We start from the raw sequence: 57,671 nt of genomic DNA on the forward strand, positions 1-57,671 counted from the left end.
CTAGCTTTTCACAAAGTGCCACAAAATCAATGCGGTGGTACAAACTACTTTGAATCACTTCACCATTTGGATGATAAGAGGGGAATGGATTTTTAAATGCCGCATACGCATCTGTTCGCGCCTTTGTGATAAAAAATGCCTCTTTTCCGGCTATCTTTTTAAAATTTTCAAAGTTAAAATAACCTAAATCTTGTATACAAAGTTCTCGTTCTTCAATAAACGGAATTCTACTGGCGCCAATTTTAGCATCATTGATGTTTTTGAAAGCGACGTGAAGAAATGTCGACTGACCAGAAAAAACATCGTATTCAAACTGAATTTTCGCTGTTGCTTGTTGGGTCTTTTGTGTGCGCTTTTTGAAACGCTCTGGCACGCTCACGGTAGTGGAATCTAACACACGAAAACTTGTAAACGGCCATGGATCCGATAAAGAGAGCGTAGGAAGCTGTAGCTGTTGTTGTTCGTGTAAGAACTCTTGAATGACCCCCTGTAAAAAAGCAGTAGCTTCAGGTGTGAATTTTTTATCAACAGCTGCACGACTAATCAAAATATCTTGTTCTGTTAGTAATTTTGTACATAAATCTTGAATCGTACAATCTGCTAAATTACCATGAACATGAAAAAGTAAAGAAAGAAAATCACTTGCTGTTACAAGACGCTTCCTTTTGATAAAGCCAGTTTCCTTTGCAATTTCATCGACTCTTTCAGGACGAATGAATTCAAATAACTTACGGAGTAACTGTACATTTTTTGGTGTTGTCATAAAAAATGCTCCTTTCAAAAAAAGTTGGTATTTATCTATACCAACTTTTTGAAAGAAATACACATTTCTTTTCTTAAGTTGACAGCTATGGCGAGTGAAATACCCGCGTGAAGGGGGGAAATACCCGCGGAAGGAGTGAATACCCGCGCGAAGGGGGTAAATACCCGCGGAAGGAGTGAATACCCGCGCGACAAGTGTAAATACCCGCGGAAGCGAGTGAAATACCCGCGCGAAGAGGGTAAATATCCGCGGGCAGAGTGAATATCCACGGCTAGCGCGTAAAGTGTGGAGAATCAGCCCCACGCACACAAAGGATGAACTCCTGTGCGTGCAAACCAACACCTCAAGAAGAGCGGAAAAACGGCTTCATATATTCCACTAAATTTTCAGGTAAATGATAAACGCGATTTTTATAAGAACCACTAAAGGGAAATTGAAATTTTTTAAGTAAGCGATTTGCAGCATCACTGGAATGAATATTGAAAAATTCTCGTAACTGCTTATTTGTAATGGTTGGTCTAACTAAATATCGGTAATCTTGCAAGGCTTCAGCAAAAATCTCTTCGCTTGCATAGTGACAACGCGAGCATATCCAAAGACCACGAACATAATGCATTTTAAACTTGTACTGGCATTTCGAACATAGCACGCCATGACGAAATCGCGAAGGATCGATAGGAGCCTGAATTTTCAATGGCTGATGTCTACTAAGAAGGTGTTGAGTAAGTTGAGTTAGCTGTTTATCACTTAAAAAAGCTTGTGAATATTTTTTAAAAAGGGAATGAAGATGTTTTTGAAGTCCTGAGACATGAAAAATTGGAATTGTATTTGGGTGGCTTGCAATAATGGCATTGGGATTAGCAATGATCACTGCACCCTCAATGGGGAGAGAATAGTTTTGAGAAATAACTTTTAGAAATTGCATATGTCGTTGGGTTTGAGTAATCGCATTAGGAAAACCCTCAACTGTTCCGTCTGGCTTCGTTCGTATACACTGGTGAGTAATATCGTCAAAATCAAGACGTCCGTTAATATTTTTAATCTCAACAACTAGCATAAAATTAGTGCAAATGAAAAGTGTATCGAGTTGATGTGAATGCTGTGCGGAATTCATTAGATTTAAATTATGCAATACGAAAAAAGTATAGGGGCATATTAATTCAAGCCACTCACGGTCAACTCTGCTTTCACCTGCAAAGCCTGCGTCGACTCTTCGAAATTGTTCATTATAATAGCTAAAATCTATATCCTTTTCTATTAACCTTCTTTTTAACGCCTCTAACCACATTAATTTTATAGGTTTCTCTCTAATAGCAATATTCATATGTCGTTCCCTCCTATAATTTTTAAATCGTATTTTACATTAAAATCTCCACCTGTCCAATAAAAAAACGATGCAGAAATTTGCATCGTTAAATCAAGTTCAATCATTTTTTAGTTTTGGTCGTTCTTTCATATCGTGTGAGAAGCGTTCCAATAGCTGATCTAAAGAAACTCCCTCAGCTAATAGCTCGGCTAATAATTGCTCTGCATATTTTGAGCGTTTTATCTTTAACGTCCCTTTTAAAAGTACAGAGATGTGCTCGCCAATTTCTTGAACTTTATGTACGACAACATGGAAAGGAGCGGGATCATTATCTGGGGATGAAATAACTGCACGTACATTAAAAACAGTAGCATTCGCTAAAAGTTCATCAAAAGTTGAACGATATTGTCGGTCCATAAACAGTTCAAGAATCCAAGATTGATGGCTGTTTTCCTGGTTAATAATAATACCATCGACTAAAGGGAATGGTTGGATGCCATCTTTTGTGACAAGGTCAAAGGAAAGCATTTTAAATGTTTTCATTATGTAATATCCTCCTAAGTCAGTCATCCTTTTTAGTATAACATATTCCAATTGCCCTTGTTTGCGATAGGGTCAATGTTGGCTGTTCGCGCATTGTATCAATTACGTCTTGGCTTAATTGTTGCTGTCGCTTTGCTTTCGCACAGAAAACATTTGTAGCTGTCGCTTTGCTTTCGCTACAGATAAATTGCCACAGGAGCTGAATAAAGAAAAAAAACAGCGAAATTGCATATTTCAACAATTAGCATTGGCTATTACAGTCTTAAGCATTCAGTTCAAGAAAAGTTTAAATTATTGAAAAGTAAAAACCTCAATATAACCAATTTATGATTAAAAAATGAAGGAAATGATAAAAATCGACTTTTGTCAATGTTGGATTCTTTCTTGTAAGATGAGAGCAATCAAAAGCAAAGGAGGTGAACCAATGAACCAAGTCGGGATGGTCGGAAGGTTAACAAAAGATCCTGTGTTGCGACACTTATCTGGAAATCGCGTACAAACACATTTTTCTGTAGCCATTAATCGCAATTACAAAAACAGTCGAGGGGAAGTAGATGCTGACTTTATACTATGTTCAGTTTGGGGAAGGCTGGCAGAGCATATCGTGAAATATTGCGGAAAGGGCTCATTGATTGGAGTAAATGGCCGTATTCAATCAAGATCATTTTTAAATGAAGCAAGCAAAAAGGTTTTTATAACAGAAGTAGTCGTAGAAGATGTCCGATTTTATCAGCTTAAGCCAAGGGATAGTGACGGAGCTATTGTGCCACCAAAGCCACCTGATGAGCAGGAGGGCTTAAAGGATTTTGTGCTACCTGAAGAAATACAATTACCTGTAGTATAGCATCCTAAATGGTACATACGGAGCAAGTACAAGTTGTCTGATCCGCCATTCTCCTTTATTACTTGCACCGTAATGAATAGGAAGGAATGATGTATACCATTCATTAACGTAGATCATTGCTGAAGACCGCACATCGATGATCATTTTACACAACTAAATATAAATATGAAGTAAGTAGGGAAGAAGTAACAACAATAATCCACTGAAATTCGTGAAATTAAAAAGAGCGCCAAGAACATTTCTGCTCTTGGCGCACTACAAACCTCTAATAATCCAGCATCATTAAATCACGAAGTTCATGATCTTCTAGCTCAGTTAACCACTGGCTTGATTGAATTAGTTCTTCTGATAATGCAGATTTCTGGGCCAGCATTTTATCGATTTTCTCTTCGATGGTGCCAATTGTCACAAACTTATGCACTTGCACAAATTGTGTTTGCCCAATACGATATGCACGGTCTGTCGCTTGATTTTCAACGGCAGGGTTCCACCAGCGATCTGCGTGTAATACATGATTTGCAGCCGTTAAATTTAACCCTGTTCCACCTGCTTTTAAGGAAAGGATAAATATTGGGAACTCGCCTGCCTGAAAAGCCTCTACTAAACGGTCACGCTGTTGCTTAGGCATTGCACCTGTTAAGAAAGGAGCATCAACATTATATAGTTCACTAAAACAATGCTGTAGTAATTGTCCCATTCCAATATATTGTGTGAAAATGAGGCACTGCTCGCCATTGTCCACGATTTCTGCAGCCATTTGTACGATACGTTCTAATTTTACAGAACGAGTTAGTATTGTTTCGGCATCCTCGATAGGTTCTTTTAAATACAAGGCAGGATGATTACATAATTGCTTTAATTTACTGAGCATCTTTAAGACGCGTCCCTTTTTTTGAAAACCTGTTAATTGCTCAAGCTGATCGAGCGTCTCTAATATATAACCTTCGTATAGAGAAGCTTGTTCAGTTGTTAATGGGCAAAACTCATGAGACTCTTGTTTATCTGGTAAGTTAAGCTGTAAGTTTGGATCCCGCTTTGTGCGACGAAGTAAAAATGGTTGGATTTTTGCACGTAGCTTCTGTTTATGTGACTCCGACTCATCTCGTTCTATCGGTAAAATAAATTCTTCGTTAAAGCGACCGAAGCTACCTAAATAGCCCTTATGAATAAAGTCAAAAATTGCCCATAGCTCCGATAAACGGTTTTCAACTGGTGTACCTGTCAGGGCAATATGATGCATACCATGTAGTTTACGAATAGCTCTTGACTGTAGTGTTTGCATATTTTTAATATTTTGAGCTTCATCTAGAACAACTGCTGCCCAATCCACTTCCTGTAAAAACTCAGCATCCTGTGATACCGTGCCGTAGGTAGATAAAATTACATGTGGTTTTTCTCTTTCTACCAGCTGTTTAAAAACATCCTCCTTCGCGCGATTTGCCTGATAATGCGTATGCACAATTAAGGAAGGAGCAAAACGCGCTATTTCCTTTTGCCAGTTGCCTAGCACTGAAGTAGGACAAATGATGATGGATGGTTTTGTATCCTCAATCGTTTCATAGAGATGAAGCAAATATGAAATAAGCTGAACGGTTTTACCAAGACCCATATCATCAGCAAGACAAGCACCAAAGCCTTGTTCACGCATGAAGACAAGCCATTCAAAGCCCTCGTGCTGATAAGGACGTAATTCAGCTTGCAAAGATATAGGAACCTGAACTGTTGGAAGCCCTTTTTTCTCCTGTAGCTGCTCCATATAGGATCTAAGCGATTGCTGCAACTCAAATGCAAAAATCGGGTCATCTCGCAATGCATCATCAGGATCCTCTTCGTCAAGAGGTAAGGATAAATCCTCTGGTAGCTCACGAAATAGCAATTCACGAACAGTCCAGCTTTCATCTTCTGCTTGCTGCATCAACGTACGCATTTCGTGCATCCAGTTCGCATCTACACGAAACCACTCTGTACCAATACGAATGAACTCACGTTTCTCCTCCACAAGCTTTTTAAATTGCTCAGGTGAAATGGACTGTCCATTCATAGAAAACTGCCATTTGAACGTTAAAATATCATCTAGTCCAGCAACCTTCTTTGTCGATACATTACCAGTACTTACACGAACACGCATTTTTGACTGTTTTAAATCCTTTAGCCAAGCTGGTAATACAACATCAAAGCCGAGTGCCTGTAATCTTGCTAAATCTTCACGTAAAAATGTTCGAACTTGTAAATCCTCAAGCATAATACGGATGAAAATATCGCTACGTAAATCTTCAATAGAAAGAAGATCTACAATTTGTCCTTGTTGTTGTTTAATAGCTTCAGCATACATCTGCCATTTTGCCGGTAGAGCGTCAGCGATTGGTAGCGACTGCTTTCGCATTGCAGGCGTCCAGTAGTTTTTGGTCGTAGCCGTACTGAGTACCGTTTCTAGAAGCCAAACATCTGAATCTTCCTCAGGTTCACTTAAGCGTAGGGAGACAGTAACTGCACCTGCCTGTCGTTCCTGCTCTAATGGCCAACCACCACGTAAGAAAAATGGCACTAGCTTTGGTAAATCAGATAGTATAAGACCTGCTTGGCCAAGCTTTTGCTGCACGGCCATTTCTAATAAAGCTGTATCTATACCGTCTATAGGGAATGTTAGCGAAGAAAAATCATCTGCAATTGCAGCATACGACCAGAGCGAGGGCTCCTGCCAATACGTTTGTAAAGCCGACGCTTTTTCTAGCCATACCTGACTTTCTGCGTTCGCACCGTACCATTCAATAAAAGGATGTTGAAAACGCGATGAAAAAATATCTAGGAGCTCAGAGGTTGAAACTTCAACGGTAAGATCCGTACGATTGCTTAAAAGACCATAGATATTCGCCTCATAGTTAAAAAATAATGAAGAAATAAGTGAGTCTACATCCATTGCTGCACCATCAGCAGTAAAGCCCTGTAACGTAAAATATCCTTCCTGAACTGATTCAATACGTAGCTGTAGGTTTTTTGAAAACGGGGAAGGAGCATTTATAGTCATCATACTAAGTTTCCTTTCTCAATTTCTTCCTGTAATGCACGAAGTCGTTTATACTCTGCACGAATTGTTTGCATATATGTTTCAAAATAAGCCGTTTTGCCAGCACGTTTTGCAGCACTGCGCATACTTTTCCAAATTCGTACAGCTTGTTTATAGTTCATACGTGATTTTTGTGAAATTTCAGCCATGGCATATAGATGATATAAGGGCAATACTGTTGCAGGAGCTGTTTGTAGCACATCCTTTAGTCCACACATTTCTAAATAAGAAAGGGAGGAAGGATTTAACTGATGGAGAGCTGCCCAATCACGGTAACGTCCCTTTTTAATAAGAAGGAATGAAAACGGCTGAAGCCCGTAAACACCAAATGCACTATATAATGTAACTTCCTCTTCCTCCGTAAGCTGTATATCTTCATACAAAAGCTGAAATTGCCGTACGTAATGAGCTCGCTGTACAACTGGTACAGTTTGCTGTAAAAAGACTTCGGTAAATGGTAGCATCGCACGTAAAATGATTGATTGTGAATATGACTCGCCAGCTCGCTTTGCAAAAGTCGCCAGCTCAAATAGATCCGTCATCTGTTGTACATCAATATGTGCAATGCTTTCCTGTAATAAATTCTCTTTTTGTAGCAGTACATAAAATAGCAGCTTTAATGACTGCAAGGAAATTTCTGGTGAAGGATCTTCAAGGTTATTTATAAGTGCTAATTCCCGTTCTCGTCGCGGCTTCTCATAAAAAAGTACTGCCCAAAGCAGCATATAAATTTGAAGTCGATTAGCAAACAATCCTTGTCGTTCCAATAAAAACTCTCTGACTAGTTCCTGAAGCGCATCATAAAATGGGTCAGTGGCAAAAAGTCGTGAACGACCAGTTAACTCTGTCAGTAAACTTTCGAATGATTGTACACTTTGATCAATAAAATATTTCATATAAGGAGAATCCAACGAGTGTCCTTGTGTTTCATTAACATGACGCCATATCGTATTAAAAATGGATAACTCCATGAAAAGCTTATAAAGTGGCTGCCACTCACGCTCGAATGGTAGATGTCGTCGAAGTCTCTCTAATGCATCAGTCCGTATAGCAGAAAGACCATAGCCATCTAGAATACGCCCAGGTGGCAATAATCGTTTCATTATTTCATTGACCATCAATTGCCAGCTTTCTGGACTCCGCTCATCTGCTAATGATTTTAATTGCACTGATTTTTGCGCACGCCAAGCACTTGACCAATCTTGCACAGAATCAAAATACTGATAAAGGGCAAGTAATGCGCCAACCTGATGTCTACACCATTTCAGCTGCGGACAGTTACAGCTCAACTCCTCTTTAGCAAAATCAATTTCTACAGAAGCAGGTCTGACATCCTGTACGCTTGCATATAATATAAAACTTGCTCCATTAAAACGTTCAAAGACAACTGATTTATTCCGCACCGAAAAAACAGCACGACGCACTAGCTCCTCGTCTTCAGTAGAGGAAGGATGTAATGCCTGTTCAGCTTCCTTTAACTTGGTAACGACAAACTCTTGATGTTCCTTAGCTATTTGGGCAATAGACAATGCCATAACCTCACTCCTTTCAGTGGACATTTAAGTATGAAGGAAAAAAGACTGTCCTTCCATTATACGATTAAAATACGGACATGATAAGCCGAATGATTTGAAAGAAAAAAATCAAGGAGAAGATAGTTAACAAGATTATTGATATGTGTTAAAATCTGAATAATCAGATAAATAAGGGAGGGATAAATGATGATGCAAGTTCAATATATGAAGCCATTTTACACAAAAATCACTGGAGATAAATTACGTCTAGTGTTTGCTTATCAATATTTCTCTATTTTAAAAGAGAATGAGATTTTTCATTTCATTCCGATTGAAGGTAAAGAGATGATTATCAACTTGAATACACAGCAAATTGAAAATTTATCTGAGGTATTTGTTTTCCAAAAGGGGAATCGTTTTATCCGACTACCACTATATCAATTATTATTAATTACAAATGTTCATGAGCATCTAGCGCCAATTCTTGAAAATGCTACACCTAAGCCACAGCTACCGCTTGTTTCTTCAGTGACTGTCGGCGAAGTAGATCAGCTCATTACAGAATTAGAACAGAAGAACTATGATTATTTAATCGATCAGGCATTACTAGATAACAATAAAGAGCTCTTTTTTGATCTTCTACAACAAAAGAACCAACAACTCGGAGGTTTCTAAAATTGAATACACGGTATTGCAATTAAGCACCTACTTTTCACATGTGAGAAGCGGGTGCTTTTATAAATTGTTGTTGATAGGTCTAAAGTCTGGAAATTAGAAATGAATTAGAAACCATCACTATATAGAACCTACTAAATTAGAATACATTACCAAAATTAACTAAAATGAGTTGGACATAAACCGATATAAATAAAAATAAAGGTGGTGAAATTATGCTTGGAAAATGGTCAGCAACGGGTTTATCAATCTTAAATAATATGAACAGACATTACGGTGCAATGAGTAAGTCAATGCTACGAATTTCTTCAGGTTACCGAATCAATAGTGCAGCAGATGATCCAGCAGGGCTCGCGATTTCCGAAAAAATGCGTGCACAAATTCGTGGACTAAATATGTCAGCGAAAAATATCCAGGACGGTATTTCACTTGTTCAAACAGCTGAAGGTGCACTGAATGAAACACATGCAATGATTCAACGCATGCGCGAACTAGCAATCGAAGCGGCCAACGATACATTAACGGATAGTGATCGGGAGAAGCTCGATTTAGAATTTCAGGAGTTAAAAAAAGAAATTCAGCGCACCTCGAAGGATACTGAATTTAATACAAAGACCCTACTGAATGGTGATTATTCGACAAACGGTATTAAAATTCAGGCGGGTGCCAACTCAGGTCAAAGCATCGAGCTATTCATTAACGATATGGGAGCTGGAGCACTTGGCTTGGATGATACCACATCCATTGCAACTCGTGACAATGCCGACAAAGCCATTTCCACTATGGACGAGGCATTAAAGCGCGTGTCAAACGAACGCTCAAGACTAGGTGCCTACCAAAATCGCCTAGAGCATGCCTATAATGCAAACGTAAACACAGCGGAAAACTTACAAGACGCAGAGTCCCGCATTCGCGATGCAGATATCGCAAAAGAAATGATGAACATGGTAAAAGCACAAATCCTAATGCAGGCAAGTCAATACGTACTAGCAATGCACCTACAACAAGCACAATCAATCTTAAAACTACTCGAAAGCGGAACAATCAGGAATCCCCGATAGTAAAGGTGATTCCTTTTTTGATTTGGGGTAATCGATGATAGAAGGGCGGCAATCGCTGATAAAAAAAGAACACCGCTGATAAAAGTGGAGCAATCGCTGATAAAAAGTGAATATCGCTGATAAAAGAGCAGCAATTGCTGATAAAAAGAGACCCCCGCTGATAAAAGTGGAGTAATCGCTGATAAAAAGAGAACACCGCTGATAAAAGTGGAGTAATCGCTGATAAAAAGAAAACATCGCTGATAAAAGAGCAGCAATCGCTGATAAAAAGAAAACATCGCTGATAAAAGAGCCCAAATCGCTGATAAAAAGAGAACACCGCTGATAAAAGAGCCTAAATCGCTGATAAAAAGAGAATACCGCTGATAAAAGTACCCCAATCGCTGATAAAAAGAGAACACCGCTGATAAAGGTGCCTCAATCGCTGATAAAAAGAAAACATCGCTGATAAAAGAGCCCGAATCGCTGATAAAAAGAAAACACCGCTGATAAGAGTACCTCAATCGCTGATAAAAAGTAAAAACCGCCGATTAACATACCAAAACCGATGACAGACATGCTATAATCGCTGCAAGGGTCGTGAATTATCTGATAAATCTAACAAAATTTTAAATAGAAAAGGAGAGAATTAATTGATCATAAAACCCTTCGCACCATCTCCGTTGACAAAAGGACTTCAAGCACTCGTGACTCGGTTACACCCTACGCACCCACAATATCAAAATCTTCAGCAGGAACAAAAAAATAAAGAAGCTGGCGATTTTGGAGAGCAATATGTAATGAATGAACTGCGGCAAACAGCATTATTAAACGATTGCCACATTTTCCACAATGTAATTCTTCCCTCTGTTCTTCCCATGCAAATCGATATTTTAATAATTGTCCCCAACGCTATCATACTATTAGAAATTAAAAATATTCGTGGAACTGTACATTTAAAAAATGACCCGCGTCAGCTCATTCGTACCTCAGAATCTGGAGAGGTTCATGTCTTTACGCATCCCGAAATTCAACTTGAACAGTATATTAAAGGAATGAAACATTTCTTAGATACGCAAAATATTTCTATACCTATATTTGGCGCTGTTGTTTTCCCTTTTAATAATGTCAATATTCATCGAGAGGACAGCGGATTGCCGATTTTAATGGCAAAAGAGCTACCGCTATTTCTGCATAAACATATAGAGAAAAGCAAAGAGACAACAACAATGAACGAAATTAAACACATTATTTTGTCACATTTAAGGGACAGAACGCCATTTCCACTTTGCCAATACTATAAAATTGATGTCTCTGCTTTGCGACGGGGTGTTCATTGTGAAAATTGTGGTCAGTTGGGGATGAAGAAATTGAAAACAGTTTGGCATTGTGAGAAGTGCCAATATCGATGTCCCGATGCTCATATTCAGGCGCTAAAAGATTATTATATGCTTGTTGGCGAAACGATAACGAATCGTGAATGCCGCGATTTTTTGACTATAGAGAGTGGGCATGTAACCAAACGGATTTTACAAAAATTACAATTGCCACGTAGCGGATCTAACAAGAACACTAGGTATCAATTGTCTGGTTTATACGTGAATCGCTGATAAAACCCAGAAAATCGCTGATAAAACCAACATAATCGCTGATAAAACTCAAAAAACCGCTGATAAACGCGCCGCCACCGCCACCAACCAACAAAACTTTTGCAAATCGGACACAGAAAACAGCTTCAAAATAACAAATTGATTCACACTTTCCCTTGAAAGATGTATACTATAATGCAGAACAAAAATGCACTATGCATTTATAGAACATATAATTTAACTACTCGTTTTTGAAAACGGAAGGAAGAATAGAGAATGACGAAATCAATTTGTGTCGTTGGACTTGGCTACATCGGGTTACCAACGGCTGTAATGTTTGCCAACCACGGCATAAAAGTACATGGGGTGGACGTAAACCCAGCAGCAGTAAAAAGTATTCAAGAGAAAAAACTTCATATTGAAGAAAACGGATTACAGGAGCGCTTAAACAAAGCAGTAGATGAAGGTTTCCTAACGGCGTCAACGACACCACAGGAAGCGGACGTGTTCATCGTTGCTGTACCATCGCCAATCAATCCTGATAATACAGCGAATTTAGAATATGTACGTCAAGCTACGGCTTCGGTTGTGCCATACTTGAAAAAAGGTAACCTTGTAATTCTTGAATCGACAGTACCACCGAAAACAGTGGAGCACATTATGCTACCTGAACTGATCAAGGCAAATCTTGAATTTGGTGTAGATTTATTCGTATCACATTCACCAGAGCGTGTTATTCCTGGTCGTATTTTTGAAGAGTTAGTGAACAACGACCGTATCGTTGGTGGTATTGATGAGACATCTGCACAAATGACAAAAGAGCTTTATCAAACATTTGTGAATGGTACAATTCACCTTACGGATGCAACTACAGCTGAGTTAGTAAAAGTAATGGAAAACACTTACCGTGATGTAAATATTGCGTTTGCGAATGAGCTAGCGAAATTAGCAGAGAAGCTTGATGTGAACATTTGGGAAGCGATTAAATTTGCGAACTATCACCCACGTGTAAATGTTCACTTCCCAGGCCCAGGTGTAGGTGGTCACTGTATCGCAGTTGACCCTTGGTTCCTAGTAGAGCTTGGTGGCGAAACGGCACAAATTATTCACCTATCTCGTAATACGAATGATAGTATGCCAAGCTTTACAGCACAAAAAACACAAGCAATCTTAAATCAAAACAAAATTGCTGGTGGCAAAGTAGCTGTTCTTGGACTAGCCTTCAAAGGAAACGTTGATGATATGCGCGAAAGTCCATCAACAATCGTTATTGACGAGTTACAAAATCTTGGATTAGAAGTTATTTCATACGATCCACACATTAAAGAAAACAAACATGCTACACAAACACAAAGCATAGAAGAAGCAACGAAAGATGCAGATATCATTTTAGTTTTAACAGATCATAATGAATTTAAAGCATTAGAAGCTGCAGAAATTACAACGAAATCTAAAATCATCTTTGATACGAAAAACTGCTTAAAACGCGATAAATGGGAAGAAGCAGGCTTCCAGTTCCACCTTCTAGGAGATGCGAAAAACCGATGAAAGAAACAGTACTTGGCATCAATGTCAATACGGAAGGCTACGATGAATTAATGGATATGGCATTTGAGCGCATTGAAAAAAAACAAAAGGCGCTCGTTGTTGCCATCAATCCAGAAAAGATTATTAAGGCAAAAGAAGACCCTGCTCTAAAGAAGCTTCTTAACGATGCGGAATTTCAAATTCCAGATGGCATTGGCGTAATTCTTGCTTCAAAAATTCAAAAAGGGCAAATTCGTGAACGTGTTACAGGCGTCGATATGATGATGAAGCTTTGCGAGGAAGCGGCAAAACGTGGCAAGCCTATTTTCCTTTACGGAGGGAAACCAGGTGTAGCGGATGCAGCAAAAGCAAAGCTAGAATCATTATTCCCTTCTATTAAAATAGTCGGCACACAGGACGGCTATGAAAAGGATGAACAGAAGGTATTGGACCGCATTAACGAAGCACAGCCCGATTTACTTTTTGTAGCGATGGGAAGTCCAAAGCAAGAAAACTGGATCAATGCCAATCGTGATCAATTACATCCAACCATTTATCAAGGTGTGGGTGGATCATTTGATGTGCTTGCAGGTACAGTTAAGCGTGCACCAGAAATTTTCCAAAAATTTGGCCTTGAATGGTTTTATCGATTAATGAAAGAACCTAAGCGTATCAAGCGTCAAATCGCACTTCCATTATTTTTACTGGAAGTGGCAAGACAAAAACGCCAATAATTTTTAAAAAATGGTATTGTCGTTTTATATTGAAAGTGTTAGACTGTAGGTGTATAGGAATTTCCTCTATGAAATAAATAGAATTCCCTGCAAGGAAACAACGGTTGGTAGCCCAAGCGAAAAAAGCTCAAGCATTCATATGCTTGAGCTTTTTTCGTTATTTAAATTTATCTCGTATTAACGGGCAGTAATTTTTCTGTAAAGCGAAGCGCTAGGTACAAGACTCCCACCTCACCATCCAACGCAAGCAAAAAAATTAGGTGGAAGATTAACTGTTCGTAAAAGCCCAATTTTGGGGATGAAGAAACCCCACTGACTGAAGTTTCACTTTATATGATTTTAAGAAATTTGAACATTTATTGATAATGAACCAGAATTTTGTTGGAAAAGTTACGTAATATCACTTGAAAAATAAGCGTAAATAGATAACAATGGTAAAAGAGAGTTGTATGTCCTTATTTTTCCGGGAGCGAATTAGAAACTTTCCCAAAATATGATTGACAACTTTTAGGGATACAACTATACTTTTATGTGTAGTTGTTTATTTACTGCATTTCTATGTAGTAGAAACATAATTTTTGAACTTAGAGGAGGAAATTTTTCTATGGCTAACCAACCAAAGAAATACAAAAAATTCGTAGCAACAGCTGCTACAGCTACATTAGTAGCATCTGCAATCGTACCAGTGGCTTCTGCAGCAGGATTCACAGACGTAGCAGGTAACTCACACGAGGCATCAATTAATGCTTTAGCTGATAAAGGTATCATCAATGGATACGCTGACGGCACATTCAAACCAAACCAAACTATTAACCGTGGTCAAGTAGTTAAATTATTAGGCCGTTGGTTAGAAACTGAAGGCTTTGAAGTTCCAGCTGACTGGGATACAAAACAACGCTTCAACGATCTTCCATTAACAGCTGAAAAAGAATTAGTAAAATATGCTGCTCTTTCTAAAGATGAAGGCGTATTCGCTGGTTCAAACGGCAACTTAAACTTCACGCAAAATATGCAACGTCAACAAATGGCAGTTGTTTTAGTGCGTGCTATCAACGAAATCTATGAAATTGATTTAGTAAAAGAATACAAAGCAAAAGGTTTCAAGAGCGAAATCGCTGACCTAGACAAAGCTTTCTCTGCTGAACAACGTGAAGCAATCACTGCTTTAGAGTATGCTGAACTTACAAATGCAGCTAAGCTACCAGGTAAATCATTCAAACCAACTGACTCTATTACTCGTGGTCAATTTGCTTCATTCTTAGACCGTACAATCAATCTTGAATTACCAGACAATGCAAAAGCTTCTGTAAAAGCTATCAACAACACAACTGTTGAAATTACATTTGACAAAGAAGTTGAAAACGTACAAGCTCTTAACTTCGAAATCAAAGATCTAGAAGTTAAAAACGCAGCTGTAAAACAAACTAACAAAAAAGTTGTTGTTTTAACTACTGCACCACAAACAGCTGATAAAGAGTACACTGTATCTCTTGGCGGCGACCAAATCGGTAAATTCAAAGGTGTATCAGCTGTAATTCCAACTAAAGTTGAAGTAATTACTCCTGCTGCTCAAGGTAAACTTGGTCAACAAGCAACTGTAAAAGCACAAGTTACTGTAGCTGAAGGTCAATCTAAAGCTGGTATCCCTGTAACTTTCTACGTACCAGGTAACAACAACGATGGCGTTACACCAACATTAACTGGTGAAGCAATCACTGATGAAAACGGTGTAGCAACTTATTCTTTCACTCGTTACAAAGACGGTACTGATGAAGTAACTGCATATGCAACTGGTGACCGTTCTAAATTCTCAATTGGTTATGTATTCTGGGGTGTTGACACAATCCTAGCGGTTGATGAAGTAACTACAGGTGCTACAATCAACAACGGTGCTAACAAAACTTACAAAGTTACTTACAAAAACCCTAAAACTGGTAAACCAGAAGCTAACAAAACATTCAATGTAGGTTTCATGGAAAACATGAACGTTACTTCTGATAAAGTATCAAACGCAACAGTTAATGGTGTTAATGCTCTTCAATTAAGCAACAACACTGGTTTAGCTACAGCTAAAATCACTACTGACTCTAAAGGTGAAGCTACATTCACTGTATCAGGTGCAAACACAGCTGTTACTCCAGTAGTATTTGCTGAAAACGACACTAAAAATGAAAAATTAGAAGTTTATAAAGCATCAGCTTTACAAGCAACTGCTTCTAAAGTAACATTCGGTGCACTACAAGCTCAATACACAATCGAAATGACTCGTGAAGGCGGCGAAGTAGCAGCACGTTATGCTGAAAATGGTCGTGAATACAAAGTTATCGTTAAAGATAAAGATGGCAAATTAGCTAAAAACGAAATCGTTAACGTAGCATTGAATGAAGATTTAGACCGTGTAATTAGCACAAACTCTGATGCGAAATTCATTGAGGTTGACAAGAATGATAAACAATCTTACTACCCAACATCTGCTGCTGATGGCAAAAACACAGCTAAGCAAATTTCTGTAAAAACAAATGACAAAGGTGAAGCTACATTCATCATTGGTTCAGATAAAGAAAACGATTATGCAACTCCAATCGCTTGGATTGACATCAATACATCAAATGCTAAACAAGGTAAATTAGATGAAGGAGAGCCAAAAGCTATCGCTCCAATCTCTTACTTCCAAAATGCATACCTTGATGGCGGAGCTGTTAAAGCATACAATGATGCTAAAGATGCAACTAAAGCAGTAACTGAATTCAAAGGAAATGAAGTTGCTACATTCCGTGCTGAACTTGTGAACCAAAGTAACAAAAAAGTGCCAAATACTAGCATCAAAAAAGTTACTTACACAATCTTCAATACAGGTGCTAATGATGTAAAAGTTGGAAATGAAATCATTTCTTCGAATCGTAGCTTAACTGTAACTTATGATTCTCCAAATACTGACTTAAAAGTAGTAGCAGTTGATGGAAAATCAACTTCTGTAAAAGTGACTGCAACTGGTGTTGCACTTAACACTGATAACAAAGATTATGCATTTACTTCTAAAGAAGCAACTGCAAAATTCACTTCAACTACAGATGTAGATAAACAAATTACTGCTGATGTTGTAGAAGTTAACGATAAAGAATTAGTATTTGCTGGTAAAGATCCTATCAAACTAAAAGATGCTAAATTCTACGGTGGTAACGGTGCTGAAATTATTGGTGTGGACGCATTTATCAAGGAGTTAGAATCTTACGATAAAGGTGTAGTTGTAACATATCAAGAAGATGCTGAAGGTAAAAAATCATTTAAAGTAGTTCGTGCTGGTACTGCAGGTAAAGTAAATGAAGCTGCATTAAAATTATCTTCTGCAAAAATCACTAAAGAAGCATCTGCTGCTAAAACTACAACAACTGCAACTGCTACAATTGCTACATTTAATGTAGGTGATACATTAAAAGTTAACGGTAAAGCATATACTTATAATGTAAATGCTTCTGCAAATGATGCTGCTGTTTATAGTTCTCTAGCAGATTTAGCTACAAAAATCACTAGTGATAAAGCTAATAATGGTGGAGTAACTGCTAAAGTTAATGGTTCATCTCTTGAGTTAACAGGAAATGATAAAGGTGAAAACTTCACTTATGTAAATGGTAACCTTGCTGCTGTAACAACTACTAATGGTGTAGTAGGTTCTGCAGCAGTTAACCAAGAAATTACATTCACATTCTCAACAGCTGTGAATGTAGCTACAGGTAACGCTGTAGAAATCAATGGTGTTGCTGGTACAGTAGCAAGCGTATCAGGCTCTGATGTTGTAGTAACAATTCCACAAGCAAATGCAATTGCTAAAGAAACTGCTGTTACTACTTTCAAAGTGAATGGTCAAGATTTAAAATCTAAACTTGCAGATAAAGCAGTAACAATTCCAACTGGTACTGATGCAGTAAAAGTTAAATAATCTTTTAACTTCAATGTATAGATATTTATAGTGCTTCGTTGAATTAGAAAAGGTAATGTGGTCTATCCCACATTACCTTTTTTGTGTTTGATTGCTGTGAAATCAACATAAAGAGCACTTCTTATAGTATAATATCAATATGTGAAAAAAATGACATTAGTTAAGGACGGTAGGTCAAAATGGAATTTACTGAGTCAATTAGAAAATATATATTGTCTGGGGTAGTTGCATTTATTGTAGTTGGTTTGATTGTTGCAAATGTGATGGCAAGCAAGCAAGACGAAAAATTTGCAGCCAATGAGGCTTTATATAATCAAGCAGTTCAATTGCAATCAGAAGGCAATTTTGAAGATGCTTGGGATGCAATTTCAAAGGTATTAAAGGAAGAACCAAATTCTGAAATAGCAAATTATTTAGCTGCAATTATAGCTGCTAATAAGAACGATCTGAAACAAGCAACGACATATATGCAAAAAACATTGGATATAAATCCTCATAAAGTAGAAGATCCTATGTTCATGATTCAACTTGGAGAATTATTTGTAGCTGTTGAAAGGTATGAAGATGCTAAAAAAGTTCTTTTACGTTGCCAAGATGGAGGTTGGGCACCAGAGGAAATACCAAATTATCAAGATCATGTTGCTTCTTTACTGGCACAAATCGAAAATTCGCAATAAAGGATGGTACATAAAGGATGAGTAAGTTCTACGAAAAAGTAGCTTATCGAGATGTTGAGGAAGATATTAAATCTCAAAAGTCTGTAGATAAATGGATATTTAGATTGCTTCTTGTTGTCATTGGCTTTGCGCCCTTAATCGTTATGGCAAGTGTTAAAGAAGTTCAAACTCCTCTAATTACAAATGTAACTGCTTTAACTGGTGGTGTAAAAGGTGATCTATTCACTCATTATAAAGCCTTATTTGTAGTGGGAATTACAATAATAGTAGCTATCATATTTATGGCTAAAATTTTGTTTATGAATGGCGGAATTCGCAAAACAAAACTGAATTATGCAATAGGAGCATTCGCGTTTGCTATTATTTTATCAACAATTTTCTCACCGAATATTTCAATTGCATTGCATGGAATGTATAACCAATCAGATGGTGCAATTAGCTGGTTATGTTATTTGTCTCTGTTCTTTATTGCAATGAATATTGAGTATCCGAAAAAAGCTCTAAACTATATTTTATATTCGCTTTATCCATTTGTGATTATTAATTTGTTTATCATTACAATGAATTTTTATGGGCATGATTTATTACAAAATAGTGCTATTAGTAAATTTGTAAAGTTGTTTTTACCTGAAGGGGCAGATATTACTGAAGGTTCTATTTTAGTGGGAACTTTAAATCAATGGAACTTTATGAGTGGAATGTTCGCAATTATGATAGTAATGTACCTAACAGCTGCTGTTTTAGAGAAAAATATTGGTCGAGCTATCGGACATTTAGTTATAGCTGTGATGTCAGTAGCTGTGATGTTGATGTCTATTTCAACAAGTGGTTTTTTAACAGTTTGTGTAATGATGATTGTCGTATTGTTTGTAGCATTTAGATCAGAAAAGAAAGCACAGAGCTTTGCGATGATTGCGGTATTTTTAGTAGCAAGTGCCCCTGTGTTTCATGTGCTTGCAAGTAAGGATGCACGTGTTTGGACTGAATCTGTAGGCTTTGTAATAAAATCTAATCCTTATACAAAGGAAGAGCCTGTGTCAGCTACAAGTATAAATACAGATGTAAAATTTGACTGGATGACAAAGGCTTATGCTGCCGAAAAATTTGAATTGCCTGTGTTGCCTGAGAGAGCTATTGGTGCTGGGACAGGGCGTGTTTATATTTGGGGTAAAGGCCTTGAATTAGTGAAAGATCGTCCCTTCCTTGGGTATGGGTTGGATACTTTTATGTATAATTTCCCGCATTATAATATTGATGCACGTGCTGGTATATTTGATGAAAATACAATTATTGATAAACCCCATAGTATGTATGTTGGCTGGCTATATGGAACAGGAATAATAGGTTTTTTATGTGGAATCATCATATTAACTTTTTCATTATTTAGCCCACTAAAAATTGCTATTAAATCTAATCATTCGATGATTTGGATATTAGGAATAGCATGGGGAGCGTATTTAGTCCAAGCGTTATTTAATGATAGCTTGCCAGGAATATCTGCAGGGATGTGGGTAATGGCTGGAATATTACTAGCTACTACTTTTAAAAAAACAACATGAACTAATAATAATGCAAAATAATTGCAGCTCAATAAAATAGGAGCTGCAATTATTTTGCAGATATATGCTGTCATCTGGCGAGGTGAAGATAAAAATTGAATTATAAGTTTAGATTGATTTCTTTATTAATCATCGATTCAATAATTGTTTTAATTTCTATTTTTTTAGCACATGTTTTCTTAAACCCGTTTAATCCAACAGTCGATTTGATGTTAGTGTTGAGTTCTATCATATTATTAATAAGTCATCACATATTATGCTTTTATTTTCACCTATATCAAAGAATTTGGAAGTATGCAAATATTGATGAATTAATAAGCTTGTGTAAAGTAGTTATTTTATCGATATTAATAACCGCAGCATCACAACTTATTTTCTTTAATGATTTATATGAAAGAGGACTTTTTTTAACGTTAATATTACATCTTGTATTCTTGTGTGGAATTAGATTATTTTGGAGGTATATACAATTAAGGCGAGATAATGTAATTCGTGAAAGTTCATTAAAAAGAAAAGCGACACTTATATTAGGAGCTGGGGTATCAGGCAGAAGTATTTCAGTAGAATTACAGAAAACAGACAGTGTTCTAAATCCAGTCGTTTTTTTAGATGATAATCCAAAACTGAAAAATTTAGAAATAAACGGCATACCTGTAGTTGGAAATTTAAAAGATTTAGAAGCTGTTGTAGAACATTACAATATAAAGCATATAATAATAGCTATGCCAAGCCTTAGAGGAGAGCAGTTACAACAGATAATTCAAAGATCTAAAAGAGTTTGTAAGGATGTTCAGTTGCTCCCTAAATATAGAGAGTTTGCTACTGGAGAATTGAGCTATAGTAAGTTTAGGGATGTATCCATTGAAGACTTATTAGGACGGGAACCTATCAAATTAAACAATGAAATTATCTCAGCACAAGTAAAAGACAGCATTATCTTAGTTACTGGTGCAGGAGGTTCTATAGGCTCTGAACTTTGTCGACAGTTAATTAAATACAATCCAAAAGAATTAGTATTAATTGATCATAGTGAATTTAATATATTTCAAATTAGGAATGAACTAGAAAGAATAAAATGTTCAACAGTAATTAAAACAGAAATATTGAATATTGAAAATAGAAGACGTGTATTTATGGTTGTTGAAAAACATAAACCAAAAATGGTCTTTCATGCCGCGGCGTACAAACATGTACCATTAATGGAGGGAAATGTATATTCGGCTGTGGCTACGAATATTTTTGGAACAAACAATATGGTGGATGCTTCTCACAATGCCGAGGTTGAAAAATTTGTTTTAATTTCAACCGATAAAGCCGTTAACCCTGAAAGCGTGATGGGAGTAACAAAACGTATTGCTGAACTGATTGTCAATGGAAAAAATATAAACTCTAAAACAAAGTATGCGTTTGTTCGATTTGGTAATGTACTAGGAAGTAGTGGAAGTGTTATTCCAATTTTTAAACAGCAAATTCAAAACGGAGGTCCCATTACTATAACTCATCCAGACATGACTAGATACTTTATGACAATTCCAGAAGCAACACAATTAGTCATACAAGCTACAAGTTATTCTGACGGTGGAGAAACTTTTGTATTAGACATGGGCGAACCAGTTAAAATTACAGATTTAGCCAAGAAACTAATTCATTTATCAGGTTTTACAGAGGAAGAAATTCCAATTGTTAATACGGGTATTCGACCAGGTGAAAAGATTCATGAAGAACTTTTTTATAAAAGTGAGCAACACTATAAACAAATCCATTCTAAAATATTTGTTTTTAATAATAACCAATACTTACAGAATGTTGATTACTTACAAGAAAATTATTTATCTTTGAATGAAAGTGAACTTCAGGATTTATTAAAGAAACTAATAAATGAAGAAACACAGTATACACCAGAGAGGTTAATACAAATATGAGTTATTTTATAAACTTAATTAAAGATCGTAATTTAATATTACAGTTAGCTAAGAATGATTTTAAGGTCAAGTACTTGGGATCTTATTTGGGGATTTTTTGGGCTTTTATAAATCCAATAATTTTAATCTTAATTTATTGGTTTGTATTTCAAATTGGTTTTAGATCCATGCCTGTAGACAACGTTCCGTTTGTTTTATGGTTGGTAGCAGGTATTGTTCCTTGGTTTTTTATATCAGAAGCAATAGCAGTAGGGACAAATTCTATATTAGATAATAGCTACTTAGTGAAAAAAGTCGTATTTAAGGTGAGCCTTCTTCCTATTATCAAACTTTTATCCAGTTTGTTTATTCATATAATTTTTTTAGTAGCTGGGATAGTCTTATTTTTTGTTTATGGATATAACCTTGATGTTTATTATTTACAAATATTCTATTTTTTAATTGCTTCTATTATTTTAGTATATGGAATTACATTGATTACATCATCGCTGGCTATTTTCTCAAAAGATGTAGGGCAAATTGTATCAGTGTTTATACAATTTGGTTTTTGGTTGACACCGATTTTTTGGTCATTCACTATTGTACCGCCTAGTATACAGTTTTGGTTTAAATTAAATCCAGTGTATTATTTGGTTGAAGGTTATCGTAATGTTTTCATATATAAGCGTTGGTTTTGGGAAGATCCATTGCTTACAATTTATTTTTGGTTGGTTACATTGTTTATTTTATGTATAGGTATATTTCTATTTAAAAAATTAAGACCTCATTTCTCAGATGTACTATAAGAAGGGAACGTCATGAAGAATATAAAAGAAAATGCAACTATAGTTGTTAGAGATTTAGATAAGGTATATAAACTTTATAATAATCCTAAGGATCGATTAAAAGAATCTTTAAGTTTTACACGTCGCAAATATCACACAGAGTTTTATGCTTTAAAAGGAATATCCTTTGATGTTAAAAAAGGTGAGACTTTTGGAATTATAGGTAAGAATGGTTCAGGGAAATCAACCTTATTAAAAATACTTACTGGTGTTTTAAGTTCCTCCGCCGGGATGGTTAAGGTAAATGGGAAAATTGCGGCATTACTAGAACTAGGTGCTGGCTTTAACTTAGAATATACAGGTATTGAGAATATTTACCTTCAAGGTGCAATCATGGGATATACTAAATCACAAATGGATGAAAGAGTAGACAGCATCTTGAAATTTGCTGATATCGGAGATTATGTATATCAACCTGTAAAAACTTATTCATCTGGAATGTTTGCTCGATTAGCATTTGCTGTAGCAATCAATGTTGATCCAGAAATTTTGATAATTGACGAAGCGTTGGCAGTAGGAGATATGAAATTTCAAGCAAAGTGTTTTAATAGGATGAATGAATTAAAGGAAAATGGAACAACCATTTTGTATGTAGGCCATGATGTATCTAGTATACGAACATTTTGTGATAAAGTATTGTGGATACATGAAGGTGAAATGGTGATGTATGGGCAAACATTAGAGGTAACTGCAGATTATATGAAATTTATGAATGATGAAGAGATTAGTAGTGATTCATCTTCTAATGATGAACAGTTATCTTTAACAGAAATGACTACACAATTTGAGGAAATCAATAGATGGGGCTCTCAAAAAGGAATTATTAAATACGTAGAGATATTTAACTCTAAAAATGAAAAAACGTCTGTTATTAACTTTGAAGAGAAAATGTTTATTAAGATTATTTCTGAAATACCGAGTGGAGTTAACTTGGATTTTTGTAGTATAGCATTTTCAATAAAAAATAAAGTTGGTACAGATTTAATGGTTAGCACCACCTATGATCATAAGCATAAATTATCAAAAATTAACGGTAAGATAATTGAGGTAATATTTGAATTTGAAAATTATTTACGTGATGATGACTATATACTAGTAGTTGCAATTGAAAATAGAGAGAATATTCAACCGGAATATTATGATTATATTGAAGGTGCTAAATATTTCAAAGTAATTAGTGAAAAGAAAATATTTGGTTATTTCCATCCACCCGTTAGTCAAACTATTAACTTTATCAAGGAGCAGTAAAATGAATGAACATAAAATAAATAGTATGGAGTATTGGGATGATCGCTTTGAAACAAATTGGGAGAGCTTTTTAGGGAGAGAACAAACAGTTTTTTTTCTCAAATTGTTATTAGAAAATCTTCCAGAATGGCTATTAAATGGAATAGAGGAACAACAATATTCTTTATGTGATGCGGGTTGTGCTGAAGGTGACGGCACACAATTACTCGCAAATAGTTTTCCGCATTCGAAAATCTTAGGGGTAGATTTTTCTATAGAAGCTATTAACAAAGCTAAAGAGTATTACCCAAATGTGGAGTATGTACAAGGAGATATAATGAATCTCCCTAATCATTTTGATATAGTTGTTTGTTCTAATGTTTTAGAGCATTTTACCAATCCTTTTGAAATTATTCCATTATTAATTGACAAAACGATTAAACATTTAATTATTATGGTTCCCTTTTTAGAAAAGGAAAGAATTAAAGAACATTTATATACATTTGAATATAGCTCATTTCCTTTAGAGATAAATGATTATGTTTTGACATATTTTAAGGAAATAGATTGTAAGTTGATTGAAGGTACTCATTGGACTGGAAAACAAGCTATTATAATATATTCAAATCAAGCTACAAATAGAAAAAATAATTTGAGTTTGGCTGCTTTTAATAATATAGACAATTTTTATGAAGATGAGTATTTTAAAAATATAGAACAAATCAAGTTGTTAGAGGCTAATATTAAAGAGAAGGAAGACAATCTCAATTGGTCTTATAAAAAAATAGAAGAAAAAGATTCTATTATTAATAATCTAGTAAATTCCTTAGGAGAAAAAGACACGGTTATTAATAGTTTAGTAGGTTCCTTAGAAAAAAAGGAAAATATAATCAATCACTTTTTGGAGGATATTGAAGAGGGGAAATTAAAGACTACTCAATTAGAACAACAAATATACCATAATAATCATGAGCTTTATAATTTAAACCATCAAATACTAAGTATGCAACAAACAAAAGGTTGGCGTATTCTAAATAGATATTACAGATTCATACATTCAGTACGGAATGTGAAAAGTAATATGAAGAAATTTATATATATTTCAAAAACAAAGGGTCTAAAGGAAGCAGTCAATCGTTCTTTTGTGTATATAAATGCTAGGGAAACTAATCATGTTGTAAACAATAGTGTAAAATTGATTGATTTATATTCTAAAATATTAAATGAATATAGAAATGGTGCTATAAAAGGAATTGCCATTATTCCTTCAGCTTTTGAATTTGATGAACTATATAATCAAAGAACGATAAACTTAGCAAAATATTTATCTAAAAAAGGTTATGCAGTAGTATATGTTGCTTGGCAATGGGATAAAAAAGATTCAATTAATAACAGCTATGAATGTTTTTTAGAAAGAATCTATCAAGTTCCACTTTTCGATTTTATAGAAACTCAATTTAATTTAATTAATGAAATTCAGGATAAGAAATTTTTTATAACATTTCCAACTGAAGCATTTTATAAATTAATTGTGCCATTTAGGGAGAATGCTTTTCACATTATTTACGACATAATGGATGAATGGGAAGAATTTTACAACACCGGTGAAGCCCCTTGGTATAAAAAAGAAATAGAAGAGGCGATTATTGTAAATTCTGATTTGGTAGTAGGTGTTTCTGAGCCATTAAAGGGAAAATTTAATTTTTTAAGGAATGATATTCTAGTGATTGGGAATGGATATGATGAGAATATCTCGAAGATGAGAGATATTGCATTAAAAAAAGAGGCCATTGATAATATGATTCATATGGGTTATTTTGGTCATTTAACTAGTTCTTGGTTTGACTGGGATTTAGTTTTTGATTTAGCTAAGAAAGAAAATTTCTTTATCCATCTAATAGGCTATGGTGTAGATGATACAATTTTAAAAAAATTAAAAGAGTATAAAAATATAAAATTTTATGGGAAAGTTCACCCTGGAGAGCTACATCACTATGTGAAAGAATGGCATTTAGGGTTAATACCATTTAAAAAATCTAAACTCTCAATAGCTGTAGATCCGATTAAAATTTATGAATATCTATTTTTTGGTTTACCTACTATTTCTACAGGAATTCCGCATATAGGGAATTACCCTATTGTGACTCATTGTGACGATACTCAAAACGTAATAGAGTCTGTGGAAGAAGTTTATACGAAAATAATGAATAATTCTTTAGAAGTCATTGAGTTGGAAGAATTTTTGGTTAATTCAACATGGGAAAGTAGATTTAGAAAAATGATGCATGAAATAGATAATACAGATTTCTTCCAATCGTTATTTAAAGGAGAATTGAAGTAATGCATAAAGTACTATATGTTTATAAATGGGCTACAATGGGAGGGGTAGAAAGAGTACTATTAAATCGTGCTCTTGCATTTAAAGCTTCAAATTTTGATGTAGCCCAAGATGTTTTTTTCCTCCACGATTCTGGAGGGAAAAAACTGTTAAATCGGTATATTGAAGAAAAGTCTTTAGGACGCTATTTAAAAATTGTTGAAGATTTTATCCCCGAAAAATACGATACAATACATCCTATAGATACCCCAGAAATATTTAAAATGGTAAAGAATTATGAAAAGATATTATTCGAATGCCATACAGCATATGCAGAAAATAGACAGTATCTTGCTGAATTACCAATGAATATAAAAGGATTAATTGTTCCATCAAAAAAGTTTAAGTCAGATATTTTACAAGAACTTCCTTTAAGATTAAGAGAAAAAATATTTGTTTTTAGAAACTTTATTCCTGAGAGTATGTTTGAAGTAGATGAAATTAATAGTGAAAAATTAAATAAAATTCCTATTACCTATATAGGGAGAATAGATAAATTGAAAAATGTTGAGGAGTCTGTTGAAATTTTTAATCTACTACAAAAAAAATTAGGAGACAAATTCCTTTTAATTGTGGCAGGTCCACTAACTTCAGAGGTGGATTTATTTAAGTTAGTTGAAAAGAAAGGTATCTTGAATAGATTTATTTATCTTCCTCCTATTGCCTTTGATAAAATTCCTAAATTACTTAAACAAGTTAAAGAAAATAATGGGGTTGTTATTTCTTCTTCTAAAGGAGAAAGCTTCGGTCTATCAGTAGCTGAGGCGATTGTTTATGGTATTCCTGTTATTGCTTCACATATTCATAGTCATTTAGTAAATGATAATAGAATGTTTCTATACCAATTAAATGATATTGAGGAAGCGGTAAATAAGATTGAGTATATCCTAAATAATAGGTACAATTGTATGCAAGAATTAACAACTCTGAAAAAGGATTTAACTGATAATGCTTTTTTACAAGATTGGAGTGAGTTATATTGAGTGAGGTACTTTTAAAAATAAGAAAAATTATCGAGGAAGAAAAGTTTTTTAAAGTAATCGCCTTATTTTTAGTTTTAGTAGGCTTTGGTCTAAGATTATATTGGGTTATAAAGATACCTAACGAACCAATTTCAGATTATAAAACATATTATGACATAGCGGTAAGTATAGTTAATGGTGAGACACATCCATTACTAGGGTACCAAGGAATTGGATATCCATTATTATTGGCATTGTTCTTTTATTTATTTGGCAGCACAGATATTTTGATTGCTAAACTAGTAAATGTCGCTTTCTCAACAGCTACACTAATAATTGTATACATGATTAGTCGGAAATTATTTAAGGACAAAATAATTGCATTAATTGTACTTCTATTGATGGTGATATTGCCGAATTATATTGCATACAATAATGTTTTGGGAACTGAAACTTTTTTCTTGTTTTTGTTCACAACAATTATATTAGTATTTTTAGGTGAACTCAATAACAAAATGAAATTTCCTTTATTAGGGATTCTTATTGGATTAGCAGCATTAACCAAACCACAATTTATGATCTATCCTATAATATTAGCGATAATATATTATTTTAAAAATAGAACTTTTAAAGAAACAATTTTGAAGTTTAGTATAGTTGGAGTATTTATGGCGATTGTAATAGCTCCTATGACTATTCTAAATTATAAGAATCACGGGGAATTTATTCCAGTTTCTTATAATGGTGGTTATGTATTATACATAAATAATAATTCTCAAAATTCGAATGGAATGTACATGGATGTTGCAGCTGTAGAACCAACTCAAAATCTAATGAAAAATTTACAAGATATAGGTATAGAGCACGGTACGTTAAACGCTAAAGCTGCTCCATTATACCAAGAAGCTGCTACTCAATGGATAATGGAACATCCTGTGGATTTTTTCAAAGTAGGATTGTTAAGGGTAAAAGCAACATTTTTTAGTGGGGCTTCTGATATTCAGATTTGGTCTATGAGTTCGTGGGTAAAAACACTTGAAGAACAATTACCTTGGAGTGAATATGCTAGAAATATTTATACTTTCACATTTCTTACAGATATAATTATATTTTCAATTACTATATTTGGATTTTTATTTACTATATTGGGAGGGATATATTTTTTATTAAAATTGAAAAAAGGGAATATTCCATATGTTATATCAATTCCTACAATTAATATAATGTTCTTTATATTAATTAGCTTTTGCTTTGAAGGGCAATCAAGATATAATTACCCAGTATTATTTTTATTTATTATAGGTTTCGTGTTTATTTTCAAAAAACTAGTTTCTAGTTTTGTTAATTTGAATATAGAGAATTTTGAATAATAAATAACTGGCGTTATTAAGAAAGAGACTGACTAGATAAATGAAATCATATATAAAGCTTATGAGGATACACCACTATATTAAAAATGGCTTAATTTTCACTCCATTAATTTTTAGCGGTAATTTATTTGACATTGAGTTACTTTTTAAATCATTTTTAGGTTTTTTGGCATTCAGTTTAGTAGCTTCTGCCATCTATATAATAAATGACATACAGGATGTAGAATTAGATCGCCTTCATCCTACAAAATGCAAAAGACCATTAGCAGCAAATTTAATTTCTCTTACTAATGCAAAAATTTTAGGTGTTTCATTAGTAATAATAGCAGCGATTATAAATGTTTATACAGCAAATAATAGTTTAGCTGCTTGGGTTTCTCTGATTTTATATTTAATTTTTAATCTTGCTTATAGCAATGGATTGAAAAACTTACCTATTATTGACGTTGCGATATTAGTATCTGGATTTGTCTTTAGAGTTATATATGGGGCAGGAATTACAGGCATTGAGATTTCAAGTTGGCTATATTTAACGGTAATTTCAATGTCATTTTATTTGGGGCTAGGTAAACGTAGAAATGAATTAATAAAGCAAAAAAATAAATCAAGAAAAGTTTTAAAATACTACAATCAAAGTTTTTTAGATAAAAATATGTATATGAGTTTAGCTTTAACTATTACGTTTTATTCATTATGGACAGTAGATCCTTTAACTATTGCTAGATTATCTAATAATTTCTTGGTTTGGACGGTTCCTTTAGTAATACTTATCTGCATGAAATATAGTTTGAACATAGAAGGAGATTCTGATGGTGACCCAGTAGAAGTGATATTAAAAGATAAAGTTTTAATAGGGATGGTTGCTTTATTTATCCTAATTACATTAGGAATATTATATATTTAGGGTGAGTCACATGAATGTTTATGATTTTGACAAGACAATTTATAAGGGTGATAGTACATTAGATTTTTATGTATTTTGTATAAAAAAGCAACCATTACTAATATTACTGCTACCAATTCAAATTCTAGGTTTCATTAAATATAAGTTAGGAATGATTACTAAACTTCAATTCAAGGAAACATTTTATATTTTCTTGAAATATGTGAAAAATACCGATGTAAAATTAATAGATTTCTGGATAGCTAACAAACATAGAATCCAACCATGGTATATAAAGCAACAAAAGCCTGATGATCTTATAATCTCTGCATCTCCTGAGTTTCTTTTGAAGCCTATTTGTAATGAACTAGGCATATTATATTTAATAGCCTCGGTTGTCGATAAGGATACAGGAAAATGTTTAAGTGAAAATTGCTATGGGATAGAAAAAACAAATAGATACTATGAAAGTTATGGGGATACAATAATTAATGAATTTTACTCAGATTCTTTAACAGACACGCCTATGGCTAAAATGGCTCAAAAAAGCTTTGGAGTAAAAGATAAAATTCATATTCCATGGAATGAATTTGAAATGTCAAACAATCATAGTTCAATAAAAAAAGAGTTTATATTATTTATTTTTGTAGGTATAGTCAATACAATAAATGGAGTTGTTTTTTCATCTATATTTTCCTTAACACTAGATGGGACATTAGCGTTTATTTTAGGTTATGCAGGCAGCTTAACGATATCATATATTTTAAATTCTACATTTGTTTTTAAAAATACCTTATCATGGGTAAGATTTGTTAAGTTTTGTATATCCTATATTCCGAATTTCGTAATACAGTTCGTAATGGTATTTGTATTTTTACATTATTTTAATTTAAGAGAAATAATTGTTTATACTATGTCAGCTATTCTTGGGGTCCCTATTACATTTTTAATGGTTAAATTTTTTGCTCTAAGAAAGTAGCTGTTTTTATTTGGCTCATCACCAAAAGTTGTGGATGACATTTTTTAAAATATATGCGCTGCATATTAGTTGATTGGAGCGGAGACTGTGCGACTCCTTAGGGATTAGCGTCACAGATGAGACCCTGGAGCGAGCCTCGCGAGTGAAGCGGCTCATCGGACGCCCCCAGGAAAGCGCCCAGTCGGAACGGAAATCAACCACACGTTTTGGTGGAGAGCCTTTTATTTTGTATATTTGTTAAAAAAAGTAAAATAAGTAAGTCGAGTGAACTGTATTCTAGGTGTTCAACTGTCCTGATCAACTTGAATTTCTATACGAAAGGGCTCTTACTTTTAATATACGAGGAGGATTATATATTGAAAACTTTTTTTCAAAACAAAAATAGAATTAGATTTACATTAAAATATGCATTTATTATTACTTTATTGATACATTTATTTTTAATAGTAAATGGTTTACAAAATGTTGATAGTATGTGGGGAACTTATTATTCGAAATTTGATAGTAGCGAGGTAGGTAGGTTTACACTATCTTTCCTATCGAGTTTTAGTAGTTATTTTGATTTACAGTATTTTAATAGTTTATTATCTATTGTATATATAAGTATAACAGTGATGCTCTTAATTGAGTTGTTTGATATAAAAGATAAAAAATTAATCTTACTATTTACAATACTTTATGCAGCTTTTCCGAGTATTTCAGGAACTCTGACATATTCATTCTTGACAGATGCCTATTTTTTATCGACTTTATTAGCTGTATTTTCTCTATATCTTATTAGGATGAAAAATAATTGGTTTGTAGTAGTTATAGTATCTTTACTTATTTATATTTCATTGGGTACCTATCAATCAAATTTAGCTTATATAATAACACTTTTAATAATTTTATTTATAAGAGATACAGTACTTCAAAATAAATCAATCAAATTTTATATTCAAGGTGCCATAGTAACAGTTTCAGGATTAATATTATATGTGTTGCATTTTAAGTTTTTTGAAAGGACAAATCAATTAACATCTTATCAAGGAGTAAATGAAGCAGGTATAAGTTTAACAACGATATTTAATGCCTTTAGAAAATCCTTAGAAACTTTCAATATGTACTTCTTTTCTTCATTTAAATTTGTAAATATATTTGAAATATTAAATTTAATATTTATTATTATGTTTTTTATAGGTTTAATTATAATTATATTTAATAAAAAACAAAGTATCTTTGAATTAATAAAAATAGTGGTTTCATTATTAATACTGCCTTTTTCTATTTTTATAATTTACTTTATTTCACCAAATGTTTGGTATCACAATTTGATGATACAACAAATGGTCTTTATCTATGCTTTAGGTATTATAATTTTTGATTTGCTGATAATTGAAAATAAAACACATTTAAATAGTATATTTAATAAAGCTAATTTCATTTTATTATTTATTATTGGGTTTAATTTAATTATAATTACGAACATTTATTATGAAAAGTTAGAAACAATTAATAATCAAACTTTTTCAATGTTAACTCAAGTTTCTTTTGATATTAGACATATTGATGGATATAAGGATGATATACCGCTTGTAATAATTGGTGATCCATCACTTACCTTACCATCAAATAGTTTGTATGATGAAAAGACACCTCCTATGAGTCCAGGTACTAGTGCGTATTTAGTAAATAGTACTCAGAAATTCGCAAATTATTTGAATCATTTTATTGGAATGAAAAATCCACCTTCTATTGATGAAGAGACTATACTATCTAGTTACAGCAATGAAATAAATAATATGCCAGTATGGCCTAACAAAGAATCTATAAAATCTATAAATGATGTAATAATAATTAAATTCCCTCAATGATTAAAACTTAAGAAGCGGGATATTTTACAACCTTTTTAGTTAAGGATCTTTAATATTAAGGGAAGGAATATGAACTAAGTTTATATCCTTCCTAAAACATCCAAAACCTGCATTAATTATAGGTTTTTTAATTGTTTTTGATTAATAATTTTGTAAATTTTATTATTAATCTAGGTTTTTGGGATTTTAGGAGTGAATTATGATCAAAATCCTACTCGCACAAAACAGTGCATTTATCGCGAATCGTTTGCCACGTGCTGCCCGCGCATTAAAAGAAGCGGACTATGAAGTAGATATATTGAATTGGAACCGTGGAGTAAATGCCGAGATTATTCAAAATGCAACTAAAAGTTTTCGTTTAGAAGGAATTACTGTTCACTCAATTTATTGTGGGAATACACCCTATGGAAAAGGGATCATTACAGTTTTTAACAAAATTATATTTATTATAAAAGTGATATTATTCCTTTTTAAAAATGGTCAGCAATATAAGGTTGTGCATGCAATTGATTTTGATTTGGCATTACCTGTTTATATAGCTAAGCTACTAAATCCAAAATTAAAGTTTGAATTTATTTATGATATTGCTGATTTTGTTGAGACTTTTCATAGTCCTATTCCTAAGTTTATTCGATCAATGATTAAAAATTTAAGTGAACGAATAATGAATCATGCAAAAGTAGTAATAATACCTGATGAAAACCGACTTGTCAATATTCCAAAAGCGTTTCAAGATAAAACAGTAATTATTAACAATAGTATAGATCCACCACAACAAATAAAGGACTATGAAATAAAAACAAATGGTGACACGTTAAATATTTTTTATTATGGTGCACTTAGTAAAGATAGAGGCATTGAATTATTATTAAAGCAAAAAAATGTTTCTTTATGGTTTGCTGGTAAAGGTGAATTACAGGCAAAAATAGTAGAGTATGCAGATACTGATGATAATGTTCATTATATAGGGTATCTTAAATTAGAAGAAATTTTATCTGTAGCTAGCCAAATGGATGTTATTTATATGGTGTATGACCCAAGCTATCAGCATAACCAAATCGCTTCCCCGAATAAATTATATGAAGCGTTATATTTAGGAAAACCTTGTATTGTAGCTGAAAATACTTCAATTGATTTATTTGTTAAAAAATATGATATAGGATATATTACGAAATTTGATGAGCACAGCTTAAGCAAAGTGATTAAATCTATTAGTAAAGAAGAGTTAATATTAAAAGGGAATAATGCAAGATCTATTTATCCAGCGTTTAGCTGGGATACCTCTAAAAGGAAATTAATAGAAATTTATAAATCTATTACGAAAAAAGGTGACACAATATGAATCATCCTTTAGTTTCTATTATTACGCCTTCTTTTAATAGTTCACGCTTTATAGAGGATACGGTTAATTCAGTTTTAAATCAAACCTATCCTCATTTTGAGTTGATAATTGTGGACGATTGCTCAAAGGATAATAGTTTAGAAATGATTACCGCCTTTAGTAAAAAAGATGAGCGTATCAAAATATATCAGTTAGAGAAAAATAGTGGGGCTGCGGCTGCTAGGAATTACGGTATTCAAGCTGCAAATGGGAAATATTTAGCCTTTCTAGATAGTGATGATTTATGGAATCAACATAAGCTTGAAGCACAAGTGAAGTTTATGGAAAGTAACAATTATACATTTTCTTTTACTAATTATAAAATGATTGATGAGAAGGGGAATTCTCTTAATAAAACTGTAACGTGTCCTAGTGTCATCGAATATAAAAGTTTGTTAAAAAACACAACGATTGGTTGTTTAACTGTTATGCTAAATATTGAGCAACTTGGTAAGCCGATTATGCCTAATTTGCAACCTGAGGACACTGCTTTATGGTTAAAAATTTTAAGAAATAATAATAAAGCGTATTGCCTTCAAGAAATGTTGGCAAGCTATCGGATTGTAGGAAACTCTGCTTCAAGTAATAAGCTCAAGGTAGCGAAGAAGATGTGGATTGTATATAGAAAGTCAGAAAATATTAATAGATTAAAAGCTTCTTGGTATTTCGTTCATTATGCATGGAATGCTGTTAAGAAGCACTATTTATAGAAGGTGAGAGTATGAACCTTTTAATCACAGGAGAAACAGGTTATATAGCGAAAAGTTTAAAAGTCTATTTGACTTCGAAATTTGCTGATAGTTCTTTTTTGCTAAAGTCTATTCGAAATAATGCTATAAAAAATCTGTACTTAAATGAAGTAGATGTTTTAATTCACTTAGCTGCACTCGTTCATAAAAAAGAAACACCTGATAGTGAGGGGCTTTACTATCAAGTAAATACTGAATTAACCTATCAATTGGCAATGAAAGCAAAGTCGGCAGGAGTCAAGCAATTTATTTTCTTTAGTACAATGGCTGTGTATGGTAATGTACAAGGAAAAATAAATCATCAAACAAAGACGAATCCAGTAACGTTTTATGGAAAAAGTAAGTTAGCTGCAGAAAAGAAAATATTAGAATTACAAGACGGGCATTTTCAAGTTGCCATTGTACGACCGCCAATGGTATATGGTCCTAAGTGTCCAGGTAATTATTCACTTTTAAGTAAGTTAAGTCGGAAAACTTTTGTTTTTCCAAAAGTAGAGAATAAACGGAGTATGCTTTTTATAAATAATTTAAATGAGTTTATATTCCAATTAATTCAATATGAAGAGTCTGGCATTTTTCACCCACAAGACCCACAATACATTAATACAAGTTCAATGGTACAAGAAATTTCGAAAGTGCATGGTAAGTCTGTTTATTTTAATAAACTAGTAGGAAGAGTACTAAAGCTGCTGATTGGGAATAAGATGATCTATAAGAAAGTGTTTGGAGATTTATATTATGAGAGAGATTTATCTTCATATAAAGATAATTCCTATCAAAAGTTTGATTTTGAGCAAGCAATTTCCATAACTGAGAGGGAATAATGAAACGATTATTGGATATTATTTTAAGTTTTATAGCGATTATTATATTTACCGTCCCTATGGTTATTGTCAGCATTGTAATTAAAGTAACTTCAAAAGGCCCGATATTATTTAAACAACAACGTGTTGGTAAAAATGGCATCCATTTTGAAATTTATAAGTTTCGGTCAATGTATACAGAAACCCCAAATGTTTCAACAGAGGCTCTTGGTGATCCTACAAGTTATATTACACCTGTTGGAAAATTTATTAGAAAAACTAGCATAGATGAGCTTCCACAACTTTTTAATATTATTAAAGGGGATATGTCAATAGTTGGACCACGACCGGCCTTATATAATCAATACGAGTTAATTGAAATGCGTAACAGTGTGAATGTTAACTCTGTTAGGCCGGGGTTAACGGGCTATGCACAGGTGATGGGACGCGATTTTATTTCTGATAAGGAAAAGGTTGATTACGATAAATACTATGTTGATAATAAGAGTATCGTGCTAGACATAAAAATAATCTGGATGACATTTTTCAGTGTATTAAAAACTGAAGGAGTTAAGATGAAATAGAGATAAGAGGTCAAACTTAAATTATGAAAAAAATCCGAAAAGCTATTATACCAGCAGCAGGGCTTGGCACTCGTTTCCTTCCAGCAACAAAAGCGATGCCCAAAGAGATGCTACCAATTGTAGATAAGCCGACAATTCAATATATAGTAGAAGAAGCCATTGCTTCCGGAATTGAAGATATCATTATAGTTACAGGCAAAGGTAAACGTGCAATTGAGGATCATTTCGATAATTCATTTGAACTTGAGACGAACCTAATAGAAACAGGTAAATTTGATATGCTTGAAAAGGTTCAGAAATCTGCTGAGGTGGAAATCCATTACATCCGTCAAAAGGAGCCGCTTGGACTAGGTCATGCAATTTGGTGTGCTCGTAAATTTATTGGTGAAGAGCCGTTTGCAGTGCTACTTGGCGATGATGTTGTTAAAAGTAATGAACCTTGCCTAAAGCAATTAATGGATCAATATGAAAAAACTTCTTCAAGTGTGATTGGTGTTCAAGAAGTGCCAGATAGGGATGTCCATCGTTATGGTATTATTGATCCTGTCAATACTGACAGTCGTTTAATACAAGTTACACAATTTATTGAAAAGCCAACCCTAGAGGACGCACCTTCAAATTACGCTATTATTGGACGTTATGTATTAACACCTGAAATTTTCCATTTCTTAGATGAGAAGAAGAAAGGTAAAGGTGGCGAAATTCAGTTAACCGATGCTATTGAGTCTTTAAATGGTATTCAACAGGTTTTTGCATATGTATTTGAAGGTCGTCGTTATGATGTAGGTGAACAATTAGGTTTCATCGAAACGACAATTGATTTTGCTTTAGAACGTGACGATTTAAGCGAAAGTGTTAAAGCGTTAATTTTACAAAAAGCTAAACAATTGAGTGGCAAAACTGAATGATTTTAGTTTTTGTTGGCTTTATTGATATCGTTTGTCAGAGAATTAGTAAAGAAACTCAAGAAATTGTTGTATCAAATAATTATAGTACTACCTTGCATCGTTAGATTGTAGATAGACAAACTTTTTTTGTACAAAGCGATTTTATACGATGGAGTTACTCATGTCCTTAATATTCAAAGTGCCTGGCGTTTTAACATAAAAATTTAAATTAGAAGGTATGTCTCAAATTGGGACATACTTTTTATTTTAATGTCGATCAAAGTCAATCAAATAATGTTATAAGAAAAAAATATCTAAGTTGAAATAAGAACTTTTTCCGTTCATTAATTATTGAAATTGTTCATTCTAATTACTATATGTCATAATATACATATCAAATTTTACCTTAAGAAGTGAGGATTCTATAGTGCTAACAGAAATTGTTAAAACAACATTGCTGAATTGTTCACTAGATGGTAGTGATATATTACGGTATAAAGATCGCGTAAAGAGGATTCATGATGCTTTACCACAATATCCATTAACAGGATGGATGGATTCTCCTTTGCAAGATCAAGAAGCACTGATTACTTCTATTGAACGAGTAGCAAGTGAGGTACGTGCTTGTGCGGATGTGCTTGTTGTTGTCGGGGTTGGTGGATCATTTTTAGGGGCAAGAGCAATTCAAGAAGCGTTAATGCCTTATTTTGGTCTAGCCAAAGGTGGCATCGAGGTTGTTTATGTTGGTCTTAATATGAGCGGTGCATACATTAAAGAACTACTCGAGTATTTAGATACAAAGCAAGTGTATGTCAATGTGATTTCAAAGTCAGGTGGTACGATGGAGCCTGCGTTGGCGTTTCGCGTAATGCGTTTATATATGGAAGAACGTTACGGTGATAAGGCCATTGAGCGCATTATTGTGACTACAGATGCTGAAAAAGGGGTATTGAAGGGGATTGCCGATAAAGCTGGCTATCGCAAATTCGTGATTCCAAATGATATTGGTGGACGTTATTCCGTGTTGACGCCTGTAGGCTTATTGCCTGTTGCAGTAGCGGGGGTTGATATTCGTACTTTAATGGACGGTGCACGCCATGCAGCTACGGAGCTAGCGGAATCAGATTTAGCACATAACGATGCATACAAATATGCGGTCATGCGCCATATGCTTTATGAGAAAGGTTTTACGATTGAGTTGCTTGCTTCCTTTGAGCCAGGTTTGAATAAATTCCATGAATGGTGGAAGCAGTTATTTGGTGAAAGTGAAGGGAAGGAGCGTAAGGGACTCTATCCTTCAACGGTGAATTTCTCAACAGATCTACATGCGATTGGGCAATTTATTCAAGAGGGCAGCCGTGTAATGTTTGAGACATTGTTACATTTCCATGAAATTGAGGGAGATTTAGCCGTACCTTTTGATATTCGAAATGAAGATGGGTTAAATTATTTATCGACTCGTACCTTTAATGAGATTAATGCTATTTCCAAACAGGGAACAGCACTTGCGCATGCAGAGGGAAAGGTGCCTATTATTCAGCTTGAATTACCGAAGCTTGATGCGTATCACCTAGGCTATTTGATTTATTTCTTTATGAAAGCTTGTGCAATGAGTGCGTGCTTATTAGAGGTTAATCCATTTGATCAGCCTGGAGTAGAAGCGTATAAACGTAAAATGTTAGAGTTGTTGAAAGAAGAGAAGGTGTCGAATTAATGGTTAATGTTCGTGAATTATATAATCGGTGGAAAGAGATGAATCTTCCAAATTATTTAGCAGAGGAGCTTGTATCTATTGCTGAGGATAGTAGTTTAATAGAAGATCGCTTTTATCAATACGTATCCTTTGGTACTGGTGGAATGCGTGGTGTTTTAGGTGCTGGAACAAACCGTATGAATATTTATACCATTCGTCGTGTCGCAGAAGGACTTGCTCGTTATATCGAATCAAATGGTGATGCCGCTAAAGAGCGTGGGGTTGTCATTGCTTATGATACTCGTTATTTCTCTTATGAATTTGCCTATGAAACTGCAAGTGTATTAGGAGCACATGGTATTCGTTCATATGTTTATAAGGAAGCACGGCCAACACCGCAGTTATCATTTACGGTCCGTCAATTACATGCCTATGCAGGTGTTGTCATAACGGCAAGTCATAATCCTAAACAGTATAATGGCTTTAAGGTGTATGGTGAGGACGGTGCACAATTAACACCTCAATTTGCCAATGACATCGTGGAACATATGGGGAATATTGAGGATATATTTTCTATTAAGGTATGTGAACTTGAGCAACTGGAACAGCAAGGAATCTTGTCATGGCTTGGAAATGATATGGATGCCGCCTATTTAGAGCATCTTTTAACATTAAAGGACAATGATGATGTTGCTCTAAATATGAAGCTTGTTTATACGCCATTACACGGTGCAGGTTTAGTGCCAGTTAGTGAAGGGCTACAAGCTTTTGGTTTTCAGCACATACATATTGTGAACGAACAAGCTGTACAGGATGGAGCTTTTCCTACGGTTTCTTACCCAAATCCAGAGGAGCCTGCTGCTTTTACGTTAGCGATGGAACTAGGGCAAAAAGTAGGCGCAGATCTTTTATTAGCAACAGATCCAGATGCGGACCGTTTAGGTGTGGCCGTGAAGAATGGTGAGGGCTACGAATTATTGACGGGAAATCAGCTTGGTGCATTATTGCTACATTATTTGTTATCAACAAAACAATCAAAGGATACTTTGCCGGATAATGGAGTAATGTTGAAAACTATTGTAACTTCAGAGTTAGGTGCGGTGATTGCCAAGCGATTTGGGGTAACCACAGTAAATACGTTAACGGGCTTCAAATACATCGCTGAAAAAATTGCGGAGTATGAAAAAACGGGTGCTTTTTCGTATTTATTTGGCTATGAAGAAAGCTATGGCTACTTAATTGAAACTTTCGCCCGGGACAAAGATGCAGTACAAGTTACCTTAAAAGTAGCGGAGATGGCAGCTTTCTATGCAAAGAATGGACAAACATTATTAGATGGACTACAAAATTTGTATCAACAATATGGTTATTACAAAGAGGCCTTAGTATCTCAGGTATTTGAAGGCAAGAATGGTCAAGATGAAATGAAAACAATATTAGATAGTCTTCGGCGAAACGTACCTGAGTCAATTGCAGGCTTAGCTGTGAAACGATTTGAGGATTACTTAACGGGACTTACAACATTAGCTGACGGTACTACTGAGTCCATTGTTTTGCCTAAAGAAAACGTTTTGAAATATATACTAGAGGATAATTCTTGGGTAGCCATTCGACCATCAGGTACAGAACCGAAATGTAAGTTCTATTTTGGTGTTGTTGGAGAAACAGAAGATGAATCAAAAGAAAAATTGAAGCAACTGCAAGCTGTATTTGTATAGAATAGCAGTTTAATAAATCGAAACAATAAACGCCCTCTTAAAATTGGAGGGCGTTTTCGTTTTTTTACTATGCTCTTTTTAATTCAGCTTCATTCTGGATCAAGCGGGCTGTTAGTGTTCGATAATGCGGTGTTGGCTTTCTTAGATGACTGCTAGTTGTTTTACTTTTTCATTTTCATTTGTTTCTATTTAGTAGATGAATATTATTATTATGAATTATTTAAATTCTATTTCATTTCCTATAATAGTATCCAGATTACTGAAATTACAATTAATTTACACAATATAGATACTATTAAAATAGAGTATTAACAATAATATGTTTACATATATATGTAGTGGGGAAATAGATTTTTGATATTTCAGCTATTGATGTCGGGTCATATGCGATAAAAGTCGCCTGTTTGGTGTAGGCCCAAACCGAAAGCATAGATAGAGAGATACGGGTTAAGGTAGGAATGGCGAGGACAAGTTTGCTTTGTCGGAAATGCATCCACACATGCGATTTTAAATAATATTGCTAAGAAATTGCTAAAAAGGTAACATAAGTTAAGGGGGTTAGAAAAAAACTAACTCACTACTTTTGGATGCTGGCGATGTCTTCTCTGGAACTTTATATTTCAATACCAGGTAGTGTTACTTTCAAAAACTACATTGAGAAAGATCAATCGGTCAAAACCAAATACTGAAAAATTTAATATTGAAGGAATCACAGTAAAAGGAGAAACAATTCTATAGTCTTTTGTATAGCCTTCTCTTAGTAGGGAGGGGGCATTTTATTAAAAAAAACTATCTTTTCTAAATTTGAAAGGGGAATTGACTGGATGTCGAAGAAGAATTGGAAAAAGCCGATAAATGCATTTTTAGCAACAACCTTAGTTGCAAGTGTTGTTGCACCAGCAGCACCACTTACAGTTAAGGCCGAAGCATTAGCACAGGATTTAATCATTTCAGAGTATATTGAAGGTAGTTCTTTTAATAAAGCAATTGAAATATATAATGGTACAGGTACCGCGGTTGATTTAAGTAATTATACTTTAGAGCTTCATACGAACGGAGAAGCTACCGCGAAAAATAAAGTGAGTCTGACAGGTACTTTAGAAAACGGAGCTACGTATGTTTTATATCATAAAGATGCAGATCCAAACATTAAAGTAAAAGGAAATCTAGAAAACTCGACTTTTATTAATTTCAATGGAAATGATCCTATCGTATTAAGGAAATCGGGTGAAATAGTTGATTCCATTGGACAAGTTGGTCCTTCAGCAGATTTTGCTAAAGATGTTACTTTAGTAAGAAAGAATTCAGTCTTGTCGGGTGATACAAATATTAATGATCCATTTAACTCGGCTTTGGAATGGAATTCTTCTTCAACGGATGATTTTTCTAATTTAGGGCAACACGTAATGGACAATTCAGGTGAACCTGTTGATCCTGTTGACCCGGGAACACCGGCAATCCTCTCAATTGGAGATGCTAGAACTAAAGGTGTGGGTGAAACTGTAACTATTAAAGGTACAGTAGCAGCAGGCTTGAAAAATACGTTCTCCGTCCAAGATAATACGGGTGGTATTGCTGTGCGACCTACTAGTCTCCCTTTGGCTGTCGGGGATGAGGTTACTTTAAAAGGTAAATTAGTTGACTATCACGGATTATTACAATTAGATGGGGCTACAATCGTTGAAAAAGTTGAAAATGCGGGCGCACCATCTCCAAAGGTAGTAACTGGTGCTCAAGTAACGGAAGATAACGAGTCACAATTAGTAACAGTAAAAAATGTTACGCTTACAGATGCTCAGCAAGGGACTGGATGGACGAACTATACTGCAAATGACGGAACGAATTTCCTCGTACGTGATGAAACAAATTCACTTGGATTAACTGCCGGTACATCCTATGAATCTATCACTGGTATTGTCCAACAGTATGATAAAGACTATCAAGTGATCCCACGCTCAAAAGCAGATATAGTTGTAGATAGCTCAGCGTTAAAACCTGCTATCGCATCTCCTGGAAGTGGAACGTTTGCTGGGAAAACAGCAGTTACGTTGACAACACCGACTGCAGATGCAGAAATTTATTACACATTAGATGGCACTGAGCCAACTGATAAAAGTCATAAATATGAGACGCCAATAGAAATCAATAAAAATACTACTTTAAAGGCAATTGTTAAAGATAAAAATGGTACGATTAGTGAAGTAACTACGTTTAATTATGTCATTGCCGATAAATTACAAATACATGATATCCAAGGAGCCGATCATAATTCTCCATTCAATGGTAAAACGGTTGAGGGCATTGAAGGAATTGTAACGTATTCATTCTCATTAAATAACAATTGGTATTATAACATTCAAACACCTGATGATTTAGCTGATAATAATCCGAATACTTCTGAAGGGATTTTATTATACAGTGGTAAAAACCCTTGGCCAGTTCAAGTTGGGGACTTAGTATCTGTTAAAGGGCAAGTAAATGAATTTGCCTATGATGGTTATAATGACAGACAGCAAACAGATTTGAAAACAACGCAAATCAATGTACGTAACGATCAAGGCGGAAAAGTAGAAGTAGTTAAAAATAGTGTTGCGCTACCGAAACCAATTAAACTTGATAAATTAAAAATGTCCTTAAGCAGCATTGACAGTGATCAGCTTCAAACATTTAATCCAACCATTGATGCTATAGATTTCTGGGAAAGCATTGAAGGTATGCGGGTGGAAGTAGAGGACGTAAAAGCGGTAGCACCACAGGAGCATGGAGATCTGGTGACAGTACTTGATAGTGCACCAACAAATACCATTCACGGTGGCGTATTGTACGAGAAAGGAAATGCAAATCCGAACAGAATTCAATTCCGATTAGAACCGAATACAGATGCACGTGATTTTGAAGTTGCTACGGGTGATAAATTTAAAGGACCTATTACGGGAATCGTAGGCTATTCCTATCAAAATTTTAAAATCTATGTTCCTTTAGATGAAATGAAAGCTGCCCATCAAAAGGGTACTGCATCACCTGAGAAAACAAAAATTGTGAAAGCCGATGATAAGCTAACAATTGCCTCTTACAATTTAGAAAACTTCTCTAATAACAAAAGTTCTACTACTGATGAGAAAGCGAAAAAGCTAGCACGAGCAATTGGCATTGACATGGGAAGCCCAGACATTGTTGGGGTAACAGAGGTGCAAGATAATAACGGCGCTTCTCCTGGTGATTCAAAAGCAGATCAAAGTTATCAAAGACTAATTGACGCGATCAAAGCTGCAAGTGGTGTTGAATATAAATACGTTAATATTGATCCTATCAACAATCAAGACGGTGGAGCACCAGATGCGAATATTCGTGTTGGCTTCCTTTATAATCCCGAGCGAGTGAAGTTGAAGGAAGGTATTCCAGCAGGAGATGCTACAACAGCTGTAGGTTATAAAGATGGGAAATTAACACTGAACCCTGGTCGTATTGATCCAACAAACGAAGCGTTTACTAGCAGTCGTAAACCTTTAGCGGCACAATTTGAATTCCAAGGTGAAGATGTAGTAGTGATCGCAAATCATTGGAATTCTAAAAATGGAGATACGCCATTATTTGGTTCTAAGCAACCACCCGTATATGGAAGTGAAGAGCAACGTAAAAAAATTGCACAAATTGTTAATAATTTTGTTAGTGATATTAAATCAAAAAATCCAGATGCAAACATTGTTTCTTTAGGCGATTTTAACGACTATCAATTTGCGGATGCTTTAAAAATTCATGAAGGTCAAGTAATGACTAATATGATTAATAAAGTGGAAGAGTCTGATCGTTACACATACGTATTTCAAGGGAATTCACAAGTATTAGATCATATTTTAGTATCGAATAATCTAGCGGACAAAACAGTTGTTGATATTCTTCATATCAATGCTGATTTTACAGACATGGCTGGTCGTGCAAGTGACCACGATCCTGTAATGGTTCAAATGGATGTTAAGAAAGGTTCAAGTGTTGAACCGATTCAGCCTGACATAGTATATGACTTTAAGAACTACAAAACAAATAAATTAACAATCAATAAACCAAGCGTGGCAGTGCATTTAGATGCTCAATCTGTTATTCCAAAAGGTGTATTCCTTAAAGGTAGATATGCAGAACTACACGGAGAAGGCTTTAAGACGACTGATGTTACCCTTAGTCCAGTGAAAGCAGGGATGATTGTCGACCTTAAAGGCAATAGCGTGAAAACACTCACAATTGAAGGTCCAAATGTCAGTGAAATAAGAGGCGCTGAAAATTTAGATATACAATCGATAATATATAAAAAAGGTGCAGCTCCTGAGCAAATTAAATTTACAAATTCAAAGGGGGATCCTATTACGGATCCTTCTTTGCCTGCTGAAAATAATGCACCTATAATTAAAAAACCTATAGCAAACAAAACTGTAGCTGTCGGTGAGGCAATTAACATTGATTTAACAGAGCATTTCTCAGACCCTGATGGTGACAAGCTTTCATTTACAGCTACAAAAGGAACTGTAAATGGCAAGGTACTAACTCTTAATTTAGAAGAGGGTAGCCATATTGTAGGCGTTACAGCATCTGATGGTAAAAAAAGTGTTACAACAAATTTCAGTGTCAAAGTTGTTGCTAATGATTATTATACAGGTGCATATAACAAAGAGGGGGAAGCACTAAAAAAGGCGCTTCACGATATCATTTCTGAACAAAAGGTACTTTCTTATGATGAAGTTTGGAATGCATTAAAGTATACAGATGAAGACCCTAATAATCCAAATAATGTAATCTTATTTTACTCAGGAAGATCAAGTTCAAAAGCAAATAGCGGCGGCAATGTAGGAAACTGGAACCGAGAGCATACATGGGCGAAATCACATGGTAACTTTGGAACAAGCAATGGACCAGGAACAGATATCCATCACTTACGTGCAACCGATGTACAAGTAAATAGCTCAAGAGGAAATTTAGATTTCGACAATGGCGGCAGTCCAGTAGCAGGCTGCAACGGTTGCCTTAAAGATTCAGATTCATTCGAACCACCTAATCGCGTAAAAGGTGATGTCGCACGGATTCTATTTTATATGGCAACTCGTTATGAGGATGGAGATAAGGTCGACCTAGAATTAAATGACAAAGTCAATAATGGAACAGCCCCTTATCACGGCAAACTTTCTGTTCTTTTACAATGGCACGAGCAAGATCCTGTAGACGAATATGAAAAACAAAGAAATGAGAGAATCTACGAAATCCAAGGTAATCGCAACCCATTTATCGACCATCCTGAATGGGTAGAAAAGATATGGTAAATTAAAAAGAAAACGCCCACTTCAGTTCTTAACCTGAAGTGGGCGTTTGACGTTTATTGTGCTCGTTTCAACTCAGGGTTTGAAATAATTTCCATTTATTTTATCTCTCTTCTATTTAAATGTATCTATCTTTCCCCTATAGCATAGATAATTAGATTGCTAGTATTGCCATTGACTCATCACTAAAAGTTGTGGATGACATTTGTAAGTTGATTGGCCTGGAACTGGTCGACTCCTTGGAGATTAACGGCTCATCGGACGCCCCCAGTCGGAATGGAAATCAACCACACGTTATGGTGATGAGCCTTGCCTTTGCATTATTCGATAAATTATGACATGCTTAAATGAGAGATAACTATATTTAGGAGAATGTTTTGTGATTAAAGAGTGGGATTTACTACGTGTGGTGGCGTGTTTATCTATTTTACTATTACACACTTCTTCGTGGATTATTATGGAAGTTGGTGCGATACCAGAGCAGACATTTTATCTGTTTTTACGTATTGCGCTGTGTTATGCGACACCGACGTTTATTTTATTGTCTATATTAATTTTGGCGAATCGTTATCAGGATAAAATACCGAGTAACTTTTGGTCGAATCGAATTCAATATATTTTTTCACCTTATTTAATATGGGCTATGATTGATGCTTTACTTGTGGAGTTAATTTATAGCAAGGGCTTATTTTGGGAAAAATTTGTCCGCAATATCGTCTACAGTGAATTTGTAGGCTGGTTTGTTTTGGTCATTATACAGCTATATGTAGTTTTTGTGTTGATGAAACGTTTTAAGTGGTCTATGGCTTGGTTTTTACCATTATGTATGTTGATTACGCTTGTCCATCATTCAGTGATTTTATTGCCATATCCGATTTTTGAAGAGAATGAGTCAATGTTTCGTTTACTCTTTACCGGTTGGCTTGGGTATTTTGCCATTGCGTATGCGATGGGGGTGTATTATACACAGATTGCTGCGCTTGCGAAAAAGTATCGTTACACAACGATTGTATTCTTCGTGCTATCTGTTGCCTTTTTATACATCCGTATGCTGCTCGGTTATACAGAGACACATTCGAGACGCCTTGACTTAATGCCGCTTGTTATAAGTACTGCATTACTAGTAATTGCCTGGGGACAGTCAATACCTTATACGAAAACAGTTCGAGTGCTAAGTCAATATTCATTTATGATCTACCTCATTCATTGGGAGGTTCTGCGTCTATCGACAGATTGGTTTATAGAGCACTTTGATCGTACACTAGTCCGAGTACCTTTGCTGATGCTGTGGACGTTAGTTGTTTGTATTACGTTGACGAAATTGATTTCTTTACTTCCATATAGTCAATGGATAGTTGGAAAAATAAAAAAGCGTACTACATAGTAAAAGCAGTGATTTCTATTATTATAGAAATCACTGCTTTTTTTGGGTGCGCCGGAAAAATAGTTGGTTCCGCCGGTAAAAGTGGAATTGCGCCGCTAAAGTAGCCGATTCCGCCGGTAAAAGTGGAAATTGCGCCGGTAAAGTAGTCAGTTCCGCCGGTAAAAGTGGAATTGCGCCGGTAAAGAAGCGGATTCCGCCGGTAAAAGTGGAAATTGCGCTGGTAAAGAAGCGGATTCCGCCGGTAAAAGTGGAATTACGCTGGTAAAGAAGCGGATTCCGCCGGTAAAAGTGGAAATTGCGCCAGTAAAGAAGCGGATTCCGCCGGTAAAAGTGGAATTGCGCCGCTAAAGAAGCGGATTCCGCCGTTAAAAGTGGAAATTGCGCCGCTAAAGAAGCGGATTCCGCCGTTAAAAGTGGAATTGCGCCAGTAAAGAAGCGGATTCCGCCGTTAAAAGTGGAAATTGCGCCGCTAAAGTAGCCGATTCCGCCGTTAAAAGTGAAAGTTGCGCCGGTAAAGTAGCCGATTCCGCCGGTAAAAGTGGAATTGCGCCAGTAAAGAAGCGGATTCCGCCGTTAAAAGTGAAAGTTGCGCCGCTAAAGAAGCGAATTCCGCCGGTAAAGTAGTCGTTTGCGCCGCTAAAAGTCGAAATATCGCCGCTAACATAGTCAATTCCGCCGCTAAAAGTGAGATCTCCGCCGCCAACCAAGCGAATCCCGCCGCTAAAGGTTGAAACACCACCGCTAAAAAATGATATCTACACTAAAAGCTCTCATCACTCTGGCATCAATTTTAAATTACGGTCATTGTAAGCAAGCACGACGTAGTCTGGGTGCATGCTTTGTAAATAAGGAATAAGATCTTTATCCAAATAGCGTAAGTCTAAAATCGTCATCTTTTTAAAGTGACTTGCTACATGAAATTGAATGGCATTAAAATATGAATCTTTGATGACGACGATATGTTTATCGCTGTCATAGTCATTGTTAACAATCGTGAGCTCTGCAAAGTCTCGGCTGTAAGCATCAGCATAGTTTACGACTTTGTCAGGACTCATTTGTTTGGCACGACCGTATACTGCCTCGTATGGAACCGTGACGCCATCTTCAATTGTGCCGTCATAGATTGTAAATTGCGTTGAGAACGAAGCGGGCTCGTTGTAGCAAATTTGATCTTGGTTATCGACGGTCATGTACAAGATTTTATTCCATGAGCCAGCAAACTTGTTTGGTAAGCAATAAGTATTGGCTTCCTCGTATGGAATTGGCTCAATTGTTTCACCGAGTCGTTCGCTTATCGTTTTCATTAGTGCCTCGTAGCCTGAGTATGCGCCACGCATTGTCCAGTGATGATCGGTTTTGTAGAAGTTCCGTTCAGCAGAAAAGTCGTTCTTCATTTCATCATAGAGACGGATATTGTCTACATCTGCATCAGTAACAAGCTCATGTAGGCGCGCATTATTGGCAATTCCTGCATCATCAGGCATATAGCTTGGACTTGGCTCACGTGAGTAAGTTGCCTTAGCTGGTAGTGAGTAAAACGTAAACGGGATATTTTCTTCAGCAAGCCCTTCGCTTAGTTTTTGTAAATCGGAAGCGAAGGAGGCAAGCTCTTCATCAGATTTTGCTTCAGCGGGTTTTGAAATAATCCAGCCGCTGTCATCATCAACTGCGTACTTATCGTTTAAGTAGGTTTTCCCCATTGCACGTTGGAAGTAAACGTAGTTGCGCATCCATGTATCACGTGCAGGGAATTGATCGGAAATATATGTTTCTACTTGTTTTGACCATGCCCCAGATAAGATCTCCTGTGGGCTTGGTGAAATGTTTGCAGATTCTAACGGACGGTTCTCCATTTCAGATTGCGGACGATCCACCGTTAACACATGCACGACGAAGCCACCGAAAATGATGCAAAAAAAGGTTATTGGTAATAGATACATTTGTATTTTTCGCATGTTGTCCCACCTAGAATCTAAAGTAAATGAATGGATTATGTGTTGCGTTTACTAAAAACATCGTGATAAAGAGCAACAATGCCCCATAATAAATTGTTTGTACAAGACGTAGACTCCAATCAAATGATAGGGAAGCCGTCGCTTTTTGCTCGCTCCAAGTGTGATAAAGTCTATAAATTGGCATAGCGAATATGATTGCTACTACAAAATACACAGCATAGTCCTTCGCCAGTAAAATCGTTTCATAATTATAAAGTGGAGCATCGGATAGGCCGAACATCGTTTTGATAAAATCAAAAGCATATGTAAAGTCATTCGCTCTAAAGAATACCCAACCTATCAGAACGATAATAAGAATATAAACATGGCGTAAGAAACGAGGAATACGCTCCAACCATTTTAAAAGTACCCATTTCTCGAGGCAAATTAATATACCGTAATAAAAACCCCAAGCCATAAATGTCCAGCTTGCCCCGTGCCAAAAGCCCGTTAGCGTCCACACAATTAATAAATTTCGATAGAGCTTCCATTCGTGGCTAACACGACTACCTCCAAGTGGGAAGTAGACATAGTCTCTGAACCAGCTGCTAAGCGAAATATGCCAGCGACGCCAAAAGTCTGTGACGGACTGTGCAATGTATGGATAGTTAAAGTTCTCTTCAAAATGAAAACCAAAAATTCGTGCTAAACCAATGGCCATATCACTATAACCTGAGAAGTCAAAGTAGATTTGTAACGAGTATGCTAAGATACCTATCCAAGCAGTACCTGTCGTTAAATCTCCACCGGATAAACTAAAGACATGATCGGCGACTTCACCCATCGGATTCGCAATCAGTACTTTTTTAGCTAACCCTTGAACAAAGCGACGCGTACCAATCATCCAATCCTCAGCTGTAGAAAGACGCTTTTTAATTTGCTCAGCTACCGTTTGATAACGAACAATCGGTCCTGCCACAAGCTGTGGAAACAGTGTAATGAAAAGTGATAGATCTAAAAAATTACGCTGTGCCTTTACATCTTTTCGATAAACATCGATAACATAGCTAAGTGCCTGGAACGTATAGAATGAAATACCGATTGGAAGCGGAACAGCCTCCCATTCAATGGGCTTATCCAAATAGTTGTTAATAATATCCACAAAAAAGCCAGCATATTTGTAATAGCCTAAGATGGCTAGGTTACTCATAATAACAAGCCAAAGTAGCGCTTTTCGATTGGACTGATCAACTGTATTTTCAATAACGATCCCCAAAATATAGTTGAGCAAAATGGAAATCATCATTAAAAGTACATACTTCGGTTCGCCCCATGCATAAAAGAACAGACTAGCCAATAGTAAAATTGTGTTGCGAAACATCTTCGGAGAGATGAAGTACACAACGAGCACTAATGGCAAAAAGACATATAAAAATATAAGGCTACTAAAAACCATTCCTTCAAATCCCCATCTCTAATAATTGTGTAATTGCTAATAGAATCGCTGGTAACATTGAGAACATCGCTGATAAGATGTCGGAAATCGCTGATAAGATCGCGCCCCCCGCTGATAAAAAGCCAGAATCGCTGATAAAACCGCGCCCATCGCTGATAAAAAGCTAGAATCGCTGATAAAATCGTGAACATGGCTGATAAAAAGGCAGAATCGCTGATAAAATCGTGAACATGGCTGATAAAAAGGCAGAATCGCTGATAAAATCGTGAGCATCGCTGATAAAAAAGCAGAATCGCTGATAAAACCGCGAACATCGCTGATAAAAAGCTAGAGTCGCTGATAACATTGTGAACAACGCTGATAAAAAGCTAGAATCGCTGATAAAATCGCGAACATCGCTGATAAAAAGCTAGAATCGCTGATAAAATCGTGAACACCGCTGATAAAAAGCCGGAATCATTGATAAAATCGTGAACATCGCTGATAAAACCGCGAACCCCGCTGATAAGCTGCCCCAAATCGCTAATAAAACCGTCCAAACCACCAATAAAATGCCAAAAACCGCCGATAGCACCACGAACACCGCTGATAAGACAAAAATCGCCGATAATATCACTACAACATGTTAATAAGTTCCAAACCCTAATAAAACCGTCGACATTATATCGAGAAATCGCCAAAATAACTGATAATCTGCAAAACTGCTAGAAAATTCTAATATAATCAAGGAAATACAAGAATAAATTACCTACCTTATTGTAACGTATATTCACGATTTGTTCACTAATGGTTTTTGATCAAATATTGGTAAAAAGTCGATTTTTGTCGAAAAATAGTTGGGGAAAACGACATGGGTAAATTGGTATAATTTCCGTGTGGCAGTAAGGTTTGTATGTTAATTTTCAGGATGGGGACAATATGCACTTTAATCTAAAAAATGGGTATAAACCCTTTAAAAATCTACTGTTACCATATCTTTCATTCCATATCTTGCCCTTTGAAATTTATTATCTCGTACTCTTATAATAGATTCGTAGTCACCAAAAGTGGCTAATTTATCTAGGAGGTTCTTTCATATGAAACAAAAATATAGTAAATGGGTTGTCGGCGCAGCATCAGCGGCCCTAGTAGCATCAGCAATCGTACCAGCAGCAAGCGCAGCAAGCGCAGCAAGCAGCTTTTCTGATATTGAAAAAAGTGACCACAAGGATGCAATTTTAGCATTAGCAGACGCTAAAATCGTAGCTGGTTACCCAGATGGAACATTCAAACCGAATGCGGTTGTAACTCGCGGAAATGTTACAAAATTCTTAGGTAAATGGTTAGTATCAGAAAACTACGAAATTCCTGCAAACTATGCAACAGAAGCACGTTTCACTGATTTACCAACAACAACACCTGACAAAGAGTTATTACAATATGCAGCACTTGTTAAAGATGCAGGCGTATTCAAAGGCTCAAATAACCAATTAATGCACACTAGTAACATGAACCGTGAACAAATGGCGGTTGTTTTAGTACGTGCTATTAAAACAGTTTACAACGTAGATTTAGTAGCAGATTACAAAGAATCTGACTTCAAAACTACAATCACTGATTTAGACAAAGCTACAGCTACTGAAAACCGTGAAGCAATTATCGCGTTAGAATATGCTGGACTTACAAACGTGAAAGCGTTCAATCCTAAAAACACATTAACACGCGGTCAATTCGCATCATTCTTACACCGTACAATTACTAAAATTGGTCAAGAAGCGACTTTAACTGTTAAAGAAGCTAAAGTTGTAGATGCAACTACATTAGAAGTAACACTTTCTAATGACAAAAAACATACTGTAACATTACCAACTCCACTTCCAGAAAACAAAGAAACTAAAGTAGAATTTGTAATCGATGGTAAAACTTATTCAGCTGTAGTTACATATGTAACTGACGTAAAAGTAAAATCTGTTGATGCAGTAAATGCAAAAACTTTAGCAGTAACTTTCAATAAACCAGTTGAAACTGAAAAAGCTAAATTTGAGCTTAAAAAAGATGGCTTCAAATCTAACTTCTCTTCTATTACATGGAACGAAGATAAAACAGTTGCAACAATTGAATTAACAAGCAAAATTACAAAAGGTGAATTCACTGTTAACGTAACTGGTCTTTCAGAGAAAGCAGTAACTGGTTCAGTGAAAACTGAAGACGAAAAAGTTGCTGGTATTGAAGTTCTAGGTGATGTAGCTCCATCAACTGGCGACAAAACAGCTACTATCGGCTTCCAAGTTAAAAACCAATACGGTGAAGATATTACAAAATTAAACGCTTCATCTTTAACACTTACTGCAGCAGGTGCTGATTCAGCAGTTGCAAATGCAGACGGCTCTATCACTATTAATAAAGCTGCTGGTCTTAAAGAAGGCGACAAAGTTGTACTTACAGTGATCCACGGTTCAACTGCAACTACAACTACAAAAACAGTAACAGTTTCTGCTAAAACTGTAGCATCTGATGTAACAATTGGTGCACTTTACAACAAAGATGGCAAAACTTTAACTGAAGATACTAATTTAGCAAAAGATAAATTCTATCTTCCTGTTTCAGTAAAAGACCAATACGGTAAAGAAGTTACTGATTTAAACCGTCTAAATGGCGCAAATGGTGAGGTTCTTGTAACAAATACAAACCAAGCTGTTGCAACATTTGGTGCATTTGAAAAACAAACAATCGATGGCAAAGATGTAATCGTACTTCCTGTTACTAGCATCGTAGCAAATGGTGATACAAACGTAATCGTTATCGCAAAAGCAACTGGTAAAAACAACCAAGCTGCTGTAAAAGTTGCTGAAGGTTTACGTGCTGATTCAGTAACATTAGGAGCACCAACAAAAGTTGTTACTGCTGGAGCAGACATCCTATTCCCATTATCTGTATTAGATAAACAAGGTAATGCAATTAAAGATACTGCTGTATTAGGCGGTTCTAAAGGTATCTCTATTACTGGCGGTACTTTAGTAGAAAAAGACGGTGAGCTTTATGCAAAAGTAGCAGGCGATAAAGTAGTAGAAAACACACCAGTAACTGTTGTTGTTACATCTTCAACTGGTAAAGTTGCAACTCAAACAGTTATCCCTAAAACTACAACTGCACCAAAAGTAATCACTGGCTTAGATAGCAAAGTAAGCACATCTATCCGTGAACTAGCTGATGCTAAAGTAGAAATTACTGCAAAAGACATCGTAGTTGAAGATCAATTCGGTCAAGTTGTTTCAACAGACGAGCTTCTTGCAAAACTTGCAACAGCAGGCTACACAATCAAAGCATTCACAGACAATGATGCACCATTCACTGTAACTGGTGAAATCAAAGATGCTACTAACAACAAAATCACAGTAGCATACAAAGCAGGCGCTACTAAAACAACTGCTAATGTAACATTCAAACTTGTAAAAGTTGCGGATAATACTGCAATTGAAGCAAGCTCTTACTCTAAACAATTCTCAGTTGTAAAAGATAGCTCATTCTCTTCTTATAAAGTAGAAGATATTAAACCTATCTACGTAGCTGGTAATGCAGGTTCTTTAGCAATCCCAACTGGATATGGCAAAGACATCGTAGTGAAAGCAACAACAGCTAATGGTGGAGAAGTTACACTTAAAGCAGGTTCTGACTACACTGTAAAATCTACAGTTCTTACAAACGTTGCAGATGGTAACATTACTACAGATGATGCAGCTAAAGTAGAATTCGATAAAGATGCAAAAACTGCAACTGCAAAAGTAACAATCACAATCAACGCTACTGGTGAAGAAATCGTGAAAGAAGTAACATTCTCAAACGTTGCTCCTAAAGTAGAAAAAGTAGCTGTAGTAGAAGAAGGCAAAGCTGATAAATTCATCGCTGGCGAAGCTGTTAACGCTGTAACAACTTCTTCTTACAATGTACCTACTAACTTCGACCTAGATGCATTCTTCAAATTAGCTGACGTAGTTGTTACTGACCAATACGGCGTAATGGCAACTGTTGCTGAAGCTGACGGTGCTGGCGTAGTTAAAGGTCAAGCTAAATTTAACAACGTTCCAACTGCTGCAACAACTTTAACTTTATCTAAAGTTTCTGGTGAAGTAGTATTCAGCAATAACGGTACAACAACTGCATCTGCTACAGGTAAAGCAAACGACGTATTCAATGCTCGCGTAAACATTGGTGGTCAAAGCGCAACTCCTGTAAAAGTTACAGCTAAACAAGACTTCAAAAACTAAGAAATCCTTTATAAACAGTGGAAGTTCGAATTAATCGAACTCTCCACTGTTTTTTTGTTATCTATGAGAGCGATGGAGTAGCGTAGCGGCGGAAAGCAAAGCAAGAGTGACGGAAAAGAGTCAAAGCAACGGAACTTGCCATGTTAGGGGCGAAGTTGACGATGTTGGCGGCGAAGTATCAACCTTTAGCGGCGGAATTGGCAATGTTGGCGGCGCAATTACAACCTTTAGCGGCGGAACTGGCAGTGTTAGGGGCGCAATTACAATCTTTAGCGGCGGAGTTGAGGATGTTAGCGGCGCAATTACCCCATTTAGTGGCGGAATTGACGATGTTAGCGGCGAAGTATCCTCCTTTAGCGGCGAAATTGACGATGTTAGCGGCGCAATCACAACCTTTAGCGGCGGAATTGACAATGTTGGCGGCGAAATTACAATCTTTAGCGGCGGAACAGACAATATTAGCGGTGAAGTATCAATCTTTAGCAGCGGAGTTGACGATGTTGGCGGCGAAATTACAATCTTTAGCGGCGGAACAGACAATATTAGCGGTGAAGTATCAATCTTTAGCAGCGGAACAGACCATGTTAGTGGTGAAGTATCAATCTTTAGCGGCGGAGTTGACGATGTTAGCGGCGCACCAAGAACCTTCACCGACAGAAAGCAAAGCCAAAGCAACAAATAGACCATCGAACAGAGCAGAATTGGCAATCAATCTCTGACATTTGAAATAGAACCAGAGAAATGGGTTATCAAAATGCCTCATCACCAAAAGTTGTAGATGTCATTTTTGAAAATATATGCGCAGTATATTAGTTGATCTTCGCTCTGGCTGGGCGACTCCTTGCGGCTCATCGGACGCCCTCAGGAAGCTTTGCTCTGTGCGTCAGCAAATGTTTTATCTGTGCGAAAGCGTAGCGACAGCAACAACAAATGTTTTCTGTAGCGAAAGCAAAGCGTCAGCAACAAATGTTTTACCTGCGCGAAAGCGAAGCGTCAGCGGCAAATGTTTTCTGTAGCGAAAGCGAAGCGTCAGCTACAAAGCCCCCAGTCGGAACGGAAATCAACCACACGTTATGGTGATGAGCTTTCGAAATGGAAAAATATTAAATTTTTGGATTCCATTGCACGTATTATCATAGTATGATAGATAAAATGTGTTGAGGGGTTGAACAAGTGAAGAAGCATACATTATTTCAGGGCGCAATAGTTGCTGCTCTAACGACAAGTGCTATTGTAATAGTGCCAACTGCGCAGGCAGCAGAAAAATTTACGGATGTTGATTACACGAAGGAATATGGTGCCGCGGTAAAGGATTTAGCGGCACGCGGTATTATTAAAGGTTATGCAGATGGTACATTTAAGCCATTCGCTGATGTGACGCGTGGACAGGCAGCGAAGATTGTAGCGGGTCTTGTAGGGCTGGATACTAAAAATGTAGTGGATCCTAATTTCAAAGATGTTAAGCAGAGCGATGAGTTTTACGGAGCAATCGCAGCTTTAGAAAATGCGGGGATTACTTCAGGACTTGCAGATGGTAGTTTCGGTGTCAATCAAGCGATTACACGTGAACAATTAGCGCAAATGCTAACAGCGGCGTATCATTTAGAAACTGAGGGAGTTGGCCAGACATTACCATTTAAGGATATTGTGAAATATTCCGATGCTTATTACGCAGTCGCTCCATTGTTTGAAAATAATATAACAAAGGGGATTACACCAACTACTTTTGGTGTAAAAGAAACTGTCAAACGTTCGCAGCTTGCGTTATTTATTCATCGTATTGAAGCTATGCAAGCAAAACGAGTTATCCAAACATTTACCGCAAGCGAGCTAGGTTCAAATTATATTGAGGCCTACGCTTCAGCCAATCTAGCTGCAGATGGTGAGCATGAATTTTTCCGCATTCTTCGAACAAATAATGATGTGAAGGTCGAGGCATTACGAGAAGGATCGGGCTATTTCATGCTTATTGGCTTCAATATGGATAATGAAGATAATTATGAAATAGTTGAAATGCAAAAATATAAAATTGATGTAACAAAAGTAGATGGAAAGCTACAAATTAACTGCCAGCCAACAGATGAAGTTACGCCTGGCTCAGCGCTGTTTTTGGAGGAGGATTTAGGCTTTAATCCGAAAAATATTAAGCTAACTACGGCTACTGGTCATGCAGTGAGTGAGAAAGTCTACAGCTATCAACCGATTAATCTCGAAGATTGGGAGGTAGAAACTCTTCCTAAGGGCGGTAACTATGAGCTTTGGCTATCACAAGCAGGGGACTATATTGCAACATTATCTGATGATAAAGGACAGTCGGTACGTGTAGGCATTCAGGCTAAATCTGATGGCTATGATTTGTATACAACTTCTGCGGTTGAAAAAAACAGTGCGTTCATTCCGAAAAGTGAAATTGGCTTTACTGTGAAAGATTTCAAAATTGAACAATACACAGGTGCGATGTATGATCATAAAATAGTTGATGTAGAGCTTTCAGCAGATGGTGTAACTGTAAAAAGAGTTGGAAAAGGTAATGCTGTTTTTTCTGTTCGTCTGAATGGAGCAAATGGTGAGAAACTATATGTAAATGGCATGATCTATGAGGTAAGCGGCATAACTGCAATGCACTATAATATTGCAACACAAGAACAAATGGAGAATTCATCATTTTAATAAAAAAAGATGGTGATCGCCGAAAGAACTTGGTTAATCGCTGATAAACCAGAGAACATCGCTGATAAAAGTACCAAAATCGCTGATAAACCAGAAACATCGCTGATAAAAGTACCAAAATCGCTGATAAACCAGAAAACATCGCTGATAAAAGTGCTAGAATCGCTGATAAACCAGAGAACATCGCCGATAAAAGTGCCAGAATCGCTGATAAACCAGAAACATCGCCGATAAAAGTACCAAAATCGCTGATAAACCAAAGAACATCGCCGATAAAAGTGCCAGAATCGCTGATAAACCAAAGAACATCGCTGATAAAAGTACTGAAATCGCTGATAAACCAGAGAACATCGCCGATAAAAGTGCTAGAATCGCTGATAAACCAGAGAACATCGCCGATAAAAGTGCCAGAATCGCTGATAAACCAGAGAACATCGCTGATAAAAGTGCCAGAATCGCTGATAAACCAGAGAACATCGCTGATAAAAGTGCCAGAATCGCTGATAAACCAGAGAACATCGCTGATAAAAGTACCAAAATCGCTGATAAACCAAAGAACATCGCTGATAAAAGTACCAGAATCGCTGATAAACCAGAAAACATCGCTGATAAAAGTGCTGAAATCGCTGATAAACCAAAGAACACCGCTGATAAAAGTACTGAAATCGCTGATAAACCACCGAACATCGCCGACAA

General features: G+C 35.7%; 44 protein-coding genes (1 of these 44 running past the window's edge). 33 read left to right on the top strand and 11 right to left on the bottom strand.

What is annotated here, in order from left to right:
• The 4 genes from QRN68_RS09140 to QRN68_RS09155 form a co-directional block, all read right to left on the bottom strand.
• Nucleotides 1-763, bottom strand: a 763-nt coding sequence (locus QRN68_RS09140) for an IS4 family transposase (RefSeq protein ID WP_285396509.1), incomplete at its 3' end; no start/stop codon positions are given.
• A 343-nt stretch (nt 764-1,106) separates the two neighbouring features.
• Nucleotides 1,107-2,087 carry a nuclease-related domain-containing protein gene (locus tag QRN68_RS09145; RefSeq protein ID WP_285396510.1) on the bottom strand — a complete coding sequence of 327 codons (981 nt, stop codon included), beginning with the start codon at nt 2,085-2,087 and terminating at the stop codon, nt 1,107-1,109.
• A gap of 99 nt (nt 2,088-2,186) precedes the next feature.
• Nucleotides 2,187-2,612 (bottom strand): YwpF-like family protein, encoded by a 426-nt coding sequence (locus QRN68_RS09150; protein WP_285396511.1) that lies wholly within the window; start codon nt 2,610-2,612, stop codon nt 2,187-2,189.
• A gap of 19 nt (nt 2,613-2,631) precedes the next feature.
• A complete protein-coding gene (locus QRN68_RS09155; protein WP_285396513.1) occupies nt 2,632-2,850 on the bottom strand; it encodes a hypothetical protein in 219 nt (72 codons plus the stop codon).
• Between the two features lie 186 nt (nt 2,851-3,036).
• On the opposite strand from QRN68_RS09155, the gene QRN68_RS09160 reads away from it, so the two are divergent.
• Complete coding sequence (locus QRN68_RS09160) at nt 3,037-3,456, top strand: single-stranded DNA-binding protein (RefSeq protein ID WP_285396514.1); 420 nt, start codon at nt 3,037-3,039, stop codon at nt 3,454-3,456.
• A gap of 265 nt (nt 3,457-3,721) precedes the next feature.
• Here QRN68_RS09160 and QRN68_RS09165 read toward each other — a convergent pair whose 3' ends face one another.
• Both QRN68_RS09165 and QRN68_RS09170 read right to left on the bottom strand, forming a co-directional pair.
• Entirely contained in the window at nt 3,722-6,484 is a 2,763-nt protein-coding gene (locus tag QRN68_RS09165; RefSeq protein WP_285396515.1) for a DEAD/DEAH box helicase, read from the bottom strand.
• Nucleotides 6,481-8,055 carry a hypothetical protein gene (locus QRN68_RS09170; RefSeq protein WP_285396516.1) on the bottom strand — a complete coding sequence of 525 codons (1,575 nt, stop codon included), beginning with the start codon at nt 8,053-8,055 and terminating at the stop codon, nt 6,481-6,483. Before QRN68_RS09170 ends, QRN68_RS09165 begins: the two co-directional genes overlap by 4 nt.
• A 186-nt stretch (nt 8,056-8,241) precedes the next feature.
• Here QRN68_RS09170 and QRN68_RS09175 point away from each other — a divergent pair, with 186 nt between their 5' ends.
• The 27 genes from QRN68_RS09175 to QRN68_RS09305 all read left to right on the top strand — a co-directional run bounded on the left by QRN68_RS09175 (nt 8,242) and on the right by QRN68_RS09305 (nt 46,671).
• Nucleotides 8,242-8,709, top strand: coding sequence for a transcriptional regulator (locus QRN68_RS09175; RefSeq protein WP_285396517.1), 468 nt, complete (start codon nt 8,242-8,244; stop codon nt 8,707-8,709).
• A gap of 215 nt (nt 8,710-8,924) precedes the next feature.
• On the top strand, nt 8,925-9,770 hold the full coding sequence (locus tag QRN68_RS09180; protein ID WP_285396518.1) for a flagellin N-terminal helical domain-containing protein: 846 nt from the start codon (nt 8,925-8,927) through the stop codon (nt 9,768-9,770).
• Nucleotides 9,771-10,432: 662 nt separating this feature from the next.
• Nucleotides 10,433-11,359: a nuclease-related domain-containing protein gene (locus QRN68_RS09185; RefSeq protein WP_285396519.1), complete on the top strand. Its 927-nt coding sequence runs from the start codon at nt 10,433-10,435 to the stop codon at nt 11,357-11,359.
• 255 nt (nt 11,360-11,614) lie between these two features.
• Nucleotides 11,615-12,886, top strand: coding sequence for a nucleotide sugar dehydrogenase (locus QRN68_RS09190; protein ID WP_285396520.1), 1,272 nt, complete (start codon nt 11,615-11,617; stop codon nt 12,884-12,886).
• Complete coding sequence (locus tag QRN68_RS09195) at nt 12,883-13,599, top strand: WecB/TagA/CpsF family glycosyltransferase (protein WP_285396522.1); 717 nt, start codon at nt 12,883-12,885, stop codon at nt 13,597-13,599. Before QRN68_RS09190 ends, QRN68_RS09195 begins: the two co-directional genes overlap by 4 nt.
• 604 nt (nt 13,600-14,203) lie before the next feature.
• A complete protein-coding gene (locus QRN68_RS09200) occupies nt 14,204-17,536 on the top strand; it encodes an S-layer homology domain-containing protein (RefSeq protein WP_285396523.1) in 3,333 nt (1,110 codons plus the stop codon).
• Between the two features lie 179 nt (nt 17,537-17,715).
• Nucleotides 17,716-18,213, top strand: a complete 498-nt coding sequence (locus QRN68_RS09205; protein ID WP_285396524.1) for a tetratricopeptide repeat protein — start codon at nt 17,716-17,718, stop codon at nt 18,211-18,213.
• A gap of 17 nt (nt 18,214-18,230) precedes the next feature.
• Entirely contained in the window at nt 18,231-19,772 is a 1,542-nt protein-coding gene (locus QRN68_RS09210) for an O-antigen ligase family protein (protein ID WP_285396526.1), read from the top strand.
• A 95-nt stretch (nt 19,773-19,867) separates the two neighbouring features.
• Complete coding sequence (locus tag QRN68_RS09215) at nt 19,868-21,694, top strand: polysaccharide biosynthesis protein (RefSeq protein ID WP_285396528.1); 1,827 nt, start codon at nt 19,868-19,870, stop codon at nt 21,692-21,694.
• Nucleotides 21,691-22,479: an ABC transporter permease gene (locus QRN68_RS09220; RefSeq protein WP_285396529.1), complete on the top strand. Its 789-nt coding sequence runs from the start codon at nt 21,691-21,693 to the stop codon at nt 22,477-22,479. The genes QRN68_RS09215 and QRN68_RS09220 overlap by 4 nt, the downstream gene beginning before the upstream one ends.
• A gap of 12 nt (nt 22,480-22,491) precedes the next feature.
• A complete protein-coding gene (locus tag QRN68_RS09225; RefSeq protein ID WP_285396530.1) occupies nt 22,492-23,766 on the top strand; it encodes an ABC transporter ATP-binding protein in 1,275 nt (424 codons plus the stop codon).
• Between the two features lies 1 nt (nt 23,767).
• Entirely contained in the window at nt 23,768-26,086 is a 2,319-nt protein-coding gene (locus tag QRN68_RS09230; RefSeq protein WP_285396532.1) for a methyltransferase domain-containing protein, read from the top strand.
• Nucleotides 26,086-27,105, top strand: coding sequence for a glycosyltransferase family 4 protein (locus QRN68_RS09235; protein WP_285396534.1), 1,020 nt, complete (start codon nt 26,086-26,088; stop codon nt 27,103-27,105). Before QRN68_RS09230 ends, QRN68_RS09235 begins: the two co-directional genes overlap by 1 nt.
• Nucleotides 27,102-28,454, top strand: coding sequence for a glycosyltransferase family 39 protein (locus QRN68_RS09240; protein WP_285396535.1), 1,353 nt, complete (start codon nt 27,102-27,104; stop codon nt 28,452-28,454). The genes QRN68_RS09235 and QRN68_RS09240 overlap by 4 nt, the downstream gene beginning before the upstream one ends.
• 40 nt (nt 28,455-28,494) lie before the next feature.
• A complete protein-coding gene (locus QRN68_RS09245; protein WP_285396536.1) occupies nt 28,495-29,358 on the top strand; it encodes a UbiA prenyltransferase family protein in 864 nt (287 codons plus the stop codon).
• 10 nt (nt 29,359-29,368) lie between these two features.
• Complete coding sequence (locus tag QRN68_RS09250; protein ID WP_285396537.1) at nt 29,369-30,316, top strand: haloacid dehalogenase-like hydrolase; 948 nt, start codon at nt 29,369-29,371, stop codon at nt 30,314-30,316.
• A 73-nt stretch (nt 30,317-30,389) separates the two neighbouring features.
• Nucleotides 30,390-30,557, top strand: coding sequence for a hypothetical protein (locus QRN68_RS09255; RefSeq protein WP_285396538.1), 168 nt, complete (start codon nt 30,390-30,392; stop codon nt 30,555-30,557).
• A 115-nt stretch (nt 30,558-30,672) separates the two neighbouring features.
• Entirely contained in the window at nt 30,673-32,169 is a 1,497-nt protein-coding gene (locus QRN68_RS09260) for a glucosyltransferase domain-containing protein (RefSeq protein WP_285396540.1), read from the top strand.
• Nucleotides 32,170-32,368: 199 nt separating this feature from the next.
• On the top strand, nt 32,369-33,511 hold the full coding sequence (locus tag QRN68_RS09265; RefSeq protein WP_285396541.1) for a glycosyltransferase: 1,143 nt from the start codon (nt 32,369-32,371) through the stop codon (nt 33,509-33,511).
• The gene (locus tag QRN68_RS09270; RefSeq protein WP_285396542.1) at nt 33,508-34,260 is read left to right on the top strand and encodes a glycosyltransferase family 2 protein; all 753 of its coding nucleotides are present in this window, start codon (nt 33,508-33,510) and stop codon (nt 34,258-34,260) included. Before QRN68_RS09265 ends, QRN68_RS09270 begins: the two co-directional genes overlap by 4 nt.
• Nucleotides 34,261-34,271: 11 nt before the next feature.
• Entirely contained in the window at nt 34,272-35,123 is an 852-nt protein-coding gene (locus tag QRN68_RS09275; RefSeq protein WP_285396543.1) for an NAD-dependent epimerase/dehydratase family protein, read from the top strand.
• The gene (locus tag QRN68_RS09280; RefSeq protein ID WP_285396544.1) at nt 35,123-35,686 is read left to right on the top strand and encodes a sugar transferase; all 564 of its coding nucleotides are present in this window, start codon (nt 35,123-35,125) and stop codon (nt 35,684-35,686) included. The genes QRN68_RS09275 and QRN68_RS09280 overlap by 1 nt, the downstream gene beginning before the upstream one ends.
• A 23-nt stretch (nt 35,687-35,709) precedes the next feature.
• Nucleotides 35,710-36,594, top strand: coding sequence for a UTP--glucose-1-phosphate uridylyltransferase GalU (gene galU / locus QRN68_RS09285; RefSeq protein ID WP_285396545.1), 885 nt, complete (start codon nt 35,710-35,712; stop codon nt 36,592-36,594).
• Nucleotides 36,595-37,000: 406 nt separating this feature from the next.
• A complete protein-coding gene (locus QRN68_RS09290; protein WP_285396546.1) occupies nt 37,001-38,287 on the top strand; it encodes a glucose-6-phosphate isomerase in 1,287 nt (428 codons plus the stop codon).
• Between the two features lie 38 nt (nt 38,288-38,325).
• A complete protein-coding gene (locus tag QRN68_RS09295) occupies nt 38,326-39,984 on the top strand; it encodes a phospho-sugar mutase (protein ID WP_285396547.1) in 1,659 nt (552 codons plus the stop codon).
• An 824-nt stretch (nt 39,985-40,808) separates the two neighbouring features.
• Nucleotides 40,809-45,290: an endonuclease gene (locus QRN68_RS09300; RefSeq protein WP_285396548.1), complete on the top strand. Its 4,482-nt coding sequence runs from the start codon at nt 40,809-40,811 to the stop codon at nt 45,288-45,290.
• A gap of 376 nt (nt 45,291-45,666) precedes the next feature.
• Entirely contained in the window at nt 45,667-46,671 is a 1,005-nt protein-coding gene (locus tag QRN68_RS09305) for an acyltransferase family protein (protein ID WP_285396549.1), read from the top strand.
• A 407-nt stretch (nt 46,672-47,078) separates the two neighbouring features.
• Here QRN68_RS09305 and QRN68_RS09310 read toward each other — a convergent pair whose 3' ends face one another.
• The 4 genes from QRN68_RS09310 to QRN68_RS09325 form a co-directional block, all read right to left on the bottom strand.
• Nucleotides 47,079-47,378, bottom strand: coding sequence for a hypothetical protein (locus tag QRN68_RS09310; protein ID WP_285396550.1), 300 nt, complete (start codon nt 47,376-47,378; stop codon nt 47,079-47,081).
• A 66-nt stretch (nt 47,379-47,444) separates the two neighbouring features.
• Nucleotides 47,445-48,626, bottom strand: coding sequence for an alginate O-acetyltransferase AlgX-related protein (locus tag QRN68_RS09315; protein WP_285396551.1), 1,182 nt, complete (start codon nt 48,624-48,626; stop codon nt 47,445-47,447).
• Nucleotides 48,627-48,636: 10 nt separating this feature from the next.
• Nucleotides 48,637-50,061 carry an MBOAT family O-acyltransferase gene (locus tag QRN68_RS09320; protein ID WP_285396552.1) on the bottom strand — a complete coding sequence of 475 codons (1,425 nt, stop codon included), beginning with the start codon at nt 50,059-50,061 and terminating at the stop codon, nt 48,637-48,639.
• A gap of 368 nt (nt 50,062-50,429) precedes the next feature.
• Nucleotides 50,430-50,741 (bottom strand): hypothetical protein, encoded by a 312-nt coding sequence (locus QRN68_RS09325; protein ID WP_285396553.1) that lies wholly within the window; start codon nt 50,739-50,741, stop codon nt 50,430-50,432.
• A gap of 396 nt (nt 50,742-51,137) precedes the next feature.
• Between QRN68_RS09325 and QRN68_RS09330 the strand changes: the two genes are divergently transcribed.
• The 5 genes from QRN68_RS09330 to QRN68_RS09350 all read left to right on the top strand — a co-directional run bounded on the left by QRN68_RS09330 (nt 51,138) and on the right by QRN68_RS09350 (nt 56,975).
• A complete protein-coding gene (locus tag QRN68_RS09330; RefSeq protein WP_285396555.1) occupies nt 51,138-54,305 on the top strand; it encodes an S-layer homology domain-containing protein in 3,168 nt (1,055 codons plus the stop codon).
• Between the two features lie 106 nt (nt 54,306-54,411).
• The gene (locus QRN68_RS09335) at nt 54,412-54,987 is read left to right on the top strand and encodes a hypothetical protein (RefSeq protein ID WP_285396557.1); all 576 of its coding nucleotides are present in this window, start codon (nt 54,412-54,414) and stop codon (nt 54,985-54,987) included.
• 196 nt (nt 54,988-55,183) lie between these two features.
• A complete protein-coding gene (locus tag QRN68_RS09340) occupies nt 55,184-55,321 on the top strand; it encodes a hypothetical protein (protein WP_285396558.1) in 138 nt (45 codons plus the stop codon).
• Nucleotides 55,309-55,449: a hypothetical protein gene (locus tag QRN68_RS09345; protein ID WP_285396559.1), complete on the top strand. Its 141-nt coding sequence runs from the start codon at nt 55,309-55,311 to the stop codon at nt 55,447-55,449. The genes QRN68_RS09340 and QRN68_RS09345 overlap by 13 nt, the downstream gene beginning before the upstream one ends.
• 29 nt (nt 55,450-55,478) lie before the next feature.
• A complete protein-coding gene (locus tag QRN68_RS09350; RefSeq protein ID WP_285396560.1) occupies nt 55,479-56,975 on the top strand; it encodes an S-layer homology domain-containing protein in 1,497 nt (498 codons plus the stop codon).
• A 156-nt stretch (nt 56,976-57,131) separates the two neighbouring features.
• Here the strand turns inward: QRN68_RS09350 and QRN68_RS09355 are convergent, their stop codons facing one another.
• Nucleotides 57,132-57,671 carry the 3' portion of a hypothetical protein gene (locus tag QRN68_RS09355; protein WP_285396561.1) on the bottom strand. It continues 75 nt past the right edge of the window, so the window shows 540 of its 615 coding nt (coding positions 76-615); its start codon lies beyond the right edge, outside the window; its stop codon occupies nt 57,132-57,134.

Source organism: Lysinibacillus sp. fls2-241-R2A-57, from assembly GCF_030209535.1.
Taxonomy (GTDB): domain Bacteria; phylum Bacillota; class Bacilli; order Bacillales_A; family Planococcaceae; genus Lysinibacillus.

Excerpts from the sequence above, each read along its gene's own strand:
- QRN68_RS09145 (WP_285396510.1), bottom strand. The coding sequence starts at position 2,087 with ATGAATATTGCTATTAGAGAGAAACCTATAAAATTAATGTGGTTAGAG.
- QRN68_RS09150 (WP_285396511.1), bottom strand. The coding sequence starts at position 2,612 with ATGAAAACATTTAAAATGCTTTCCTTTGACCTTGTCACAAAAGATGGC.
- QRN68_RS09160 (WP_285396514.1), top strand. The coding sequence starts at position 3,037 with ATGAACCAAGTCGGGATGGTCGGAAGGTTAACAAAAGATCCTGTGTTG.
- QRN68_RS09165 (WP_285396515.1), bottom strand. The coding sequence starts at position 6,484 with ATGATGACTATAAATGCTCCTTCCCCGTTTTCAAAAAACCTACAGCTA.
- QRN68_RS09170 (WP_285396516.1), bottom strand. The coding sequence starts at position 8,055 with ATGGCATTGTCTATTGCCCAAATAGCTAAGGAACATCAAGAGTTTGTC.
- QRN68_RS09175 (WP_285396517.1), top strand. The coding sequence starts at position 8,242 with ATGATGCAAGTTCAATATATGAAGCCATTTTACACAAAAATCACTGGA.
- QRN68_RS09180 (WP_285396518.1), top strand. The coding sequence starts at position 8,925 with ATGCTTGGAAAATGGTCAGCAACGGGTTTATCAATCTTAAATAATATG.
- QRN68_RS09190 (WP_285396520.1), top strand. The coding sequence starts at position 11,615 with ATGACGAAATCAATTTGTGTCGTTGGACTTGGCTACATCGGGTTACCA.
- QRN68_RS09195 (WP_285396522.1), top strand. The coding sequence starts at position 12,883 with ATGAAAGAAACAGTACTTGGCATCAATGTCAATACGGAAGGCTACGAT.
- QRN68_RS09200 (WP_285396523.1), top strand. The coding sequence starts at position 14,204 with ATGGCTAACCAACCAAAGAAATACAAAAAATTCGTAGCAACAGCTGCT.
- QRN68_RS09205 (WP_285396524.1), top strand. The coding sequence starts at position 17,716 with ATGGAATTTACTGAGTCAATTAGAAAATATATATTGTCTGGGGTAGTT.
- QRN68_RS09210 (WP_285396526.1), top strand. The coding sequence starts at position 18,231 with ATGAGTAAGTTCTACGAAAAAGTAGCTTATCGAGATGTTGAGGAAGAT.
- QRN68_RS09220 (WP_285396529.1), top strand. The coding sequence starts at position 21,691 with ATGAGTTATTTTATAAACTTAATTAAAGATCGTAATTTAATATTACAG.
- QRN68_RS09225 (WP_285396530.1), top strand. The coding sequence starts at position 22,492 with ATGAAGAATATAAAAGAAAATGCAACTATAGTTGTTAGAGATTTAGAT.
- QRN68_RS09230 (WP_285396532.1), top strand. The coding sequence starts at position 23,768 with ATGAATGAACATAAAATAAATAGTATGGAGTATTGGGATGATCGCTTT.
- QRN68_RS09235 (WP_285396534.1), top strand. The coding sequence starts at position 26,086 with ATGCATAAAGTACTATATGTTTATAAATGGGCTACAATGGGAGGGGTA.
- QRN68_RS09245 (WP_285396536.1), top strand. The coding sequence starts at position 28,495 with ATGAAATCATATATAAAGCTTATGAGGATACACCACTATATTAAAAAT.
- QRN68_RS09250 (WP_285396537.1), top strand. The coding sequence starts at position 29,369 with ATGAATGTTTATGATTTTGACAAGACAATTTATAAGGGTGATAGTACA.
- QRN68_RS09265 (WP_285396541.1), top strand. The coding sequence starts at position 32,369 with ATGATCAAAATCCTACTCGCACAAAACAGTGCATTTATCGCGAATCGT.
- QRN68_RS09270 (WP_285396542.1), top strand. The coding sequence starts at position 33,508 with ATGAATCATCCTTTAGTTTCTATTATTACGCCTTCTTTTAATAGTTCA.
- QRN68_RS09275 (WP_285396543.1), top strand. The coding sequence starts at position 34,272 with ATGAACCTTTTAATCACAGGAGAAACAGGTTATATAGCGAAAAGTTTA.
- QRN68_RS09280 (WP_285396544.1), top strand. The coding sequence starts at position 35,123 with ATGAAACGATTATTGGATATTATTTTAAGTTTTATAGCGATTATTATA.
- galU (WP_285396545.1), top strand. The coding sequence starts at position 35,710 with ATGAAAAAAATCCGAAAAGCTATTATACCAGCAGCAGGGCTTGGCACT.
- QRN68_RS09295 (WP_285396547.1), top strand. The coding sequence starts at position 38,326 with ATGAATCTTCCAAATTATTTAGCAGAGGAGCTTGTATCTATTGCTGAG.
- QRN68_RS09300 (WP_285396548.1), top strand. The coding sequence starts at position 40,809 with ATGTCGAAGAAGAATTGGAAAAAGCCGATAAATGCATTTTTAGCAACA.
- QRN68_RS09315 (WP_285396551.1), bottom strand. The coding sequence starts at position 48,626 with ATGCGAAAAATACAAATGTATCTATTACCAATAACCTTTTTTTGCATC.
- QRN68_RS09320 (WP_285396552.1), bottom strand. The coding sequence starts at position 50,061 with ATGGTTTTTAGTAGCCTTATATTTTTATATGTCTTTTTGCCATTAGTG.
- QRN68_RS09330 (WP_285396555.1), top strand. The coding sequence starts at position 51,138 with ATGAAACAAAAATATAGTAAATGGGTTGTCGGCGCAGCATCAGCGGCC.
- QRN68_RS09345 (WP_285396559.1), top strand. The coding sequence starts at position 55,309 with ATGTTTTCTGTAGCGAAAGCGAAGCGTCAGCTACAAAGCCCCCAGTCG.